The 57671-nt window shown below is 69.4% G+C and carries 48 protein-coding genes and 2 pseudogenes (1 of these 50 running past the window's edge); 24 read left to right on the top strand and 26 right to left on the bottom strand.

Annotation, left to right across the window (positions count from 1 at the left end; genetic code table 11):
• Positions 1–481, top strand: partial view of a helix-turn-helix domain-containing protein gene (locus tag ACFW0G_RS26365; protein ID WP_378328064.1) — the 3' end only. The gene continues 632 nt to the left of window position 1, outside the view; only the last 481 of its 1113 coding nucleotides appear in the window; its start codon lies beyond the left edge, outside the window; its stop codon occupies positions 479–481.
• 143 nt (positions 482–624) lie between these two features.
• A pseudogene (locus ACFW0G_RS26360) lies at positions 625–1184 on the top strand (HD family hydrolase).
• 387 nt (positions 1185–1571) lie between these two features.
• Here the strand turns inward: ACFW0G_RS26360 and ACFW0G_RS26355 are convergent.
• A complete protein-coding gene (locus ACFW0G_RS26355) occupies positions 1572–3074 on the bottom strand; it encodes an FGGY-family carbohydrate kinase (RefSeq protein WP_378328063.1) in 1503 nt (500 codons plus the stop codon).
• A 93-nt stretch (positions 3075–3167) separates the two neighbouring features.
• Between ACFW0G_RS26355 and ACFW0G_RS26350 the strand changes: the two genes are divergently transcribed.
• From ACFW0G_RS26350 to ACFW0G_RS26315, 8 genes are all read left to right on the top strand, one after another.
• Positions 3168–4160, top strand: a complete 993-nt coding sequence (locus ACFW0G_RS26350) for a LacI family DNA-binding transcriptional regulator (RefSeq protein WP_378328062.1) — start codon at positions 3168–3170, stop codon at positions 4158–4160.
• 168 nt (positions 4161–4328) lie between these two features.
• On the top strand, positions 4329–5852 hold the full coding sequence (locus ACFW0G_RS26345; RefSeq protein ID WP_378328110.1) for a sugar ABC transporter ATP-binding protein: 1524 nt from the start codon (positions 4329–4331) through the stop codon (positions 5850–5852).
• Positions 5849–6886 carry an ABC transporter permease gene (locus ACFW0G_RS26340; RefSeq protein WP_378328061.1) on the top strand — a complete coding sequence of 346 codons (1038 nt, stop codon included), beginning with the start codon at positions 5849–5851 and terminating at the stop codon, positions 6884–6886. Before ACFW0G_RS26345 ends, ACFW0G_RS26340 begins: the two co-directional genes overlap by 4 nt.
• Before the next feature lie 23 nt (positions 6887–6909).
• Complete coding sequence (locus tag ACFW0G_RS26335) at positions 6910–7920, top strand: substrate-binding domain-containing protein (protein WP_378328060.1); 1011 nt, start codon at positions 6910–6912, stop codon at positions 7918–7920.
• A gap of 161 nt (positions 7921–8081) precedes the next feature.
• A complete protein-coding gene (locus ACFW0G_RS26330) occupies positions 8082–10532 on the top strand; it encodes a glycoside hydrolase family 172 protein (protein ID WP_378328059.1) in 2451 nt (816 codons plus the stop codon).
• Positions 10533–10675: 143 nt separating this feature from the next.
• Positions 10676–12088 carry an L-fucose/L-arabinose isomerase family protein gene (locus ACFW0G_RS26325; RefSeq protein WP_378328058.1) on the top strand — a complete coding sequence of 471 codons (1413 nt, stop codon included), beginning with the start codon at positions 10676–10678 and terminating at the stop codon, positions 12086–12088.
• Between the two features lie 5 nt (positions 12089–12093).
• The gene (locus ACFW0G_RS26320; protein WP_378328057.1) at positions 12094–13038 is read left to right on the top strand and encodes a family 43 glycosylhydrolase; all 945 of its coding nucleotides are present in this window, start codon (positions 12094–12096) and stop codon (positions 13036–13038) included.
• A gap of 99 nt (positions 13039–13137) precedes the next feature.
• Positions 13138–13890 carry a sulfite exporter TauE/SafE family protein gene (locus ACFW0G_RS26315; protein ID WP_378328056.1) on the top strand — a complete coding sequence of 251 codons (753 nt, stop codon included), beginning with the start codon at positions 13138–13140 and terminating at the stop codon, positions 13888–13890.
• Here the strand turns inward: ACFW0G_RS26315 and ACFW0G_RS26310 are convergent.
• The 13 genes from ACFW0G_RS26310 to ACFW0G_RS26250 form a co-directional block, all read right to left on the bottom strand.
• The gene (locus ACFW0G_RS26310) at positions 13865–14017 is read right to left on the bottom strand and encodes a hypothetical protein (protein ID WP_378328055.1); all 153 of its coding nucleotides are present in this window, start codon (positions 14015–14017) and stop codon (positions 13865–13867) included. The genes ACFW0G_RS26315 and ACFW0G_RS26310 overlap by 26 nt on opposite strands.
• 84 nt (positions 14018–14101) lie before the next feature.
• On the bottom strand, positions 14102–14887 hold the full coding sequence (locus ACFW0G_RS26305) for a DeoR/GlpR family DNA-binding transcription regulator (protein ID WP_378328054.1): 786 nt from the start codon (positions 14885–14887) through the stop codon (positions 14102–14104).
• Positions 14888–15018: 131 nt separating this feature from the next.
• Positions 15019–18033 carry an endo-alpha-N-acetylgalactosaminidase family protein gene (locus ACFW0G_RS26300; protein ID WP_378328053.1) on the bottom strand — a complete coding sequence of 1005 codons (3015 nt, stop codon included), beginning with the start codon at positions 18031–18033 and terminating at the stop codon, positions 15019–15021.
• A 219-nt stretch (positions 18034–18252) separates the two neighbouring features.
• The gene (locus tag ACFW0G_RS26295) at positions 18253–19023 is read right to left on the bottom strand and encodes a DeoR/GlpR family DNA-binding transcription regulator (RefSeq protein ID WP_378328052.1); all 771 of its coding nucleotides are present in this window, start codon (positions 19021–19023) and stop codon (positions 18253–18255) included.
• Between the two features lie 16 nt (positions 19024–19039).
• Positions 19040–20941: a DUF5107 domain-containing protein gene (locus ACFW0G_RS26290; RefSeq protein WP_378328051.1), complete on the bottom strand. Its 1902-nt coding sequence runs from the start codon at positions 20939–20941 to the stop codon at positions 19040–19042.
• Between the two features lie 76 nt (positions 20942–21017).
• The gene (locus tag ACFW0G_RS26285) at positions 21018–22097 is read right to left on the bottom strand and encodes an ABC transporter ATP-binding protein (protein ID WP_378328050.1); all 1080 of its coding nucleotides are present in this window, start codon (positions 22095–22097) and stop codon (positions 21018–21020) included.
• Positions 22098–22106: 9 nt separating this feature from the next.
• Entirely contained in the window at positions 22107–23036 is a 930-nt protein-coding gene (locus ACFW0G_RS26280; protein ID WP_378328049.1) for a carbohydrate ABC transporter permease, read from the bottom strand.
• A gap of 8 nt (positions 23037–23044) precedes the next feature.
• Entirely contained in the window at positions 23045–23917 is an 873-nt protein-coding gene (locus ACFW0G_RS26275; RefSeq protein ID WP_378328109.1) for a carbohydrate ABC transporter permease, read from the bottom strand.
• Positions 23836–25347: an ABC transporter substrate-binding protein gene (locus ACFW0G_RS26270; protein ID WP_378328108.1), complete on the bottom strand. Its 1512-nt coding sequence runs from the start codon at positions 25345–25347 to the stop codon at positions 23836–23838. Before ACFW0G_RS26270 ends, ACFW0G_RS26275 begins: the two co-directional genes overlap by 82 nt.
• A gap of 177 nt (positions 25348–25524) precedes the next feature.
• On the bottom strand, positions 25525–26379 hold the full coding sequence (locus ACFW0G_RS26265) for a ketose-bisphosphate aldolase (RefSeq protein WP_378328048.1): 855 nt from the start codon (positions 26377–26379) through the stop codon (positions 25525–25527).
• 8 nt (positions 26380–26387) lie between these two features.
• On the bottom strand, positions 26388–27284 hold the full coding sequence (locus tag ACFW0G_RS26260) for a 1-phosphofructokinase family hexose kinase (protein ID WP_378328047.1): 897 nt from the start codon (positions 27282–27284) through the stop codon (positions 26388–26390).
• The gene (locus ACFW0G_RS26255) at positions 27281–28198 is read right to left on the bottom strand and encodes an ROK family protein (protein ID WP_378328046.1); all 918 of its coding nucleotides are present in this window, start codon (positions 28196–28198) and stop codon (positions 27281–27283) included. The genes ACFW0G_RS26260 and ACFW0G_RS26255 overlap by 4 nt, the downstream gene beginning before the upstream one ends.
• Before the next feature lie 3 nt (positions 28199–28201).
• Positions 28202–29083 (bottom strand): SIS domain-containing protein, encoded by an 882-nt coding sequence (locus ACFW0G_RS26250; RefSeq protein ID WP_378328045.1) that lies wholly within the window; start codon positions 29081–29083, stop codon positions 28202–28204.
• An 861-nt stretch (positions 29084–29944) separates the two neighbouring features.
• On the opposite strand from ACFW0G_RS26250, the gene ACFW0G_RS26245 reads away from it, so the two are divergent.
• Complete coding sequence (locus tag ACFW0G_RS26245) at positions 29945–31150, top strand: lytic transglycosylase domain-containing protein (RefSeq protein ID WP_378328107.1); 1206 nt, start codon at positions 29945–29947, stop codon at positions 31148–31150.
• Between the two features lie 13 nt (positions 31151–31163).
• Here the strand turns inward: ACFW0G_RS26245 and ACFW0G_RS26240 are convergent, their stop codons facing one another.
• A complete protein-coding gene (locus tag ACFW0G_RS26240; RefSeq protein WP_378328044.1) occupies positions 31164–31934 on the bottom strand; it encodes a TetR/AcrR family transcriptional regulator in 771 nt (256 codons plus the stop codon).
• 132 nt (positions 31935–32066) lie between these two features.
• Here ACFW0G_RS26240 and ACFW0G_RS26235 point away from each other — a divergent pair, with 132 nt between their 5' ends.
• Positions 32067–32477, top strand: coding sequence for a DUF1992 domain-containing protein (locus ACFW0G_RS26235; protein ID WP_378328043.1), 411 nt, complete (start codon positions 32067–32069; stop codon positions 32475–32477).
• On the opposite strand, the pseudogene ACFW0G_RS26230 reads toward ACFW0G_RS26235, so the two are convergent.
• Positions 32474–33258: pseudogene (locus ACFW0G_RS26230) on the bottom strand (carbon-nitrogen hydrolase family protein). The gene ACFW0G_RS26235 and the pseudogene ACFW0G_RS26230 overlap by 4 nt on opposite strands.
• A gap of 29 nt (positions 33259–33287) precedes the next feature.
• Between ACFW0G_RS26230 and ACFW0G_RS26225 the strand changes: the two are divergent.
• Positions 33288–33920: a GntR family transcriptional regulator gene (locus ACFW0G_RS26225; RefSeq protein WP_378328042.1), complete on the top strand. Its 633-nt coding sequence runs from the start codon at positions 33288–33290 to the stop codon at positions 33918–33920.
• 5 nt (positions 33921–33925) lie between these two features.
• On the opposite strand, the gene ACFW0G_RS26220 is transcribed toward ACFW0G_RS26225, so the two are convergent.
• The gene (locus ACFW0G_RS26220) at positions 33926–35266 is read right to left on the bottom strand and encodes an MFS transporter (protein ID WP_378328041.1); all 1341 of its coding nucleotides are present in this window, start codon (positions 35264–35266) and stop codon (positions 33926–33928) included.
• Positions 35267–35356: 90 nt separating this feature from the next.
• Between ACFW0G_RS26220 and ACFW0G_RS26215 the strand changes: the two genes are divergently transcribed.
• The 3 genes from ACFW0G_RS26215 (at position 35357) to ACFW0G_RS26205 (ending at position 38211) form a co-directional block, all read left to right on the top strand.
• Positions 35357–36094: a DUF2848 domain-containing protein gene (locus ACFW0G_RS26215; protein WP_378328040.1), complete on the top strand. Its 738-nt coding sequence runs from the start codon at positions 35357–35359 to the stop codon at positions 36092–36094.
• 69 nt (positions 36095–36163) lie between these two features.
• The gene (locus ACFW0G_RS26210; RefSeq protein ID WP_378328039.1) at positions 36164–37294 is read left to right on the top strand and encodes a metallophosphoesterase; all 1131 of its coding nucleotides are present in this window, start codon (positions 36164–36166) and stop codon (positions 37292–37294) included.
• Positions 37295–37416: 122 nt separating this feature from the next.
• On the top strand, positions 37417–38211 hold the full coding sequence (locus tag ACFW0G_RS26205; protein ID WP_378328038.1) for an alpha/beta fold hydrolase: 795 nt from the start codon (positions 37417–37419) through the stop codon (positions 38209–38211).
• 12 nt (positions 38212–38223) lie between these two features.
• Here the strand turns inward: ACFW0G_RS26205 and ACFW0G_RS26200 are convergent, their stop codons facing one another.
• The gene (locus ACFW0G_RS26200; protein ID WP_378328037.1) at positions 38224–39123 is read right to left on the bottom strand and encodes an SAM-dependent methyltransferase; all 900 of its coding nucleotides are present in this window, start codon (positions 39121–39123) and stop codon (positions 38224–38226) included.
• Positions 39124–39256: 133 nt separating this feature from the next.
• On the opposite strand from ACFW0G_RS26200, the gene ACFW0G_RS26195 reads away from it, so the two are divergent.
• Positions 39257–39919, top strand: a complete 663-nt coding sequence (locus ACFW0G_RS26195; RefSeq protein ID WP_378328036.1) for an HAD family hydrolase — start codon at positions 39257–39259, stop codon at positions 39917–39919.
• Here ACFW0G_RS26195 and ACFW0G_RS26190 read toward each other — a convergent pair.
• Entirely contained in the window at positions 39903–40361 is a 459-nt protein-coding gene (locus tag ACFW0G_RS26190) for an NUDIX domain-containing protein (RefSeq protein ID WP_378328035.1), read from the bottom strand. The genes ACFW0G_RS26195 and ACFW0G_RS26190 overlap by 17 nt on opposite strands.
• A gap of 148 nt (positions 40362–40509) precedes the next feature.
• Between ACFW0G_RS26190 and ACFW0G_RS26185 the strand changes: the two genes are divergently transcribed.
• Positions 40510–40977, top strand: a complete 468-nt coding sequence (locus tag ACFW0G_RS26185; protein WP_378328034.1) for a DoxX family protein — start codon at positions 40510–40512, stop codon at positions 40975–40977.
• Positions 40978–41060: 83 nt separating this feature from the next.
• Here ACFW0G_RS26185 and ACFW0G_RS26180 read toward each other — a convergent pair whose 3' ends face one another.
• From ACFW0G_RS26180 to ACFW0G_RS26155, 6 genes are all read right to left on the bottom strand, one after another.
• Positions 41061–41663, bottom strand: coding sequence for an ATP/GTP-binding protein (locus ACFW0G_RS26180; protein WP_378328033.1), 603 nt, complete (start codon positions 41661–41663; stop codon positions 41061–41063).
• Positions 41644–42015 (bottom strand): DUF742 domain-containing protein, encoded by a 372-nt coding sequence (locus ACFW0G_RS26175; RefSeq protein WP_378328106.1) that lies wholly within the window; start codon positions 42013–42015, stop codon positions 41644–41646. Before ACFW0G_RS26175 ends, ACFW0G_RS26180 begins: the two co-directional genes overlap by 20 nt.
• A 79-nt stretch (positions 42016–42094) precedes the next feature.
• Complete coding sequence (locus ACFW0G_RS26170; protein WP_378328032.1) at positions 42095–42511, bottom strand: roadblock/LC7 domain-containing protein; 417 nt, start codon at positions 42509–42511, stop codon at positions 42095–42097.
• Positions 42511–44973, bottom strand: a complete 2463-nt coding sequence (locus tag ACFW0G_RS26165) for a nitrate- and nitrite sensing domain-containing protein (protein ID WP_378328031.1) — start codon at positions 44971–44973, stop codon at positions 42511–42513. The genes ACFW0G_RS26170 and ACFW0G_RS26165 overlap by 1 nt, the downstream gene beginning before the upstream one ends.
• Positions 44974–45346: 373 nt before the next feature.
• Positions 45347–45622, bottom strand: a complete 276-nt coding sequence (locus ACFW0G_RS26160) for a hypothetical protein (protein ID WP_378328030.1) — start codon at positions 45620–45622, stop codon at positions 45347–45349.
• Positions 45623–45854: 232 nt separating this feature from the next.
• Entirely contained in the window at positions 45855–46514 is a 660-nt protein-coding gene (locus ACFW0G_RS26155) for a transcriptional regulator (RefSeq protein WP_378328029.1), read from the bottom strand.
• A gap of 139 nt (positions 46515–46653) precedes the next feature.
• Between ACFW0G_RS26155 and ACFW0G_RS26150 the strand changes: the two genes are divergently transcribed.
• Positions 46654–48495 (top strand): AMP-dependent synthetase/ligase, encoded by a 1842-nt coding sequence (locus ACFW0G_RS26150; RefSeq protein WP_378328028.1) that lies wholly within the window; start codon positions 46654–46656, stop codon positions 48493–48495.
• 44 nt (positions 48496–48539) lie between these two features.
• On the opposite strand, the gene ACFW0G_RS26145 is transcribed toward ACFW0G_RS26150, so the two are convergent.
• Positions 48540–49433, bottom strand: coding sequence for an SDR family NAD(P)-dependent oxidoreductase (locus ACFW0G_RS26145; RefSeq protein WP_378328027.1), 894 nt, complete (start codon positions 49431–49433; stop codon positions 48540–48542).
• Positions 49434–49806: 373 nt separating this feature from the next.
• Here ACFW0G_RS26145 and ACFW0G_RS26140 point away from each other — a divergent pair, with 373 nt between their 5' ends.
• The 5 genes from ACFW0G_RS26140 to ACFW0G_RS26120 all read left to right on the top strand — a co-directional run bounded on the left by ACFW0G_RS26140 (position 49807) and on the right by ACFW0G_RS26120 (position 57553).
• Positions 49807–51024: an MFS transporter gene (locus ACFW0G_RS26140; protein ID WP_378328026.1), complete on the top strand. Its 1218-nt coding sequence runs from the start codon at positions 49807–49809 to the stop codon at positions 51022–51024.
• A gap of 494 nt (positions 51025–51518) precedes the next feature.
• Positions 51519–52835 carry a diguanylate cyclase gene (locus tag ACFW0G_RS26135; RefSeq protein ID WP_378328025.1) on the top strand — a complete coding sequence of 439 codons (1317 nt, stop codon included), beginning with the start codon at positions 51519–51521 and terminating at the stop codon, positions 52833–52835.
• A 105-nt stretch (positions 52836–52940) separates the two neighbouring features.
• On the top strand, positions 52941–55115 hold the full coding sequence (locus ACFW0G_RS26130; RefSeq protein WP_378328024.1) for a phospholipase: 2175 nt from the start codon (positions 52941–52943) through the stop codon (positions 55113–55115).
• A gap of 373 nt (positions 55116–55488) precedes the next feature.
• Positions 55489–56898 carry an LCP family protein gene (locus ACFW0G_RS26125; protein WP_378328105.1) on the top strand — a complete coding sequence of 470 codons (1410 nt, stop codon included), beginning with the start codon at positions 55489–55491 and terminating at the stop codon, positions 56896–56898.
• A gap of 184 nt (positions 56899–57082) precedes the next feature.
• Positions 57083–57553, top strand: coding sequence for a helix-turn-helix transcriptional regulator (locus ACFW0G_RS26120; RefSeq protein ID WP_378328023.1), 471 nt, complete (start codon positions 57083–57085; stop codon positions 57551–57553).
• Positions 57554–57671 lie beyond the last annotated feature (118 nt).

Genomic DNA, 57671 nt, shown 5'->3' with positions numbered 1-57671 from the left:
CGCGGCGCTCCTGGCGAAGAGCGCCGTAGCTGGTGCCCGCGACGCCTCGCCGGTTGTGCGGGCGCTGCTTCTGGAGCGCGTTGCGTGGGCCAGCGCACGCTCTCGCGACCGGGACGCAGCTCGGCGAGCACTCGACGCGGTCGATAATGCCTTTGCGGCTCGCGTGCCGGGCATCCCAGAGCCGGAGTGGGTCTACTGGATGTCCCGGGACGAGATCGACGTCATGGCGGCACGATGCCTGATCGAACTCGGCGACCCGGCGAGCGTGTCGCCGCTGCTGAGTGCCGCCATCAACGACTATGACGCGGGCCATGCACGCGAGAAGGCCCTGTATCAAACATGGCTCGCGGAGTCGTACGCCCGAGCGGGCGAATTGGATGCGGCGCGCAATGTCATCGAACGAGCCCGAACAACAACAGCCGGGGTGAACTCCGCACGGCTAGCGGGTCGGGTCGAGGAGATCGAACAACTTGTGCGTTAGTCGCTCTTCCTCCGAGCGGTAGCCGCTACACGACCGGGCGAGCAGGGGCCAGCCGACCGGCTGTTCGCGATTCGCCAAAGGCGGACGCCCCCAGCCCGGGGTTACGGTGCCTCAATGCGCATCGCCGACCGATAAGGAGAAACGTGACCGACCACGCCGAAGGCATCGCCACATTCAGCTACGAGCTGGCTTGCTCAAGCGCATTTGGCGCGCCGGGTGGTGGCAAGTCGGCGTGCGTGATCCCGAATCGGTCGCCGAGCACAGCCTGCGAGCCGCGCAGCTTGCGGCGCTCCTGGCCGCCGAAGAAGGCTGCAACCCCGAACGAGCCGCGTACCTGGCGATCTGGCATGACGCTCAAGAGACGCGAACCGGCGACCTGCCGCACACCGCCAAGCCATACCTGACCAAACCCGACCCCCGCGCAGTCACCCATGACCAGACCGCGCCGCTCCCACAACCAGCACGCGACTCCGTGCGCGCCGCCGTAGAAGAGTACGAGAACGCCGCCACGCCGGAAGCACTGTGCGCCAAGGACGCGGACAAACTGGAGATGCTGCTTCAAGCGGTGGAGTACCGCGAGATCGGCGCGCAGCGCGTAGACGGCTGGATCGGAAGCGCCTGCAAGGGACTCAGCACCGCGACCGCACGGCGCGTCGCAGAGATCGCCACAACGCTGTCTCCGCTGGCGTGGCGCGAACGCTAGACCGACCCGGCCAGACTCCCCATCGACACCAACCTTGTCCTTTGTGGACTTTTGCGCTGTGAAGGGGTCCTTTAGTGCGTTGGATGCTATGAAGGTCCCCTTCAGGGCCTTCGTGGTGTCTCGCCTCACGTACGAGCGAAGTCGCCCTCGCGAGCATATGCGACCGGTGGATCCAGGTTGATCGTCCGAACGGAGCATTCACGACATGCGACGCTGCCGCGCGACGGCTCACCACCACGACGAACCCCGTGAGCAACACACACCACGCGAGTCACGCACTCCCGGACCCCGCCGAACGCCCTGAAGGGAGCCTTCACAGCGTTCAACGCCCTCAAGGACCCCTTCAGAGCACCATAATCCACAAAGGACAAACGGGCGGCCCCGAGGCTACGGCGTCTCAGCAGCACGCTGTTGAGCGGCGAGGAAATGCGTGGTCTCCGCCGTCGCGTTGTAGAGCGCGCGGTAATGCCGATAGAACTCGTCGTACCGCGCGGTCAGCGCCGGATCGGGTTCGACGGTCGAGGCGATCGGGTTCCAGCGCGCGGCGTCGACCTCGACGCCGGCGCCTTCCGCCGCGAGCAATGCATCGCCGAGGCAAGCGCCGATCGTCTCGGCGGGCACCTGCTGCGCCAACCCGGTCACGTCCGAGACGATGCGGGTCCAGAGCCCGCCGGTGGTCCCGCCGCCGACCGCGACCAGCCGCCCGGCCGCGCCCCCGGCCTGTTCCATCGCCTCGAAGTTGTGCCGGACGCCGTACGCGATGCCCTCCAGCGCCGCCCGGTACAGCTCGGCCGTGCCGTGCCCGGTGGTCAGCCCGGCGAAGATGCCCCGCGCGTCGGGGTCGAACAGCGGCGTGCGCTCCCCCGCGAAGTACGGCAGCAGCAGCAAACCCCGGCTGCCCGCCGGGACTTCGGCCGCCTGCGCGACGAGTTCCGCGTAGTCGCGGCCGAAAAGCTTGCGCAGCCAGTCGGTGATCGAGCCGGACGTCGCCATCCCGGCGGCGAGCGTGAAACTGCCCGGCGTGACGCCGCGGGTGCCCCACAGTCCGGGATGCGGACGCGGTTCGGTCAGCACCTGAATGAGGAACATCGTGGTGCCGTACATGACCATGACGTCACCAGGTTCGCGAACACCGACGCTCGTCGCCTCCGCCCAGGCATCGACGGTGCCCGCGACGACCGGGAGCCCACGAGGCAGGCCGGTCCGCTCGGCGGCCTCGGCACTGACCTCGCCCGCGATTTCCCCTGGCCACAACAGATCCGGCAGCGGCAGGTCGGGCGCGACCCGTTCGGCCCAGTCCCGTGCCCAGTCCCCGGCGGCGAGGTCGTACATCGGCGTGCACTGGCTGGCCGAATGGTGATCCAGCACGTACCGCCCGGTGAGCCGGTGCACCACGAACGAACTCGCCATCAGCAGCATCTTCGCGCGGCGATGGACGTCGGGTTCGTGCCGGGCGAGCCAGCGCAGTTTCGGCCCGACCGCCTGGCTCGTCAGCGGCGAGCCACCGCGCGCGACGATGTCCGCCGCGCCCAGTTCGTCGTCCAGTTCGGCGATCTCGGTGACCGCGCGGGTGTCGACGCCGTAGAGGATCGCCGGACGCAGCGGCGTACCCCGTTCGTCGGCGGGCAGCAGGCACGGCCCGATCCCGCTGACCCCGAGTCCGGCCAGCTCGCGCCCCTCGGCCGCGCGCAGCAATTCCCCGGTGATCGCGGTGAAATCGCGCCACCAGACGTCTTCCGCGTCGTGCTCGACCCATCCGGGATGCGGCGTCGACACGGTGTGCTCGCGGACCGCCCTGGCGAGCACCGTGCCCGCCGGGTCGACCAGCACGCCCTTCGAACTCGACGTCCCGATGTCCACTCCGAGCAACAGACCCGTGCGCGGTGACATCAGACCTCCAGCCACGGCCGACGTTCGGGAAATCGATTACCACGCTATGGTGAAAGCCTCAGATGTGTCAATGCACGGCAGAGGACGACGCAGGTGGCGACGATATCCGACGTGGCAGCGCTGGCCGGGGTGTCCACCGCGACAGTGTCCAGGGTGCTGAACGGAAAGTCCACAGTGGACCCGGCGCTGGCCGAGCGGGTGGCCCGTGCCGCCGAAGAGCTCAGCTATACGCCGAATGGCCTCGCGCGCAACCTGCGCCGCCGCGAAACCGCCGTGCTGGCATTGATCATCTCCGACGTCGAGAACCCGTTCTTCACCGCGATCGCGCGCGGCGTCGAGGACACCGCGCAGGCCGCCGGGTACTCGGTCATGCTGTGCAACTCCGACGAGAACCCGGCGAAGGAACGCCGGTACGTCGAGGTCGCGGCCATGGAACGGCTGGCGGGCGTGATCATGTCGCCCACCACGCCGGACAGCGACGTCCAGCCGCTGCTCGACCATCGCACGCCGATCGTCACCGTCGACCGGCGGCTGCGCTCCGCCGACTGCGACGCCGTGCTCGTCGACTCCCGGGCAGCCGCCAAGGAGGCGACACTGCATCTCGCCGAACGGGGCTACGAGCGGATCGGCTGCATCGCGGGCCCCGCCGGGGTCACGACCGCGGACGATCGGCTCGCCGGATTCCGCGACGGTATCCGGGCCGCCCAGGCCAAGTCCTCGCCCCGCTGGGTACGACGATGCGAATTCCGTGGCATCGCCGGACGTCAAGCGGCCGAACACCTGCTGTCACTCCCCGAACCGCCGGACGCGTTGCTCGTGTCGAGCAGCACGATGGCCGTCGGCGTCCTGCAAGCACTGGCGGACAGGGGTCTGCACGCGGGCAGGGACGTCGGGATCGTCGCCTTCGACGACGCGCCGTGGACGACGTTGATCGATCCGGCGCTGACCGTGGTCGCCCAGCCGGCGAGCGCGATCGGCCAGCTCGCCGCGCGGCTCCTCCTGGCGCGGATCACCGAGGGCACCAAGACGACCAGCACCACGACCATGCGGGCACAGCTGCTCATCCGCGACAGCTCCCACCGCTGAGGAACGCTGGGCCGTTTCGCCCAACCTGGGCAAACGTGCCCGAAGTGACGCTTGACACAGTCAGGACTCCACACCTAGCGTTTTGAGTAATCGATTACCCGTCACCTCCCGCCGACGTGAGGTGTTTGGGAGGTGTCCGTGAGCGTCCCCACCGCACCGCTGGTCGCGATGACCGGCATCAGCAAGGCGTACGGCGGCACCCGCGCCTGCGACGACGTCGACCTGACGGTGCGCGCCGGTGAAGTCCACGCCCTGCTCGGGGAGAACGGGGCGGGCAAGTCGACCCTGATGCGCATCCTGTCCGGCGACGTCACCGATCACCACGGCACTATCGCGATCGAGGGCGCACCGGTGAGTTTCGGCTCGCCGCACGACGCGCAGCGCGCCGGGATCGCGATGATCCCGCAGGAACTCGACCTGGTGCCGGGGCTGTCGATCGCGGCGAACATCTTCCTCGGCCGCGAACTCCGCACCCGCGCGGGCGTGATCGACATCCGCCGGATGAACCGCGAGACCGGAAACCTCTTGTCGCGCACGGGAATCACGCTCGATCCGAAGCGGCTCGTCGGCGAACTGCGCACCGGTGAACAGCAGCTCGTCGCGATCGCCAAGGCACTCGCGCTGGACGCGAAGGTGCTGATCATGGACGAACCGACGTCCGCGCTCTCGCCGGCCGAGGTGGACCGGATGTTCGCGGTGATCACCGAACTCCGTGCGGCGGGCGCCGGCGTCGTCTACATCTCGCACCGCATGGACGAGATCAGCCGGATCGCCGATCGGGCCACGGTCCTGCGCAACGGCCGCGTCGCCGCCGCCTTCGACACCGCCGACCTGACCGTCGCCCAGGTGACCGAGGCACTGGTCGGCCGTCCGGTGCAGACCCTGTTCCGCACCGACCACGGCCGCACCGGACGGGAACTGTTGCGGCTCAACGATTTCGCGCTCCAGCCACGCCGCGTCCGGCCCGGCAGGCGCGAACCGAACGGCATCACGCTGAGCGTGCACGCCGGCGAGATCGTCGGGCTCGGCGGGCTGCTGGGTTCGGGACGCACCGAACTGCTGGAGACGCTCTTCGGCGCGGGCACCCCGGGCCGCTGGCACGGCGAAGTGCGGGTCCGCGACAGCGTGGTGCGACCACGTGGCCCACGGCAGGCGATGCGGCTGGGCATGGCGATGGTGCCCGAGGACCGCCGGATCTCCGGCCTGGCCCTGCCGCACTCGATCCGCGCCAACGCCGTCTTGTCCATAGTGGACAGAATCGCGGTCGGCGGCTACGTGCCCCGGCGCCGGGAGTCCGGGGAGGTCCGCCGCGTCGTCGACGAGCTGAAGATCAAGATCGGCGCGCTCGGCGATCCGGTGAACACGCTGTCCGGGGGCAACCAGCAGAAGGTCGTCCTGGGGAGAGCACTGCTCACCGAACCGAGCCTCCTGCTGCTGGACGAGCCGACCCGCGGTGTCGACGTCGGAGCCAAAGCCGAGATCTACCAGCTGCTTTCGGAGGCGGCGGCGCGCGGGATCGGGGTCCTGCTCGCGTCCTCGGAGCCCGCCGAGCTGGTCGGGCTGTGCGACCGCGTGATCGTGCTGCACGACGGCCGCAGTGTCCGCGAGCTGGACACGCACGACGCGGGCGAGGCGGAACTGCTCGCCGCGGCGATGGGCGAGGAAATGACTGCCGTGGGGGGAGATTCATGAGCGAGCAGCAGACCGAGATCCGGCCGGAACCGGCGAAGTTCCTGCCGAGCCGCGGCGCCTCCGTCGCGGACACCCTCTTCCGTTTCCAGAGCCTGTTCGGCCTGGTGCTGGTGCTGGTGGCCGCGATCGTGTTCTCCCCGCACCGCGACGGCGAACTGTTGTTCCTGACCAGCGACAACCTGTTCAACGTCGTCCGCGCGACCGCCGAGATCGGGATCATCGCGGTCGGGATGACGTTCGTGATCCTGATCGGCGGCATCGACCTGTCGGTGGGCGCGGTGCTCGGGCTCGCCGCGGTCGGCTCGGCCGTGCTCATGGTGCACGACGGCTTCGGTGTCCTCCCGACCGTACTGCTCGTCCTGCTCGCCGGGCTGGTTTTCGGTCTGCTGCAAGGGATCGCGTCGGCGGTGTTCGGCATCCAGGCGTTCATCGTGACGCTGGCGGGGCTGCAGATCGCGCGCGGGCTCGCCCGGATCTGGTCCGGCGGCCAGGGTGTCGCGATCGCGTACGGCGACGGCCCCGGCGAAGCGCCCGTGACGTTCTCGCTGCTCGGTGAGCGTACGTTCAACGGTCTCGTGCCGATCCCCGCGATCATCTTCGTGATCGTCGCCGCGCTCGCGATCATCTTCCTGCGCACCAGCGCGTTCGCCCGGCACCTGTACGCGATCGGCGGCAACGAGAAGGCCGCTCGGCTCTCCGGTGTCGCGGTCACCCGGGTGAAGGTGCTGGTGTTCGGCCTGTGCGGGCTGCTGTCCGCGCTGGCCGGGATCATCCACGCCGGACAGCTCAACCAGGGCAGCCCCAACGACGGCAGCGGTTACGAACTCGACGCGATCGCGGCGGTCGTCGTCGGCGGGACGGCGCTGCAGGGCGGCCGCGGTTCGGTCGTCGGCACCGTCGCCGGCGCGCTGCTGCTCGGCGTGCTCAACAACATCCTGGCGCTCAACAGCGTCGATCCGAACGTGCAGCTGCTCATCAAGGGCCTCGTCATCGTGGCCGCCGCGGGCCTGCAACGACTCCGGCCCACACCGTGAGCCCGGAAACTGGGAGGTATCCGATGTCCGTCCGCGCACGCACCCATCTCACCGTCACCGCGCTGGCCGTGCTGGCTCTCACGGCGAGCGCCTGCGGCACCACCAGCGAGAACTCCGGACAGGGCAAGCAGACCGGACCCAGCCAGGCCGCCTGCAAGGGCGCGGGCGGCAGCTTCGTCATCGGGATGAGCCAGGCCAACCTGTCGGAGCCCTACCGCCAGCAGATGAACGACGACATCACGCGCGCGGCGAAGAGCGTCCCGCAGTTCACCGTCAAGTTCGCCGATGCCCAGCAGGACAACAGCAAACAGGTCGCCGACGTCGAGAACTTCATGACGCAGAAGATCGATCTGCTGATCATCAGCCCGAACGAGGCGACCCCGCTCACCGCGGTGGTGAAGAAGGCCTACGACAAGGGAATCCCGGTGCTGGTGCTCGACCGGAAGGTCGACGGTGACGGCTACACGCAGTGGATCGGCGCGGACAACGTCGAGATCGGCAAGCGGGCCGGACAGTTCATGGCCGAGAAGATCCTGCCGCAGGGCGGGAAGATCGCCGAGATCCGCGGGCTCGCCGGGTCGACCCCGGCGAAGGAACGTCAGGACGGTTTCGCGCAGGGGATCCAGGGCAAGAACATCGACATCGTGTCCACAGTGGACGGCGACTGGCTGCGCGAGAAGGGCCAGCAGCAGGCGGACGCGGTGTTCAAGGCCCACCCCGAGATCCAGGCGGTGTACTCGCAGAACGACCCGATGGCCGAAGGCGCCTACCTCGCCGCGAAGGCCGCCGGGATCGATCAGAAGCTGAAGTTCATCGGGATCGACGGGCTGCCCATCCCGTCCGGCGGAATCAAGGCCGTCGAGGCGGGACGGCTCGCCGCGACGTTCGTCTACCCCACCGGCGGCCGTGAAGCCGTCGCGTCGGCGAAGCAGCTCTTGATCGACTGCAAGCAGCTCCCGAAGACGCAGATGCTGCAAACCCTGCAGGTCACCAAGGAAAACGCGGCCGAGGCCTACGCGAAGGGCAACAGCTAGGACTTTCCCCGGTCCCCACCGGTAGAGCACCACCGCCCCTCTCTATTCCCGCCCATCCCAACCCGCCCCTCCCCTAACCCCTCCCCATCCCCACCGATCGGAGTGTCGCCATGCGCGCCCGAAGAGCCCGTCACGCCCACAGATCACTACTGATAGCAGCTATGACAGCACTGAGCGTAGTAGGATTCACCGCCACACCGGCCGGCGCGCAGCCCGACCGGCCGCCTTCGCCTGCTTCGGTGGGCCCGATCGGCTGGGACGTCTATCGCTCGCTGGACGCGATGGCGGCGCTGCGGCCGGGTGCGCAGAGCAAGCAGTTCTCCAGCTTCGACCGCACCGGCGGCAACGAGGACGGCTTCGGCGGCGTGTACAGCTGCCTGCGGATCACCGCCGAGGGCTGTGTGATCGCGGAGAAGACCGGCGCCGGTGAGATCGAGAGCATGTGGTTCACCCGCGACTACGGGAACATGGTCAACAACGGCAAGCTCAAGGTCGAACTCGACGGCCGAGCGGTGCTGGACTCCTCGCTCCAGGACATTGTGGACGGACGGCTCGGCGCGCCGTTCGTCTGGCCGCTGGTGGGCAACGGCGACGACACCTCGGGCGGTTCGGTGATCAAGGTCCCGATGCCGTACCAGCACTCGATGCGGGTCACCGTCCAGCACAACCCGCTCTTCTACCACGTCACCTACCGCGAGTTCCCCGACGCGGCGGGAGTGCGTACCTTCGACCCGCGTGATCGGGCACTCGACGTCGTGGATCGCTTGCGGGGCTTCGGGATCCGCGATCCGAAACCAGCCGCGAGCCGGGCGAGGACGAGTTCGGGCACCGCGGACATCCCCGACGGCGGCACGGCGAAGTTCGCCTCACTCGGCGGTCCGGGGACGATCAGCCAGCTCCGGGTGACGCTGCCCCAGCTGATCTCCGAGCCCCGGGTCCGGGACGACGGCCGGGCGTTCGGCGCCGGCGGGCACAGCTCGTTCCGCGTCGCGATCGACCCGGCCAACACCGGCGTCCGGCTGACCCGGCGCCCGGATCCCGCGATCGGCCATCAGGTCGCCGACGTGTCCGTCGACGGCAAACCCGCCGGGCGGTGGACGACCGGTGCCCCGACCCCGCGCGGCGTGTGGGCGGATCAGGTGCTCGACCTCCCGCCGAGCCTGACCGCGGGCAAATCGGCGCTGACCATCACCAACACCTTCGTCTCGTCGGACCTCGACATCAACGAGTTCCGCTACGACGTGCATTCCCGAGTGGACGGAAGGTGGCGGCGCACCGACGTCCTCGACCTCGGCCCGCAGCACCCCGGCGAGGAGAAGGCGCACGGCTACCAGCTGACCATGCAGAGCTGGAACGGCTTCCAGATCTACCGGTACCAGCGTGATCCCGCGAAGCTGGCGGCTTCGCAGGCAGTGCTGTCCGGCGCCCGGCTGCGGATCACCTTCGACGGGAAGACCACAGTGGACTCCCCGCTCGGCGAGTTCTTCGGCTCCGGGCTCGGCAAGTTCGACGGCCGCACGATGCTGTCCTCGATCGACGCCACCGACGGCGGCGCGCTCACCGCGTGGTGGCCGATGCCCTACCGCCAGGGCGCGATCGTCGAGCTGGTGAACCAGAGCGGCCAGCCGATCACGCAGGCCACCGTCGAGGTCACCGCAGCGCCTACACCCGCCGTCGACGCCGGTCTGCGGCCCGGCGGCGGTCTCGGCTACTTCACCGCGACCAGCCACAAAGGACTGACGCAGAACGGCGCGGACTGGACGATCCTGCAGGCCGCCGGACGCGGCGTGTTCTACGGCGTCACGCAGAGCATGACCGGGCTTATCACCTCCGGCAACCGGCGGGATTATCTGGAAGGCGACGAGCGCGTCTACGTCGACGGCGTCGGCAGCCCGCAATGGCACGGCACCGGGACGGAGGACTTCTTCGAATCCGGCTGGTATTTCCGCGACGGCACGAACTTCGCGATGCCGTTGACCGGGAACCCGGCGTACAAACTGGACGGTGACGGCTGCCGCTACGACTGCACCGGTGCCGTCCGCCTGATGGCAGGCGACGCCGTGCCGTTCTCCTCGGCGCTGACCTTCGGCATCGAACACGGTCCTGCGAACAACGAGCCGGCCGAGTACAGCACCACCGCGTACTGGTACGGGCAGCCCGACGCGGGGATGCGCCAGACCGACCTGGTGGACGCGGGGAACGACACCAGCCGGGACGACCACGACTACACCGCCGAGGGCGAGACCCGGGGCACACTGACGTCGACCTTCGAAGGCACCCAGGTCCCAGGTCCGGTGGCCAGGGCGAGCACGGCTTCGACCGGCGCGGTGTCCTTCACCATGGCGCTGGATCCGCGCAACGCGGGCGCGCGGTTGTTGCGGATCGGCGACCAGAACGCGGCCTACCAGCAGGCCGCGGTGTATGTCGACGGCAGACAGGTCGGCACCTGGACGCAGCCTCTGGGGAACACCACGCACCGCTGGCTCGAAGACACCTTCGCGCTCCCGGCGAGCGTCACCGGCGGCCGGTCCTCGATCGACGTGCGGATCGTGCCCGCGAAGGGCGCCCCGGCCTGGTCGGCCGCGCAATACCGGCTGGAGGTGCTGACCTGACCCACCGGCACCGCGGACCACTCTGCCTACTAAGCCGACCAAAAGGAGGCGGAGACGATTCGCAGCCGGTTTGCTTGTATAGACCCGTTTCCGCCGTGGCTGTGGTCGGATTAGTAGCGAACGGCACAGTGTTTGGAGGACACATGGCACGCATCGGCGTGATCAACATTTCGGACGGGCGTGACTACGTCCACGGCGGCATCGCCGACTTCATCCAGTCCAATGAGGACAAGCTCGTGGCGTCCCTCACCGCCGCGGGGCACGAGGTGGTGAGGGCCCCCTCAGCCGTTTCGGCCAACACCCTCGCCACCTCGCACGCCCGCGAGATCGACGCGGCGAACGTCGATCTCACCGTGTTGCACTACTGCGTCTGGGCGTTCCCGCATTTCACGATGCTGGCCGCCGGCGCGCTGCGCGGTCCGCTGGTGCTGGTCGCGAACACCGATCCGGTGCAACCGGGCATGGTCGGCATGCTCGCGGCGGGCGGCGCGCTCGACCAGATCGGCCGCGCCCACGTCCGGCTGTGGGGCGATCCCGAAGATTCCGCACTGGTCGAGGAAATCGGTGTGCGCGCGAGCGCCGCGTCGGCCGTGTCGCGGCTGCGCGGCTCGACGTTCGGGCGGATCGGCGGACGGCCGATGGGCATGAACACCGCGGTCGCGAACACCGATCAGTGGCAGCGGAAGTTCGGCGTCGACGTCGAAGAGATCGACCAGTGGGAGATCGTCCGGCGAGCCGAGGCCGCGGACGCGGCCGAGAAGGCCAAGGCCCGCGACTGGCTGGAACGGCACGCCACCGTGCGCTACGACGGCAAGAAGCTCACCCCCGAACTGCTGGAACGGCAGATCGGCTCGTACCTCGCGATGCGCGAGCTCATCGACGAATGGCATCTCGATTTCAGCGGTATCAAGGGACAGCCGGAGCTCACCGGCCACTTCGCGACGATGGACGTCGCGGAGGCGTTCCTGAACGACCCGTACGACTGGAACGGTCCAAAAGAGACACACGTGTGCGCGACCGAGGCCGATATGGACGGCGCGCTGACCATGCAGCTGATGAAGCACCTCTCCGGGACGCCGGTGCTCTTCGCCGATGTCCGGCACTACCACGCCGATCGCGACATCTGGGATCTGTGCAACTCCGGGCAGCACGCCACCTGGTTCGCCGCGCGCAGCGACGATCCGGCGGAGAACCTCGCGAAGGTGACGCTCCACCCGGAGGTGTTCTTCTTCCCTGCCGGGGGCGCGTCGGTCGAGCACGTGGCCGCGCCGGGCCGGATGACGCTGGGGCGGCTCACCCGCAAGGACGGCGAGTACCGGCTCCAGCTCATGCTCGGCGAGTTCGAGAACTACGACGAACCCACCACGGCCGCGCTCACCGCGCAGTCCACTCCGGAATGGCCGCACGCGTTCGCCCGTCTCGACGCGCCCGCCGAGACGTTCCTGTCCCGGTTCGGCGCCAACCACATCCACGCGATTCCCGGCGACCGCAGGGCCGAGCTGCGGGCGGTGTGCGAGTTGCTGGACATCACGCTCGACGAATTCACCAGGGAGTGACGACCATGCAGGTGAACAGACGGACGGCGGTGTTGGGCTGCCTCGCGCTGGGTACCACCTTCGGTATGGCGGCGAACGGTGCCACCCCGGCCGGAGCCGCCCCGGCGAAGGACGACTTCACGATCGGGAACTTCGAGAAGATCTACGACCCGAGCGTGGGCGAGAAGGAGCCCTGGTATCTCAACGATCACACGTTCGTCCAGGACACCCGGGGCACCTGGCACGTCTTCGGCATCACGCACGCGGAACCCGCCGATCCCGACCACGAGATCGTCTTCGCCCACGCGACCGCGCCGGAACTGTACGGGCCATGGACGAAACAACCGTTCGCGCTCACGGTCGACCCGGCTTACGGCGAGACGCATCTGTGGGCGCCGCACGTCATCCGCGTCGGCGGCACGTACCACATGTTCTACTGTGGCGGCGGCAAGGAGAACACCAAGTCCGCGATCAACGTGGCGACGTCGCGGGATCTGTTCCACTGGACACGGTATCCGGGCGGCTCGCTGTTCACCGACGGCTACGACGCGCGGGACCCATACGTCATCTGGATCAACGGGCGCTGGGTGTTGTTCTACACCGGCAACACCGAGCCCACCGGCGGTCACCACCTCGTGCTCTACCGCACGAGTTACGACCTCCGGCACTGGAGCGAACGGAAAACGGCGTACGTCTCACCCGAGACGGGAACTTGGGGCGGGCCCACCGAATCGCCGTTCGTGGTGCGGCACGGGCGCTACTGGTACCTGTTCACCGGGCCGCGCCTGGCCTATGCGGGCACGGACGTCTACCGCAGCACCGATCCGCTGCACTTCGAGAACGAGAACCTGGTGGCGCATTTCGCCTCGCACGCGGCGGAAGTGATCCGGGACGACGACGATTGGTACGTCTCGCACGCGGGCTGGGGCCAGGGCGGGCTCTACCTGGCCCCGCTCACCTGGTCACACTGAACCTGTCGCTCGCCTGTCGCGGGAACGCCGCGGCAGGCGAGCCATTACCGGCCGAAAAACCATACGTGTCAAGCGAATTCGCGATGTTAACGTCGCACGATGACGGCGTCCTTCTTCACCCTGCTCATTGTCGCGGGGATAGCCGCCGGACTGTCGGGGGCCATAGCGGGCCTGGCCTCGCTGTTCTCCTATCCGGCGCTCCTCGCGGTCGGCCTGCCCGCGACCGCTGCCAACGTCACCAACACGGTCGCGCTCGCGATCGGCAGCGTCGGCGCGGTCCCCAGTTCACGGCGTGAGCTGTCCGGACAGCTCGGTGCCGCGCGAAGACTGGGTGTCGCGTGTGTACTCGGCAGCGCGGCGGGCGCGGCCCTCGTGCTCGTCAGCCCGCCCGGGGTGTTCGAACGTGTCGTCCCGTTCCTCGTCGGCGCCGCGTCCCTGCTCGTCCTGGTACGGCGTCCGCCCCACGAGGACGCCGAAGCCAGGACCGGCGGAGCCCGGCCGTGGCTGGTCACCGCTGGCGCGTTCGCCGTGTCCGTCTACAGTGGATACTTCGCGGCGGCGTCCGGGGTGGTGATGCTGGCCCTGCTGCTGGCCACCATGCCGGAAAGCCTGCTGCGGGTGAACGCCCTCAAGAACCTCCTGCTCGTCGTGACCGACGTGGTGGCGGCGGCCGGGTTCGCCGCCTTCGGCCCGGTGTCCTGGAGCACCGCGCTCCCGCTGACGATCGGCCTGCTCGCGGGTTCCTGGCTGGGCCCCGTGGTGGCGCGGTGGCTGCCCGCGAAGATCCTGCGGATCGGCATCGCGCTGGCCGGGATCGGCCTGGCGATCAAGCTCGGAGCCGACGCGTTCTGAACCACGGCCACGACGCCCGCTTCGGGACGCGGTGCCGTTCCTTGCGTTCGGCGAACGGGGTCAGCCTGCCCTCGGTGCGGTAGTCCATTTCCACCTGCACCATGTCGAAGATCCAGTCGTGTTTCATACCCTCAGGCTGCCCCTGAGGGACGGGCCACGGCATCGGGTGATCACGCCGTTCCCGGGTGGGAAGGCCCCTTACCCCGCCACTTCAGACGGTAAGGACCTCGACGCCGGCGGCCTCGAAAGCCCTTACCGCGGCCGGGTCGGCGTCGGTGTCCGTGACCAGCGTGTGCACGTCGTGGGTCGCGCAGATCCGGGCGAAGGCGCGGCGGCCAAGCTTCGACCCGTCCGCCACCGCGACGACCCGCTCGGCGCGCTCGACCATGAGCCGGTTGATGCTCGCCTCACCCTCGTGATGCGCGAAAGCGCCGGCTTCGGCGTCGAGCGCGTCCACACCGAGGAAAAGCAGGTCCATCGTCAGCTCGGACAGCACCCGGGTGGCGAGCGGTCCGCTCAGCTCGAAGGACTGCGGCCGCGCGACGCCGCCGGTGACGACGATCTTGACGTTGGGCCGCACGGCGAGTTCGTGCGCGATGTTGAGCGCGTTGGTCACCACGGTCAGCCCCGGCGCGTCACCGCGGCTGGCCAGATCGGCCCGCATCGCCAGCGCCCTGGCCACTCCCGCTGTCGTGGTGCCGCCGTTGAGCCCGACCGCCATGCCCCGTTCGGCGAGCGCGGCCGCGGAAGCGCTGATCCGCTGCTTCTCCGGGACGTGCCGGGCGGTCTTGTACCGCAGCGGCAGGTCGTAGGCGAGGTCGTTGGCGACCGCGCCGCCGCGGGTGCGGGTGAGCAGCTGCTGTTCGGCGAGGTGGTCGAGGTCCCGCCGGATCGTGGCCGCCGACACGTTCAGTTCGGCGGCCACGTCCTCGACGTCGATCTTCTCCCGCTGCCCGAGCATGTCCAGCAGCGTGCTCAACCGTTCGTGCCGGGCCATCGGCGGTGCTCCCTACCTCTGCGGTGCCGCTCGCGGGGTGATCTCCGCGCACTGTGCTGCGCTGTTACACCCTGTTTCGAGCAGTATGCTGCATTCATCGCAGCGCACCACACAGGACCCGCCGGATGGGATCAGCCGATCTCGTCCACCACCAGGTTGTCCAGGATCAGATCGTGGTCCTGGTTCTGCGTTCCCGGGGTCAGTTTCGCGACGCCGATCCAGGCGTCGGCACCACCGTCGACGGTCGCGGTGAACGTCGTCGGCGTGTGGGCCTCGGCGAACGTCGTGCTCGTACCCGCGCCGGTCACGAACGCGTAGTCGCCGGTCTTCGACGCCTCGTAGGTGAACGACACGCGGTAGCGGTGGCCCGGCTCGAAACGCAGTGTCTGCGGCAGTGTCCGGTACACCAGGCCTTGGTTCTCTTCGTGCGATTTCAACGACTCGCCGTCGCCGATGACGTCGTCGACGAGCTTCCCGTTCCAGCCTGCCTGGGTGTACGGCGCGTTCTTCTGTGCGATGTGCGTCCGCGGATCGTCCGGCGCGCCGTCGTTCCCGGCGTAGACGAACGGTCCCCAGCCGGTGTCGACGTGTTCGAAGTCCTCGGCGAAATAGTGCCCGCCCTGCGGCGTCCGTCCGGTTTGGACGACGCGGACGTCGTCGAAGGACACCGCCGGATTCCCGGCCGCCGCCTCCAGTGCCAGCGTCGCGGTCGACTGTCCACTCGGGACGTCGAAGACGACCTTCATCCGTTGCGTGGCCGTCCCGGCGTACTCGCTGGCGCGGACGTAGTTCTTGACCGTCGAGGCGTCCGTCCACTGGGCAACGCGTTTTCCGCCCGCGGGGCTCACGGTGAGGCTCGCCTTGCGTTGCCCCGGCGCCACCTGGACGTTCACCGACGCGGTATAGGTCTTACCGCCAGTGAGCCCGGCGACCTGCTGGGACACGGTGGTTCCCTGGCCACCGTCGATGCGCAACTGTCGCTGTCCGGCCGCGTTCGCGGGTACGGACGCCTTGTTCTTGTCACCGGTGACCTTCCAGGCGTCGAGGTTGCCCGAGTAGAAGGACGGATCCTTCAGGCCGGTGTTGTCACCCCAATTCGCGTCGGCGTTCGGCCCGGGATCGGCCGGGTACACGACGTACGGCGTCTTCGCGACCGCGTCGATGCTGATCTGGCGCGTGGCGTCGACGTTCAGGTCCTTGACGAACCGGCGTCCGGTGTCGGTGAGCTGGTACAGCTTGACCGAACGCTTGGCACCCCAGGACTTCGGCAGTGTCCACTTCGTACTCCCGCCCGCCGGATTCCAGTGGTACAGCTTGGTTTCCTCCTGCTGGCTCCACGGAAGCAGGTACGCGCCGCCGTTCAGCACGAGATGGCCGTCCTTGCTGATCTGCCGGGTGCCGGTCGAGTCGGAGACGCTGACGCCGTCGGACAACGCGATCGTGTGCGGTGCCCATTTCTGGATCGTGAAGCCCTGGAGATACTTGGTGGGCAGGTCGGTGCCGAAGGTCTTGGCGATGAACGCGGGATAACCGGCGCCGCCGACCCAGCCCTCGTACGCGCTCAGTTCACCGCCGCCGAGCAGCGGATCGCCCGCGATCCAGTCGTCCTTCTGGTGGTTGCGGATGAAGCGGACGATCTGGCTGTTGATGCCCTTGTAGTTGCTGCCGCCGTAGTGCACGTCGTTGGCCCAGTGGCTCCAGACGCTCTGGCGCTCGAACTTGTCCGGGAACTCGGTCGCGACGTCGTAGCCGAGGCCGTTCATCTCGCGGGCGAACTTCTCCGAGGTGTAGCCGTCGCCGTACCACGTGTCCACGTAAAGGAAGTCGAGACCGGGGACCTCCTTCTTGAACGCTTCCAGCCGCGAGAGCCGCTTGCCGCTTTGGCCGTCGTAGCGGTAGTTGATGTGGTAGCTCTGGTCGAGCCAGTCCCAGCCGAGGTCTTTCTTGACGTCGTTGGCGATCGCCGGGTCGAACGCGGGCGACACCGGGTACTCCTCGGTGTCCTGGATGTGCACGCCGATGTCGGCGTTGTACCGGCGCGAGTTCTCGACCAGCGCGTTCAGGTCCTTCACGCCGCCCTGGCGCTTGCCGACACCCGCGTAGTCCGGGTGCGCGGAGTCGTGTCCCTCGGAACCGTAGCCCTTGAGCAGTACGAACTGACCGAGGCCGTCGGTGTTGAGCGCGACCCGCTTGGTCTCGTCGAGGCTTTGCGTGAACGGGTGCTCGGCGTTCGAGGCGAAGTTGAACGGGATGCGCATAATCGGCCGCTGGGCCACCTGCTGCCAGCCCCGCGGGTTGGTCATGATGTCGCGGAAGGCGATCGCGCCGTCCTGCCAGTCGACGGCCTTGTCGCCGTTGCGGTCACCGGTGACGACGATCTTGGTGTACGGCAAGGGTTCCGTATCCGTGCGGCTCGCCCCGTTCGCCCGGTACGTCCAGTCGCCACTCCACAACCCGGCGCGCTTGTACGCGCCCTTGTCCGCGATCTGCTTGCGAATCCGGCCGTTGTCCTTGGCGGTCGGCCCGGACGGCGTGTCGTAGGCGGAGTTCGTCTCGATCGACGCCGCGAGCTGCCCGGTGTTGACGATTCCGTACATCGCGCCCGACGGCGCCGCCTCGGCCGGGGCGTCCTTGGTGACCTGCGTGAACGTGTCGCCGGTGCCGGTGGTGGCGTTGTACATCTTGGCCGCGGCGAGCGCGGCACCCGGCTGGTCACTGCGCACCGAGACGAGATTCTGGTCCGGAATGGACAGTGACTTGACGGGGTTCTTCTCGGTGTCCTGGATCCTCGTGATCTTGAAGTCGATCTCACTGCCCTCGAGACCGATCGTCGCGTCCAGCACGACGCCGCCGTACTCCGGGAAGCCGAGCCGATAGCCGACGTGGTCACCGGCCCTCCGGCTGGTCACCTGCGGCGTATACGCGGTCCCGTTGAGGACGACCTTGCCGATCTTGTCCTCGTTCCCGTACAGCTTCGCCCCGCTCCGCGCGTCGGTGTACTCCACGACACGCGGAAACTTCGGGTCGACAGTGACCTTCAGATTCGCCGACCGCAGCGTGACCAGCTGATCGTCCGCGGCGGCCGGAGCCGCCACCCCTCCGGCGGCGACCGCACACAAGGCGGCAAGACAGGCAAGACGGCGCATACGACGGCTCCCACGTCCCCGGCCGGACCCTCTCCGGCCCAGCGTTGCCCCATCCTGCGTTCACAAGTGCACGAAAGTCAAGCAAAACCTCCAACATCAAACATCTTCACGCACTCTTCCACGCACACGAACCAGCGCCTTCACGTGATTGAGCGGAGATCTCGCGTGATTGGACGCGTACTCACGTGATTGGACGCGGTCCGTCTCTGATCACGCGAGTTACGCGGTGTGGACAGTCGTAGCGGCGGAGAAGGCGGTGGCGAGAGCGGCGGGAAGGGCCGAGTCGGTGACGACGGTGTCGATGGCGGTGATGGGGCAGATCTCGGCGAAGGCGCGGCGGCCGAGTTTCGAGGAATCGGCGGCGGCGACGACGCGGGAGGAGCGGTCGACCATGAGGCGATTGATGCTCGCCTCGCCCTCGTGGTTGGCGAAGGCGCCGGCCCGCGGGTCGAGCGCGTCGACGCCGAGGATCAGCAGGTCGATGGCGATCTCGCCGAGGACGCGGGTGGCGAGCGGGCCGGTGAGCTCGAACGACTGCGACCGCGCGACACCACCGGTCACGACGAGCTTGATGTGGTGCCGCACGGCGAGTTCGTGGGCGATGTTGAGCGCGTTCGTGACCAGGGTGATGCCGCCGGGAAGATCGCCGCGGGCGGCGAGCGCGCGGGCGATCTCCGTCGTCGTGGTGCCGCCGTTGAGGCCGACGACCCAGCCCGGCTCGACGAGTGCCGCGACGGCCCGGGCGATCCGCGACTTCTCCGGGGCCTGACGCGCCATCTTGTACCGCAGCGGCAGGTCATAGGCGACGTCCCCGGCCACGGCACCACCGCGTGTCCGGGTCAGCAGCTGCTGGTCGGCGAGCTGGTCGAGATCGCGCCGGACGGTGGCTGTCGACACGGCGAGTTCCGCGGCCAGCTCGGCGACCTCGACCTGGCCGCGTTCGGCCACGATCCGCAGCAGCCCGCTGTGCCGTTCGTACTTCCGCGTCACCGTGCCCCGGCTCCCCTCACCCCGGCGCCGACATCCGGAAGTCGTACCGCTCCGGCAACGGCCGATCCCCCGCCACGGCGGCCCACGTGTCGGACAGCGACGTCTCGCCCTCCCTGATCCCGGCGATCTCGAAGCCCTCCTCGAAAATCGCCAGCGCTCCGCCGGGATCTCCTTGTGCGAGCAGGGTCATGGCCTCGAGCAGACGGACCCGTCCGGCCGCACGTGCCTCGGGAGACAGCGAGTCCAGCAGCCCGGCGGCCCGATCGTGCAGGCCCGCCGCGAGCTGCGCGCCGATCGCTTCGACGGCCAGCGGCAGCAGCTCCGGCGCGAGCGCCAAAGCACGCACGTACAACCGCGCGGACTCGACGTCCCGGCCCTCGACTCTCGCCGCGACCGCCAGATTCCGCAGGGCCCAAGGGTTTTCCGCCGCCGAGACCGACGAGCTCCAAGCCTGTTTCGCGGCTTCGTGGTCCCCGGCTGCCCATCGGGCGACACCGCGGTGGTACCAGACCGCCCAGTTTTCCGCCGCCCGTTCGAGCCGGTGGGCCCAGCCCTGGTTGACCAGTGTGGCGGCCGGGACGTCCAGCGGATCGCCGTCCGGTACGGCACCCTCCAGCAACGCCAGCCAAGGTTCCTGCTCGGGACCGAGTGACGACGCCGGGAAAGGCGTAGCCGGCAGTTCGGCCGCCATCCGGCGCAGTTCGAGCGCGCCCCAGCCACTGCCTTCGTGCACTACCACCGACGGCGCCGTGTCAGCGACCTTGCGCCACGCGTCGTGGTATTCGTCCAAAGCGGACTCGGAGATCAGCATACGTTCCACCGCGTCTGTCGCCGACATCCATTCGCGACTGTGCACAACGGACGGATCGGCGGCGACAGGACCGTACGCCTCCAGCCAATCCCAGCTCTCGCCGGCAGGTAAGCGCAGATGTTCCAGCTGGGTACGCGCGAGCCCGGCCTGGATCTCCAGATAGCCGGGAGCGCCGGGGGCCAGCCACTCCTGCCATCGGCGCCCGCCCGCGGATTCGCCCCACACGAACAGCTTCCGCCCGCGCAGCCGCTCCGTGGACACCTGTGCCATGCCCGCGCCGTCGCCGTCCACCGCCGCGATCCACCGGCGGGACTCCGCTGGGATCTCGAAGAAGTAGTCCGCCGCGTTCCGGTGCCGCGCGGGATACGTCAGGTCGTCACCGGGGACCTCGACGAGGTCGAGCCGTCCGCCGTAACCGTAGTGCCAGGCCTGTTTCGCGGGCACCAGTACGCGGCCGCGTTCGGTGCGGGTGACCGCGATGTTCGACCACCAGTACACCGGGACGTCATGCGCGTGCGGATTGCGGATCCGCACTCCGACGAGCAGGAAGTCGGACTCGTCCGGCAACCAGAAGTCCAGCTGGTACGGCAGGTCCCTCGTCCGCTCCCACTCCCACAGCCGCAGTATCGGACTGCCGTCGGGACCGGCTGCTTCGGCCGCGAACATCGGCGCGCAGGTCAGCGTGGTGTGCCCGGTGCTGCCGAGGTTCCATTCGACGCCGCCCGCGAACCAGGCATCCCGCAACGCAAGGTTGGCAGGCTGGAAAACGGGATTCCGGTAAAGCAGTTCACGCCGGGAAGGCTTGTGGTACAGCGAATACAGCCGCCCGCCGAGTGAAGGAAGCACCGTCGCGCGCAGGCACGTGTTCTCCAGCACCAGCGCGGGCACCGAGCGGCTCGGCCGCTCCCGCGTGTACCCGTCCTGCAGCCGGCACGGCAGCACGGTGTCCAGCCGCCCGTAGCCCAGCCCTTCGGCGAGATCCGCGGGCAGTTCGTCCAGGTTCACGACCTGCTGGACCTGCTCGGGTTTCACCAAGGGCGGCAACGGATTTTCTTCCCCGAGCAGCGCGGCGGGGATAACCAGCTCGGTGTGATAAAGGCTGGTCATGCGATCGCCTCGCTCCGCGAGACAGTGTTGAATTCCTTTTGGCGCATGATATCCATGATTCGCTCGCAAGCATCGCTCATGCGTCGGGAAGCCGATCGCCCGAAGCCGCGTCGAACAGGTGCACCGCGCCGGGTTTCGGTGCCAGGCCGAGCTTGTCGCCTCGCTGCCACGGTGCCATCCCGGGAGTACGGACCGTGAAGACCTGCTCCGTTCCCGTGGTGCGGCAGTACAGGTACTGATCGCTGCCGAGCTCCTCGACGACCTCGACGACCGCGTCGATTCCCGTGCCCGCCTCGCCGAGATCCCAGCCCTCCGGCCGGACACCGACTACGATCCCCGGGCCCGTCAAGGCTGAACGCTGTGCCGGGGTCAGGGGAATCTTGGCACCGCCGAGGACAACACCGTCGCTGTCCACAGTGGATTCGAGCAGGTTCATCGCCGGTGAGCCGATGAACCCCGCGACGAACACGTTGACCGGCTTCGCGAACAACCCGATCGGCGTGTCACACTGCTGGAGCAGGCCGTCCTTGAGCACAGCGACCCGGTCCCCCATCGTCATGGCCTCGACCTGGTCGTGGGTGACGTAGATGGTGGTGATCCCCAGCCGCCGTTGCAGCGAGGCGATCTGGGTCCGGGTCTGCACCCGCAGCTTCGCGTCCAGATTGGACAGTGGTTCGTCCATCAGGAACACACTGGGCTCGCGCACGATCGCGCGGCCCATGGCGACGCGCTGCCGCTGTCCGCCGGAAAGTTTGGCCGGTTTGCGATCGAGGTACGGCGTGAGGTCGAGCAGCTCCGCAGCCTCGCGCACCCGCTTTTCCCGCTCCACCTTGGCCATCTTGGCGATCTTCAGGTGGAAGCCGATGTTCTCGCCGACCGTCATATGCGGATAGAGCGCGTAGTTCTGGAACACCATCGCGATGTCCCTGTCCTTGGGCGGCAGCTCGGTGACGTCGCGGTCGCCGATGTGGATGGTGCCGTGGTCGACGCCCTCCAGCCCGGCCAGCATCCGCAGTGTCGTCGACTTGCCACAGCCGGAGGGGCCGACCAGCACCAGGAACTCGCCGTCGGTCACTTCGAGATCGAGCCCGTCCACGGCGGGCCGGTCCACCCCCGCGTAGTACCGCGTGGTGTCGGAGAAGGTCACGGAACTCATGAATATCCCTTACTTTCCGGCGCCGAGCGTGAGGCCGGTGATGATCCGGCGGGCGAGCAGCAGGTACAGCACGAGCATCGGAAGCACCACGATCGCGACGCCGGCGATCAGGCCGCCGTACTCGGACTGGTAGCTCGCCGCACCGTAGAAGGTGAACAGGGCGCGCGACAGCGTGAAATGCGCCTGGTCCTTGAGGAACACGATCGCGAGCAGGGTTTCGTTCCACAGCCCGATCGCGTTCAGGATCAGCGCGGTGATCAGCCCGCCGCGGGCCAAGGGCAACATCACCGAGAAGAACGTCCTGGTCGGCGAGGCGCCGTCGATCGCGGCCGCCTCCTCCAGTTCATCGGGCAGCGACCGGAAGAACCCGGTCAACAGGAACACCGTGAACGGAATCGACAAGGCGACGTACAGCACGAAGAGGCCGTACTGGTTGTCGAAGTGGATTTTGGACAGGACCACGAAAAGCGGGATGATCACGGTCTGGAACGGCACGCCCATCCCGATCGCGACGAAGTTCGTCATCCCGCCCGAGCCCCGTACCCCGAGCCTGGTGAGCGCGTACGCCGCCGGCGCGGACACCGCCACCGTGGCCACGGTGGCGAGCCCGACGAGCACGACCGTCGTCAGCACCGCGTCACCGAACCCGGCGTTGCTCCAGGCGTAGGCGAAGTTCCGGAACGGTTTCCCGACGTGGAACCACTGATACGGCAAGGAGAACGGCTTGGTGAAGATCTCGACCGGCGTCTTGAACGAGGCCGAGATCAGCCAGTACAGCACCAGCAGGTTCCCCGCGGTGAACAGCCACACGATCGCCGAGCCGAGAATCCTCAATGGACCCCAGCGCCGCGCTCCCGGTGCGGGCCGGGGTTTCCTGGGCGGTTTGCGGACCGGCTTCGCCGTCGACGTCGCCGGTGACGCAGTGTCGGTTACGGACACGACAGCTCCTAGAACTGGATCGCGTCACGACGCATGAGGCGACGCAACAGCACGACGAGCACGGATACCAGGGCGATCATCGCGACCGCGCAGGCGCACGCGGCACCGAAGTCCGGCGTCGCGTTGGAACCGAAGGTCCGGTCGAACACGTAGATTCCCAGCGTCCACGCCTGGTTCGGCGGGGCGTAGGTGCCGGGGCCGGCCAGCACGAACACCAGCTCGAAGATCTTGAGCGCGTTGATCGTCCACAGCACCCCGGCGACCCCGACGACGTCCCAGGTCATCGGCAGCGTGATGTTCCGGAACTTCTGCCACGGCGAAGCGCCCGCGATGTCCGCGTCCTCGTAGAGATAGGGCGGGATGCGGTCGACCGCGGCCATCAGGATCGTGATGTAGAACCCCGAACTCGCCCAGATCAGCGACGCCGTCACCACACCGGTCACATTGGACGGTGCGAGGAACTTGGCCGCGTCCGCGCCGAGGTGCTCCAGCACGAAGTTCGCCAGTCCCTGTTTGCCCGGCTGGTACTTGAACACGAACCCGAGGAACATGCCGAGCGCGACCGGGGCGACGATGTTCGGGAAGAACAGGATCGCCCGGATGATCTTCCCGCCCCGCATGTCCCGCAGCACCATGGTGAACAGGAACGCCACCGCGAACGTGCCGATGCCACCGAGGAAAACGTAGACGAGCGTGTTGCGGAAGGCGTACTGGAACGAGTCGTTGTCCCACATCTGCACGTAGTTCGTGACGCCGTTGGGCTTCGGCGTGTCCCCGGCGCCGGCCCAGCTGGTGAAGCTCAGCACGACCGTCGCGATGGTCGGCAGCACCAGGAAAGCCAGGTACAGCACCAGAGCCGGACCGAAGAACGGCCAGAACAGCCTGCGCTTGCGGGAAAGATGGGCACCCCGGGTGGCGCGCGGTGCGCGCGCCCCCCCCGGCGCGGCAGGGGGGAAAAGCCCATGGTGTTGCAATAAGCGGCGCCCTTGGTGGCGAGCTGGTCGATGAACTGCGCGGGCGTGATCTGGCCCTTGAGCAGCGCCAGGTCCGCCGGGTCGAAGACCTCGGTCTGCCACTTGCCGCCCGCGAGGCTGTCGATGCCGTCGTACTGCAGGACGTGCTCCTTCTTCTCGTCGTCCAGCGCGGCCTTGGCCTGCTTGAGATCGTCGGGCACAGCGAGATCGGTACGGGGCACCAGGTTGTCCGCGACGGCGGGGATGCCGGACAGGATGTCCTTGTTGAGGAAGTAGGCGATGAACGCCTTGGCGGCCTCGGCGTGCTTGGCCTTCTTGGTCACCGCGAACCCGATCGGGATCTGCTCGACCGTGTCGTGCGTGGCACCCGGCGGCATCGGGAACTGGAACGAGCCGTACTCCAGCTTCGTGCCCGCGCCCTGCTTGTCGAGGTACTCGCGGGTCTCGCTCGGCGCCCAGGTGCCCATGTAGAGGAACCGCGCGTCGCCGTCGGCCCAGCGCTGCTGCACCTGCGGGAACTTCGCCGCGTCCCAGCCGTCGATGAGGTGCTTCGGCAGCTTCGCGGTTTCCGTGGCGGCCTTGAGGAATCCGAGGTCGGTCTTCCACGCCTGGCCGGTCGGGTCGGCGGCCGCCTTGGCCACCCCGCCGGCGCCGACGTAGCGCTCGGCGAACTGGGTGAAGAAGTACATGTTGTAGAACGGGATGTCGCCGTCCTGCGCGATCGCGGCCTTGCCGTCCGCCTTCGCCTTGTCGAACAGCCCGTACAGCTCGTCCACGGTCTTCGGTGCGACGAGGTCCTTGGCCTGAGCCTTGTTGTACCACCAGGCGTTCGAGAGCATCTCGTACGGCACGAGGAAGGTGTTGCCCGCCTTGTCCTTGTTCTGCGGGAAGTCGTAGGAGGTGCGGGTCAGGACGTCCTTGACCTTCTTGTCACCCTCACCGACCTTCAGATCGAAGACGTCGTCGACGCTCTGCGTGCCGCCCGCCGAGACGATCGCGGCGCTGACCTTGCTGACGTCCTGGTCGAACAGATCCGGCACGTTGTCGGTGTTGAGCGCCGGGGCGATGTTCTGGGTGTAGGCCTTGCGCCCCAGCCACTGCACGTTGACCTTGACGCCGGTCTTCTCGGTGAAGCACTTGAACGCCTTCTGCAGCACCTTGCCCTGCGGCTCGTCGGCGGTCCACATCGCCCAGTAGGTGAACTCCTTGTCCGTCTGCGGTTTCGTGCCCGCCTCCGGACAGGGCGCGTTGAGGTACTGGTCGACGCCCGGCAGCGCGTTCGCCCCGCCCCCGTCGCCCGATCCCGCGTCACCGCCACCGCACCCGGCCAGCGCCATGGTGAGCACGGCGCCTGTCGTCAACGTGAGTACTTTCCCGGACCTGCCCCGTGCCATCCGCATGGCCACCACCCGATCAGAGAGTCAGCTATCGCGCACTTCTTGCGCGTTAGCGCGCAGTTTTGTTCGGTTTCACGCAGCTGTCAACAACTTGCCCCAGGAAAGACTGCACAATCGTCATTTCGCGACCTCCTCGTGACCCGGCGCGAGCACGGCCAGCAACCGCTCGACCTCACGCGCCACCGCGTCCCGCCCCGCGCCCAGATACTTACGGGGATCGACCCGCTCCGGATGGTCACGCCAGTACGCCACCGCCGCGGCGGTGAACACCTTGTTGAGCTGTGTCGCGATATTGATCTTCGTCATCCCGGCACGCACCGCCGCGGCGAGGCCGTCGTCGGGGACCCCGGACGAACCGTGCAACACCAACGGCACCGGCACCCGCTCGCGCAGCCGGGCGATCAGTTCGAGGTCGAGCGAGGCGTCCCTGGTCAGCATCGCGTGCGAGCTGCCGACGGCGACCGCCAACGCGTCCACCCCGGTGACCGCGACGAACTCGGCGGCCTCGTCCGGATCCGTCCGCGCGCCGGGCGCGTGCACACCGTCCTTACCGCCGACCTCGCCCAGCTCGGCCTCGACCCAGACACCGTGGTCATGGCAGTAGGCCGCGATGTCCCGCGTCGCCGCGAGGTTGTCCTGGTAGTCCATTGTGGACGCGTCGAACATCACCGAGCCGAAGCCCAGTTCGACGGCCTCGCGGACCAGTTCCGGCGACTCGGCGTGGTCGAGGTGGACGGCGACGCCGATGTCGGCGGCCCGTGCGGCGGCGAGCGCGGCACTGCCGATCGGCGCGAGCGCACCGTGGTAGCGGACCGCGTTCTGGCTCAACTGCACGATCACCGGCGTTCCGGCGCGGCTCGCGCCCTCGATGATCGCGGTGACGTGTTCGAGCTGGATCGCGTTGAAGGCACCGCAGCCGCGGCCGTCCTTCACGGCGGGGCCGACGATCTCCCCGGCGGACACCAAAGGCATGGGGCTCCTCAGTTCGGAAGGGCACGCACCACCACGGCGCCGAGTTCACGCCGGTAGTGCGCGAGGTCGATGTCCCCGGCCAGCGGGCCGAGAACGGCGGCGCCGGACAACGCGACCGAGCGGCGCAGCACGTCGGGCCACGGCTCGCCACGGGCGATCCCCAGCGCGATGCCCGCGACGGCCGCGTCTCCGGCGCCGGTGGCGTTGCCGGTCAGCGTTTTCGACGGCGTGGCCTGCCAGATGCCGTGCTCGGTGACGGCGAGCAGACCGTCCGCGCCCAGCGAGACGACCACGGTCTCGGCGCCTCTGTTCCGGAGTTCCGTGGCCGCCGCCACCGGATCGCCACGGCCGGTGACCTCGCGCAGCTCGGCCAGATTGGGCTTGACCACGCGCGGTCTGCCGCTCAGCCCGTCGAGCAGCGCGGCACCGGAAGTGTCGAGAACGGCCGGGACGCCCGTGCTGAGCAGCTCGGCATATCCTCCTGCGCCGGGCGGAAGACTGCCGGAGCAGACGAGCACGTCCGGGGCATGACGCCGCACGGTGTCCACAAGGGACGCCCACTCGGCGGCGATCAGCTCCGTCCCGGGCTCGTTGAACAACGTGACGGTGTCGTCCACTGTGGACAATATGGTCGTCGTCCGCCGGGTCTCCCCGGCGATCGGGACGAGGCCGGCCGGAAGCCCTGCCTGGGTGAGTTCGGCGGTGAATGCGCTTCCCGTCGCGCCACCCGCCGTTGCCACCACGCGGACGTCCTCGCCGAGCGTGTGCAGCACCCGCGCGACGTTGACTCCCTTTCCGCCGGCCCTGGCCCGCACTTCCCTGACACGATGCACGGAGTCCGGACGTAGACCGTCCACTGTGTACGTCACGTCGAGGGCGCTGTTCGGTGTCACGGTGAGGATCACGGTGCTGCTCCCACGAGGTCGGCCGCGAGCAGGCCCGCGCCGAGGCAGCCCGCCTCGTCGCCGAGCTCCGCGCGGCGGAGTTCCGGCATTCGCTGGAAGGTGAGCCGTGCGGCGGTGCGGCGGCGGACGCGCTCCAGCAGCCCGTCGCCCGCGCCGAACAGCCCGCCGCCGAAGACGACGACCTCGGGCGCGAGCAGGGTGACCAACTGCCGCAGGCCGTCGCCAAGCGCCGCGACCGCGTCGTCCAGTACCGCCACCGCGTCCGGATCTCCGTTTCCGGCGGCGGCAACCACCTCCCGCGCGCCGTCGACAGGGCGGCCGGAGCGTTCGGTGTAGCGCCGCGCCAGCGCGGCCGCGGACGCGACCGCTTCGAGACAGCCGGTGGCACCGCACCCGCACAACAGGTCGTGCCCGACGTCGAGATGCCCCAGCTCCCCGGCGCGACCGCCCGCGCGATGCGGACGGCCGCCGAGGATCAGCGCGGCGGCGATCCCGGTGCCGACGGGGACGAACGCCGCGTCGGTGAACCCCCGCGCGGCGCCGATCCGGTACTCCGCGAGCCCGCCGGCGGTGACGTCGTGGCCGAACGCGAGCGGGACGTCGGCGCGGTCGGCGAGCAACTCGCGCAGGGGCGCGTCCCGCCAGCCGAGGTTGGCCGAAAACCGCGCGACCCCGGCACGTTCGTCGACGATGCCCGGGACCACGACCCCGGCCGCGGCGAGCGGCCCCACCGACTCCGCCAGCTCGCCGATCAGCTTCCCCGCCTGATCGGCGACCGCCGTCGCCGGGTCACCGCCGCGTGCCGTCGGCCGCCGCAGGCCGGTGACCTGCCGCAGACCGCCCGGCACCGGCTCGTACACCGCGGCCTTCACGCTGGTACCGCCGACGTCGAGCGCCGCGACCAATCGGGGCATGGCTCAGGTGAGCACGACGGAACGGGTGAGGCTGCGAGGATTGTCCGGATCGAGGCCCTTGCGCCGGGCGATCTCCCCCGCGACGAGCTGCGCGCGGACGAGGTCGGCGAGCGGGTCGAGACCGCTCTCCTCGAACCGGCCGCCCGCACGGGCGACGTCGGCGGCGAGCCCATCGGGCGCCTGACCGAACATCCAGGTCACGCGTCCTGGCTCGCTGATGCTGATGGGCCCGTGGCGGTATTCCCACGCGGGGTAGGACTCGGTCCAGAACAGGCAGGCCTCGCGGAACTTCAGCGCCGCCTCGTTGGCGATCCCGACCGACCAGCCGGTGCCGAGAAAGCTGAACTGACCGGCCGACGCCAGCCCGTCGTCGACCGGCTGCGCGAGCACCTGCTCGGCCTGGGCGATCACCGGGGCGAGGTCCTCGCCGAGGTGGGTGCGCAGCACCGCCAGCGCGGTGGTCGCGAACCGGGTCTGGACCACCGAGCGCTCATCGGCCGCCGACAGGTCGACCACGTCGTCCACCGACGCCGCGATCTCGGCGGGAACACCGGTGATGGCGGTGGTCGGGAGCGTGCCGCGCAGCTTCGCGAGCAGCCCGAGTACCTCGGTCGTGGTGCCGGACCTCGACAGCGCGATGACGTGGTCGTACTTCCGGCCGACGGGGAACTCCGACGCCGCGAACGCGTCGGTTTCCCCGAGCCCGGCGCTTTCGCGCAGCACCGCGTAGGCCTGGCCGATGAACCAGGACGTCCCGCAGCCGACGATCGCCACCCTGGCCCCCGCGGCGGGCAGCTTTTCGGCGAAGTCCGAGGCCAAGGCCGCGGCCGCACGCCAGCGCGCGGGCTGGCTCGCGATCTCCTCCGCCATGAAGGTTCCGCTCATGAACTCCCCATCCGTGCCGGTCGAGTGCGCAACAAGCACCACCGTAGTTGCAGCTTTATGCATAGTCAATCGCAGTTTTGTGCAGCTTTCGTCAAAGAGCGTGCAGGTTTTCGCGCGTGCTGCGGTTGAGTGGCGGCTGCGGCGTCGCGAACGCTCCGTTCGAGACGCTCAACGTCGCGAACGCGTCGTTCAGGACGCTCGCGCGGCCCGGCACTGCCCTGCCGCGTCGTTCGACGGCAGACGTGCCGAGGGACGCCTTCGGTGCATCTACCGCACCAAGGGCGTCCCTCGGCACCCAGCCACCCCCGAGGCGGCACCCCCGACGTCGCGAACGCTCCGTTCAGGACGCTCAACGTCGCGAACGGAGCGTTCGGGACGCTCACCCCCGCCCGACACCCGGCGGCGATATGCACTGAAGGCGCCCTTCACCGCATCCAGCGCGCTGAAAGCGCCCTTCACCGCACCAGACGCACTGAAGGTGCCCTTCAGCCCCTCGCCCACCCCAGACGCGCCACCCGGCCGACACGTGCCGATCACCTCGGGTTCGTCGCGGGCTGCCGAGCGGGCCACCCAACCGGCGCCGGACACCCGTAAGGTGGCCCGGGACGGCGCGGCACGCACCGGCTTGTCCACTATGGACAGAGGGCGGGAACAGGAGTGAGAGTGCGTGAAGCCCGTGTGAAGATGACAAGTTTACGACGTTGGTTTTATGCCAGACGGACGAACTTCGTCGAAATCCCCGGTTTTCGCTTGGCAAAGCACCAAAGTTTGCTTTGATCGGATAGCTTTCCCATACCCGCCGGTAACTCGGCGAGCGGGTGACCGGGCAGGACAACGGAGTTCGAGGAACGGGGTGTGAGCATGCCGAAGCACCGGCCACGAAAAGCGCGTTCGGTCCGGCAACGGACCGCCGCGGCGCTGGCGGGCGGCGCGCTGGCCGTGCTGCCGACGATCACCGCGAGCGGCCTGATCTCCCCGGTGGCGCACCAGGCGCCGGACGGCCAGAAGCCGGCCGACCAGGCCGCGCCCGCTCGCGTACCGGACGTCGTGATGCCGCCCGTCGCAGTCGATGGCAGCCTGCCCCAGCCCCCGGTGCCCGAGCCGCTCATGGCGCCCGGCGCGCACGCCTCCTCCGGGTCCGCCGGGGTGTCGGGCCCGCTCGGGATCCCCGCCAGCATGCTCAAGGCGTACAAGAACGCGGCCGACATCATGGCCAGGGAGCAGCCGAACTGCCACATCGACTGGCAGCTGCTCGCCAGCATCGGCCGCATCGAGTCCAACCACGCCCGCGGTGGCTACGTCGACGCCAAGGGCAACACGCTCGAACGGATCCTCGGCCCCGCCCTCAACGGCACCGGCGGGTTCGCCGCGATCCCGGCCTCCGACGGCGGCGCGTTCACCGGCGACCCGGTGTGGGACCACGCGGTCGGTGCGATGCAGTTCATCACCGGGACCTGGCGTGCCTACGCCTCCGACGGCAACGGCGACGGCGTTTCCGATCCGAACAACGTCTACGACGAGACGCTCGCCGCCGGCCGCTACCTGTGCTCGGGCAATCTCGACCTGTCCTCGATCGAGGTCCAGCGGATCGCGGTGCGCCGGTACAACAACTCGCAGTCCTATGTGGACACCGTGATGGCGTGGGCCACCGCCTACCGGGGCGGCGTGGCACAACTCCCCGACAGCGAGGTGCCGATCGGCGCCCCGCCGAGCCACCCCGCCGAAGGCGCTCCTGGCGCCGTGGCACCGCCCCCGGCCCCGCCCGGCAGCACGCCGCCGCCCCCGCCCGGCCCAGGCACCCCCGGAAGCACTCCGCCGGGCAGCAGCCTCCCGCCCACCGGGACACCGACCACCTCGCCGACGACGCCACCGACCACGCCGCCGTCGACTCCCCCGTCCACGCCGCCGAGCAGCTCGACACCTCCGTCGAGCAGCACTCCGCCCGCGACACCTCCGTCGAGCAGCACCACGACGACGCCCGCGACCGCTCCCACGAGCACGAGCAGCACCACGGCGTCGAGCAGCACCACGGCGTCGAGCAGCACCACGACGACGTCGGCGAAGTGAGCCGGAAGCCGAGTCAGGCGACGAGTTCTTCGATGCCGTCGAGCAGGCGGTTCAGGCCGAAGTCGTAGGCCTGGGCCGCCTGTTCGGCCGCGGTCAGCACGAAGCCGCCGCTCTCCCACACCCGCGCCATCGTGGGGTGCCGATCGACCGGGAAGTACCGGTGCCAGAACACCGAACGCTGGTCCCACCAGGCGTCGTCGGACTGGCCGGTGACACGCTCCAGATGCGCGCTTTCCGCCTCCAGTGCGGCGTTCGCGTCGATGTAGGTGCCCAGCGCGCCCGCCGCCGCCGTGACCTGGGCGGCCCCGAGGCCGAGGGAGTCCAAAGTGGACAGCAGGTACTCCTGCCCTGCCAGATGCCCCGGCCCGAGCGCGGGCCGCACCCGGGAAGCCTCGCGCAGCCAAGGATGACGGCGGTAGGTCTCGCGCGTGCGGTCGGAGTAGAGCAGGACCTGGGCTCGCCAGTCGGCGGGCCGCTCGTCGCCTGGGCCGGGCAGGAGGCGTTCGGCCAGTACCTGGTCGACCATGAGGTCCAGCAGCTCTGCCTTGCCGGGAACGTAGGTGTAGAGCGTCATCGTCCCGGCCCCGAGTTCCTTGGCCACGCGGTGCATCGAGGCCGCGACGAGACCTTCGGCGTCCGCGACGCCGATCGCGACTTCGACGATCCGGCCGACGGCCAGCCGCGGACGACGCCCGCGCGCGGGTTCGGAATGCTGCTCGCGCACATGCCACAGCAGTGCCAGCGCGCGGTCGATGTCCTCGGCGCCGTTGTGCTCGACCGTCATCTGTGTTCAAGCTCCTCGCGCCGGCCGCCGCTGTCCCCGGGGGATCGTACGCGACCGACGGCTTTCCGTACGTTATACGGCTCACACGGCCGGAAATCGGTACCCTGAGTCCCAGAACGGGAGGAGACGGGGATGACGAAGCGGAAGCCGCCGGGGGCGTCGTTCGGAAGCTGGGTCGACAAGCAGATCTCCATCGCCGAGCAACGCGGCGACTTCGAAAACCTGCCCGGTGCGGGCAAACCGCTGCCGAAGGGGACCGGCAGGGACGCCGCGACGGAGTGGATGCTGCGCCAGGTCAGGGACCGCAACCTCGACACGTCCGACATGCTGCCGCCCTCCCTCGCGCTGCCGAAGGAAATCCAGGATCTCCCGGCGAAACTCGCCAAGGAGCGCACCGAGAAACGCGTCCGCGAGATCGTCGAAGACCTCAACGCCCGTATCCTCAAGGCCTACCGGGAGCCCCAGCTCGGACCGCCCCTCGCCGTCGCGATGGTCGACGTCGAGGAGGCGGTCGCGAACTGGCGGGAAAGCAAGGCGAGCTAGCCAAGGACCGGGACCCGCTGCCGGACCGCGCGCACGGTTTCGACGTCGATCTCGGCGGCGAGCAGGCCGGGGCCACCGCCCAGCCGGGTGTGCACCGCGCCCAGCGGATCGGCGAGCACGGACCGGCCGACGCCGAGCGGATCGGTGCCGGACGGCGGTGTCCAGGCCTGATCGCACGCGAGCAGCCAGGCCTGCGCGTCATGGGCCCTGGCCCGGGTGAGCAGATCCCACTGCTCTTCCTTGCCGGGCCCGGCGCCCCACGACGCCGGGACGACGACGAGTTCGGCACCGGCGCGGCCGAGCGCGGTGAAGTGGTCGGCGAAGCGCAGGTCGTAACAGGTCGCGAAGCCGATCCGGACGCCGCGCAGCTCCACCTGGACCAGCTCGGTGCCCGGGGCGACGGTGTCCGACTCGCGCGAGCCGAAGCGTCGTACAGGTGGATCTTCCGGTACGCCGCTTCGAGGCCGCTGCCGGTGATCAGCAACGTGTTGTGCACACGGCCGTCCGGGGCGGGCTCGAACATCCCGGCCACGACAACGACTTCGTGCGCCGCGGCGATTTTGCGGACGCTGTTCGCCCACGGGCCGTCGAGTGGTTCCGCCGCTTCACGCGGATCCGCCGCGAAACTCGCCATCGCCGCTTCCGGCAGGACGACCAGTTCCGCGCCGCGCCGCACCGCCCGCCCGACGGCGTCCTCGATTGCCGCGAGGTTCGCCAGCGGGTCGGTGCCGCCCGCGATCTGAGCGGCGGCGATCCGCAGTGTGGTGGGGTTTCCGGTCATCGAGGCCTCCCAGCCTGTATACATGTGGTATGCGTTCTGATGGGGGTTCGGGCAGGGATCGGGCGTACCAGTACCTGCGGTCGACCGTCCTGACCGACCCGGCGGTGTCCGGCACGTTCATCAACGAGCAGGCGGTGGCCACGAGCGTCGGCGTTTCGCGCACTCCGGTGCGGGAAGCACTGCTGATGCTCGCCGCCGAGGACCTCGTCCAGCTGGTGCCGCACCGCGGCGCGTTCGTCACGCCGTTGCCGGGCAGGCAGATCGCCGAGCTGATGCAGGCCCGCGCCGTGATCGAATGCTGGGCGGCCACGACGTCGCTGGCCGCGGGCCGCGCGCCCGCCGCGGAGATGGCGAAGCTGATCGAGCGGCAGCGGGAGGTCGCCGACGACGCGCGCGCCTTCATCGACCTGGACAGCGAGTTCCACGCGCTGCTCGTCGACGCCGCGGACAACAGCGTGCTCGCCCGGCTGTACGAGACCTTGCGTGCCCGGCACGTGCTGCTCGGCGTCGTCGCGCTCGAACGCAGCGACGACCGGCGCCGGGAAGTCCTCGCCGAGCACCAGGAGATCGTCGACGCGCTGGCCGCGGGGGACGCCGGTGGCGCCGAGGCGGCGATCAAACGCCACCTCGATGCCACCGGCAACATGCTGATGCAGGGCTGACCGGGTCACTTCCCCGCCGCGGTCGCCTGCTGGTCCGGCACCTCGTCGACGTCGTCGACCACCGCGCGGCCGAGGCCGAGCCCGACGAGCGTCACCACGCACGCGACGGCGATGTACGCCGCGATCACGTACCCCGAGCCGGTCTCGGCGAGCAGCCAGGTGAACGCCAGCGGGGCGATCGCGCCGCCGATGACACCGGCCAGGGTGTAGCCGAGCGAACTGCCGGTGTAGCGCAGGCGCGCGTGGAACTGCTCGGAGACGAACGCCGCCTGCGGCCCGTACATGAGCGAGTGGAAGAACAACCCGCCGATCACGCCGATCAGCAACGAAACCATTCCGCCCTGCGCCATCGCGAAGAACAGGACGCTCCACACGGCGCCGCCGATGGTGCCGATCGCGTAGACGCGCTTGCGGCCGTAGGCGTCGGAAAGCCAGCCCGCCAAGGGAATCAGCCCGACCTGAAGCGCGGAGCCGACGAGGACCGCGGTGACGGCTTCGCCGCGGCTCATGTGCAGGGTCTTGGTCGCGTACGTCAGCACGAAGACGGCGAACATCGCGTACAGCACGTCCGGGCCGACTCGCGACAGCACGGCGGCGGTCAGCGCGCGGGGCTGCGTGCGGAAGACCTCCCGGACCGGCGCGGCCGGGCGCTCACCACGTTCGGACAGCTCACGGAACACCGGGGTTTCCTCGAGACTGGCGCGGATCCACAGGCCGAACGCGACCAGCACGGCCGACAGCAGGAACGCGATCCGCCAGCCCCAGCCGAGGAACTGGGCCGGGGTCAGGACACCGGCGAGAATCGCGAGGACTCCGTTGGCCAGCAAGGTACCCAGCGGCGGGCCGACCTGAGCGGCCGAAGCCCAGAAGCCGCGCTTCGACGTCTCGCTGAACTCACTGCTGAGCAGCACGGCGCCGCCCCATTCGCCGCCGACGCCGACGCCCTGGGCGAAGCGCAGCAGCACGAGCAATGCGGGCGCGAGCGCTCCCGCCGAGGCGTGCGTCGGCAGCAGGCCGATGCCGAACGTCGCGATGCCGATCAGCAGGAGCGTCGCGACCAGCACCTTCTTGCGGCCGATCACGTCGCCGAGCCTGCCGAAGACGATGCCGCCGAGCGGCCGGGAAATGTAGCCCACCGCGTAGGTCCCGAAGGCCTGCAACGTGCCGGTCAGCGGCTCGCTGGTGGGGAAGAACAGGTCACCGAAGACCAGCGCGGCGGCCGAGCTGTAGACGGCGAAGTCGTACCACTCGAGCGACGTACCGGAGAGGCTTGCCGCGAAGGCCTTGTACAGGCTGCGGCGCTCCGCGCGCGGCTGCGCTGCTTCGGGGTGTGGGGAATGAGACATGGAACTGGAACCTCCTAGGCGGCTGCCCCATACTTGCTGTATACAACGTGTCTACGCAAGTCCCCGCTCCGAATTCCTGGAGGCAGTAACGTGACCGAAACCCAGATCAGCACGCCGAAGGCCGACCGGCGGAACCTGGTCCGGTTCACCGTCCCCGGTGGCGCGGTGCGCGAGATCGAGGTGCGGTACGCGCTGAACGGCGGATACGCCGGCCGCGATACCGCACAGGTCCAGCACCACGTCGACGAGCTCGCCGCGCTGGGCGTCCCGGCGCCGACGCGGGTGCCGACCCTGTACCCGCTGTCGTCGAACCTCGTCAGCCAGGCCGAGACCGTGCAGGTGCCGCACGCGCGGACGTCGGGCGAGGCGGAATGGGCGCTGGTCGTCGGGGAGGACGCCGACGATCTGCTGCTGACCGTGGCCTGCGACCACACCGACCGGGCGCTTGAAGTCCACGGTGTGGCGTGGAGCAAGCAGTCCGCTCCGGACCTGCTGGGCGACTTCGCGTGGCCACTGGCGGACATCGCCGACGAGCTGGACGCGTTCACGCTCAAGGCCTGGGTCCGCCACGGCAGCGCCGACCAGAACGAGGAACGGCTCGTCCAAGACGGCACGCTCGCCCAGCTGCTGCCGCCGTCGTACTGGGTGGAGCAGCTGCGCGAGCACGGGCTGCTGCGGCCGGGCACCGTGGTGCTGAGCGGCACGATCCCGATGATCGATGGCGTCGACCAGTTCGCCGACGGCTGGCGGGTCGAGCTGACCGACCCGCGCGGCACGACCAGCCGCGTCGGTTACACGGTGGAGCGGCTGCCCGAGGCCTGGGACTGACCCGGACGAACCATCTCCGCTTTTCGACTACGCTGGGTACATCCGGTTCAGTGGAAAGCAGGCAGTGCGATGGGTCGTTATCTCCGGGTGGTCGTGCCGATTCTGGCACCGCTGCTGCTGTTCGGCGTGCCCTGGCTGTCGCTCGTGCTCGCCCCGGACTGGTCCGCGGCGGGGTTCACTATCGGCACCGTCGTTTTCGCGGCGGCCCTGCTCGCGCTCCCGGCACTGATGATCCTCGGTCACGGCCCGCGCCAGCTCGACGCGGCCGCCCGCGCCGGTGACATCCTGCTCGGCGTCGTCTGGGTGCTGTTCACCTGGAGCGTGCTGGGCCAGCTGGTGCGGCTCGTGCTCGCACTGTCCGGTGTGGACGATCCGGCGCGGACGGTCGCCGTGGTGACCGCGGCCGTCGCCGTCGTGCTGCTCGTCGCGGGCAACCGCGCGGCCATGCGGGTCCCGCCGGTCAAGGAGGTCGACGTCGTCATCCCGCGGATCGGGCCCGGCATCGACGGGCTGCGGATCGCGGTCGTCACCGACACGCATTTCGGGCCGCTGGACCGGACGAAGTGGTCGGAGCGCGTCGTCGCGATGGTCAACGGACTGAGCGCCGACGTCGTGTGTCACGCCGGAGACCTCGCGGACGGCTCGGTGGCGCGGCGACGCAAGCAGGTCGACCCGCTCGGCGGCGTTCAGGCCGGGCTCGGCCGGTTCTACATCACCGGCAACCACGAGTACTTCGGCGAGGCGCAGGCCTGGCTCGATCACATGGCCGGGCTTGGCTGGGACACCCTGCACAACCGGAGCACGCTGGTCGAACGCGGCGGCGACCGGATCCTGTTCGCCGGGATCGACGATCCGACCGGCGCCGGATCCGGGCTGCCCGGCCACGGCCCGGACCTGCCCGCCGCGCTCGACGGCGTGCCGTCCGATGTCCCGGTCGTGCTGCTCGCCCACCAGCCGAAGCAGGTCGCCCAAGCCGCCGAGGCCGGAATCGACCTGCAGATCTCCGGGCACACACACGGCGGCCAGATCTGGCCGTTCCACCTGCTCGTGCGGCTCGACCAGCCGACGCTGGGCGGGCTGAGCCGCCACGGCGAACGCACCCAGCTCTACAACAGCCGGGGCACCGGCTTCTGGGGCCCGCCGTTCCGGGTCTTCGCGCCCAGCGAGATCACCCTCCTCACCCTGCGCCGTAGCGCCTGACCTGCGGTTTTCTGCGCCGCAGTGTCGAAATGTGCTACCGACAAATTTTTTTGTCTTGACAGCTCGATAGTTCGGTGCGAACGTAGTCGTCGACAGCGACCCCACAGAACGGAACAGACGTCATGAACACCGTGGTTTCCGCCGACGGCACGACCATCGCCTACAGCCGCGTCGGGCAGGGCCCCGCGCTCGTCCTGGTCGACGGCGCGATGTGCTACCGCGGCCAAGGCCCCAACGAAGCGCTCGCCGCAGCGCTGGCCGACCGCTTCACCGTGTACACCTACGATCGGCGCGGACGCGGCGAAAGCACCGACACCGCGCCGTATTCGGTCGACCGCGAAATCGAAGACCTGGCGGCGGTGATCAAGGAAGCGGGCGGCGCGGTCTCGCTGTACGGCATCTCCTCCGGCGCCGCGCTCGCCCTCGAAGCCGCGCACCGCGGCCTGGCCGTGCGGAAACTCGCGGTCTACGAGCCGCCGTTCGTTATCGACAGCACCCGGCCCCCTGTGCCCGCCGACTACCCGGACCGCGCCGCGGCGGCGGTCGAGAACGGCCGCCCCGGCGACGCGATCAAGATGTTCATGACCGAGGCCGTCGGCCTGCCCGGCCTGATGGTCACGATGATGCGCCTGATGCCCGCGTGGCCGAAGCTCAAGCGCGTCGCGCACACCCTTCGCTACGACGCCGAGATCATGGACGGCAACCAGGCCGGGCGCCCGCTGCCCGAAGGCCGATGGTCCGGGATTTCGGTGCCGGTACTGGTGTCCGACGGCGGAAAGAGCCCACAGTGGATGCGCAACGGCGTCGCCGCGCTGGCCACGCAGCTCGGGACCACCGTCCGCACGCTGGACGGCCAGACGCACCTGGTGAAGACCAAGGTCCTCGCCCCGGTCCTCGCCGACTTCTTCACCCAGTGACCGGTCGCCGAGTCAGCTGGGTAAGTGTGCCTTGACGAGTTGGGCCTGGCCGAGGAACGACTCGGTGCCGGGATACATCTCCCTGCCGTACCGCGCGAACGCCTCGCTCGCCTGCTCGACGTCGACCTCCCAGCCCTGCGCGCCGAGCCACTCGTTAGGGTTCCGGCGCGGGGCGCGGTTCCACAGGGTTTCGATGTCGATCCCCATGTCCAGGCTGGCCTGGCGGAACGGCGCGTCCAGCGAGTCCGGGAAAGCGGATTCGGGCAGTCGTTCGGTGGCGACGTGGCTGCCCGGCGCGGACAGCTTCACGATCTCCCCGAAGAGTTTTTCCTCGGCCTCGGGCGGCAGGTACGGCAGTAATCCTTCGGCGAGCCACGCCGTCGGGCGGCCCGGCTGGAAACCCGCGCCCAGCAACGCGCGGGGCCAGTCCTCGCGGAGGTCGACCGCGACGGCCCGACGGCGGCAGGCGGGCACGGCACCCTGTGCGTCGAGGACTTGCTGCTTGAACTCCAGCACCCGCGGCTGATCGATCTCGAAGACGTCGCGGCCGGTCCAGTCGAGCCGGTAGGCCCGGGTGTCGAGGCCGGCGGCCAGGATCACCACCTGCGGAGTGTCCGCGGCCGCGAAGTAGTCGTCGAAGAACCGGGTGCGTACGCCCATATAGCCCGCCATGGACGCCCAGTCGCTCACGAGAGCGTCGTCGCCGGGTTCGAGTGGAAGCGGCACCGGCGGCTTCGCGGCACGCACGAACGACGCCGCGTACGGATCGTCGATATGGCCACTCGCCGTCTCCACCGCGCGGGCGGACGCCACCGCGAGCGCGGTCAGGCCGACGCTGGTCACGATGTCCCACTGCCGGTCGTCCGTCATGTCGACCCCCGATCCACCGCCGATGATCTTTCTTTCGATCATGGCACCGCGCGATCGTCCCGGCACTATCCGTGCACGAAATGCCCGGCTTCCCTGGCTGTGGCGTGCCTCTCACCCATCCGGCCCAGCGCCCGCTGACTTGCTGTGGCGGAGGTCGGTCGGGCAGGGTGCGGGAGTGTCCTTCCGCGCCTTGATCTTCGACTTCGACGGCACCCTCGTCGACACCGAATCCGCCGTACTGGAGGCCTGGCAGGGCACCTTTCGCGAGCTCGGCACCGAACTTCCGCTCGAGAAGTGGTACGAGGTCATCGGCACGCACACCACGACGCCCGCGATGTTCGCCCTGCTCACCGAGCTCGTCGGCGAACACGATCAGGACCTCATCCGGCAGGCCAACCGCACCCGGATCCTCGCGCGCCTCGAAACCGAAGGCGTACGCGAAGGCGTGCTCGACTACCTCGACGTGGCCACCGCTCAAGGACTGCGGCTGGGGATCGCGTCTAGTTCTTCGATGGGCTGGGTGCGGACGCATCTCGACCGCCTCGGGATGGCCGAGCGGTTCACGTCCGTCGTCACCGGCGACCGGCACGCGGCGAAACCCCGGCCGGACCTCTACCTCGCGGCCCTCGCCGAACTGGAGGCCGACGCCGCCGACGCGATCGCGTTCGAGGACACACCCCACGGCGTCTCCGCTGCGAAGGCCGCCGGGATGACCTGTGTGGCGGTGCCGAACCCGATCACCGCCGGACTCGACTTCTCGCACGCCGACCTTGTCCTGCCCGGCTTCGACGCCAAGCCGCTCGACGAGGTGCTGGAGCTGTTCACAGCAAAGCGGTGAGCCGGTCGAGGAACGGCCGCTGACCCACGACGAGCTTTTCCCTTGCCACGTCGAGGGTGAACCACTCGGCCCGGTCGACCTCGGGGAACTCCTGGAGCCGTCCCGACCGCGGCGGCCATTCCAGCTCGAACGTCCCCGGCACGACGTCGGCCGGATCGAGATCGCCCTCCACCGCCCACGCCGTCACGACCTTGCCGGACTGTTTGACCTCGCCCAGTTCCCGGTACTCGCCCTCGGGCGCGGGCAAGCCCAGTTCCTCGGTGAACTCGCGACGCGCCGCCGCCTCGGGCTGCTCGTCCGGATCCAGCTCGCCCTTGGGCAGCGACCACGCGGCCGCGTCCTTCTTCGCCCAGAACGGCCCGCCCATATGTCCGAGGAGGACTTCCGTCTCCCCGTCGCGGCGACGGAAGAGCAGGAGCCCGGCACTGCGTTTGGCTGCCATCGGCCCAGTCTTCCGGCCCGCTCGCCGCGCCCGCGAGACGGGTTCGAAAAAAAGTTCCCGGCGGATGTCGATCCGGTCGATCGCCGCTCGACGCATAGGTGAGAGCAAGCCCGAGCCCGGGCGACGACCGAACCGAAAGAGGCCCGAGATGACCACGATCGCCCCCTCCGCCAAGACCGCCCGGACCGCCACCGCCGAGACCACCGAGCGCCGCCGCACCCAGCTCAGCGCCCCCGCGTCCGCCGTCCTCTCCGCCTTCCGGATCGTGGTGGGCTTCCTGTTCCTCTGCCACGGCCTGGTCGGGTTCGGGCTGCTCGGTGGTGTCGACGGCAACGGCACCGCGGTGCCGCTCGGCCAGTGGCCCGGCTGGTGGGCGACGGTCATCGAGACGGTCGGCGCGCTGTTCATCCTGGCGGGCCTGTTCACCCGGCAGGCCGCGGTGCTGCTGTCCGGGACGATGGCCTACGCGTACTTCACCGTGCACGCCGCCGAGGGCCTGCTGCCGCTGCACAACATGGGCGAGCCCGCCGCGATGTACTCGTGGATCTTCCTGCTGATCGCGGCCGTCGGCCCCGGCGCCTTCGCGCTCGACACCCTGCGCCGTCGCCGCCGCTGAATCCCCCGCCCGATGCCGTTAAGGCCACCTTGCAGGCGTCTGACGCCCGTAAGGTGGCCTTAACGGCATTTCGGCGGCGTGGTTCAGAGACCGGCTTGGGCGGCGGCCAGGTCGGACCGCGCCATGACGTGTTCCATCAGGATGGTCAGCACCTGCTTCGTGGACTCGCGCTCGCGAGCGTCGCAGAGCAGCAGCGGGACGTCCGGGCCGAGGTCGAGCGCGGCACGGACCTCCTCGGTGCCATAGCGGTAGGCGCCGTCGAAGCAGTTCACGCCGACGATGAACGGCAGTCCGCGCCGCTCGAAGAAGTCCACGGCGGCGAAGCAGGTTTCGAGCCGACGCGTATCCGCGAGCACGACGGCGCCGAGCGCGCCCTCCGCCAGCTCGTCCCACATGAACCAGAACCGGTCCTGGCCGGGCGTCCCGAACAGGTACAGGATCAGGTCCGGGTTGATGGTGATACGGCCGAAGTCGAGCGCGACCGTGGTCGTGGTCTTCTGCTCGACCCCGGAGAGGTCGTCCACCCCTTCCGACGCCGCGGTGATGACCTCCTCGGTGCGCAGCGGCGGCACTTCGCTCACCGAACCGACCATGGTGGTCTTGCCGACCCCGAACCCGCCCGCGATCAGCACCTTGACCGCCGTCGCGGTCAGGGATCGCCGGGGATCAGAGTTTCCGGATGCCATCGAGAACCGCCTGCAGTACGTGTTTGTTGGGGGTGTCGGTCGCCGGAGCCGCCGCGCGGAACAGCACCAGGTTCTGTTCGATCAGATCGCTGAGCATCACCTTGACCACCGGCAGCGGCAGGTCCACCCGCGCGGCGACCTCGGCCACCGACACGGGACGCTGGCACAGGGTCAGGATCCGTGCGTACTCCGGTTCCAGCATGGCGACTTCGGCCGCCGTCCGCAGGGCGACCACGAGCGTGATCAGGTCCAGCCCGAGGGTGTCCGACCGGGTGCGGCCGCCCGTGACCGCGTACGACCGGACCAGCGGACCGGCCTCGTCGTCGAACCAGGCTTCCCTCCGCGTCATCATCATGCGATCGCCTCGCTCCGCGAGACAGCGCCCAATCCCTTTTGGCGCATGATATCCATGATTCGCTCGCAAGCTTCGCTCATGGCGACGCGGTCTGCCCCGCCGTGGTCCGCGGCGCCGACGTGAGCACCGCGCCGACCCGCTTGACCATCAGGTTCATCTCGTAGGCGACCAGGCCCATGTCCGCGTCCTCGCTCGCCAGCAGCGCGAGGCAGGCGCCCCGGCCCGCCGCGGTGACGAAGAGGAAAGCGTGGTCCATCTCGACCATGGTCTGGCGGACGTTGCCGCCACCGAAGTGCCGCCCGGTGCCCCTGGCGAGGCTCTGGAACGCCGAAGCCACCGCGGAAAGGTGTTCGGCGTCGGCCTCGCTCAGGTTGCCGGACCGCCCGATGAGCAGCCCGTCCGAGGAGAGCACCACCGCCCGGTCCGCGCCCGCGACCCGCTTGACGAGGTCGTCCAGCAACCAGTCGAGCTCACTGACTCCTGAGTTGACCATTACTCGCGATCTCCGTACCTGTCGTCGATACCGGGTTCCTCCTGCTCACGCGCGCGCCGCGTGCCCTGCTGGAACGCCGCCAGCCGATCGCGGGCGAGCTCCGGCGTGTCCTGCCGGGTCTCCTCCCGTTCCTGCCGCGCAGCCCTATCTTCCCGCAACTGCGGGACGAGGTTCTGCTGCCTCCGCCGCTGGGGCAGCGGGGGACGGCCGGGCGCCGCGGGCCGCTGTGGCTGCTGCGGCCGCCCGTCCTGGGCCGGCCGCGGCTCCTGCGCCGGCCACGCGGGCGGATGCTGCGTGCGCGCGGGCTCCGGGCGGACCGGGCGCTGCGTGCGTGAAGGTAGCGGCGGCGGCGCGGTCTCGCCACCGGACGGCGTCCGCGGCGCGGGCGGCCGCTCGGACGCGGGCAGCTCCGGAACCGGCACGGGCATCGGGGGTTCGGTGCGGTGCTTCCCTCGCCGTGGCCTGCCGATGACGGTGACACCCTCGGCCGGCTCCGGAGTGTCCTCTTCGGACACCGGCCCCCGCTCGGGGAGTTCCTCCTCCGGCTCGGGAAGCTGCGCGAGCAGTTCCGAGCGGACGAGCACGATCGCGCGCGTCCCGCCGTAGGCCGACTCGCGCAGGTGGACGTTGATGCCGTGCCGCGCGGCCAGCCGGGCGACCACGAACAGGCCGAGCCGCGGTTCGTCGGACAACGCCATGATCCCGAAGTCCGGCGGATCGGCCAGCATCGCGTTGAACTGCTCGGCCTGCTCCGGTTCGAGCCCGAGGCCCTGGTCCTCGACCTCGATCACGACGCCCTTGCCGACGACGTTCCCGCGCACCTCGACCCGCGACTGCGGCGGAGAGAACGACGTCGCGTTGTCGATCAGCTCGGCGAGCAGGTGCACGAGGTCGCCGACGACCGGCCCGCGCACGGCGATCTGCGGCAGCGCACCGGTTTTGACGCGGGCGAAGTCCTCGGTCTCGGCCGAAGCACCCCGCACGAGTTCGGCGAGGCCGACCGGATTGCGCCACTGACGGCCGGGCTGGCCGCCGCCCAGGATGATCAGGTTCTCGGCGTTGCGGCGGGCGCGGGTCGAGAGGTGGTCGAGCTGGAACAGGGTGTCCAGCTGCTCGGGGTCCTCCTGCTTGCGCTCGGCCTGGTCGAGCACCTTGAGCTGGCGGTGCACGATGACCTGGCTGCGGTGCGCGATGTTGAGGAACACCGTCTTGGTGCCCTCCCTGGTCTTCGCCTCGTCCACCGCCGCCGCGATCGCGGTCTGCTGCGCCTTGTTGAACGCGTCGGCGACCTGGCCGATCTCGTCGGTGCCGTGGTCGAGGAAGTGCCCGCCGTCCTCGAGGTCGACCGGCTCGCCGTTGCGGACCCGCTCGACGAGTTCGGGCAGCCGGACCTCGGCCGCGTCCAGGGTGTCCTCGCGCAGCCGCGCGAGCCGTCCGATGAGCCGCCGGGACAGCCGCAGCGCGACGATCACCACGGCGAGCGCCACCAGAAGGGCCGCGGCCGCGCCGATGATCGAGTTGGTCAGGGTGTCGTCGGCGTCGTCGATCGCCAGGTTGGTGGCGTGCGAGCTCTGCTGGACGAACAGTTTCATCAGGGTGGCGCCGACCTGGTCGGCCGCGGCCCGCCACTGCTCCTGCGGGACCGGGAGCTTGGTCAGGTCGCCCCGCAGGAAGGCGTTTTCCACGGTGGTCAGCGTCTGCCACTGCGGCGAGGCCACCAGTTTGTCGTACTGGGCCCTGACCTCGGGGATCATCCGCGAGGTCGACGCCTCCAGCTGGGCGTGGTAGGCGCCGATCTGGCCGAGATAGGTGCGGAAGTCCTCTTGGCTCAGCCCGCCCGAGGCGAGCGCCGCCGCGGCGAGGGCGTCACTGCGCCGCATCTCGTCGGCCGCGCTGAACATCGGGATCGCGGTGAGCCGCTCGAAGGCGTTCTCCGCGCCACGCGCGGCGCGGGCCAGCGCGCCGACGCCGTCGATGAACTGGTCCATCACCTGGTTGTAGAAACCGAAGGCCTGGCCGAGCTGGAGCTGGCCGCTGTCGGCCTGCTGGCGGATCTGCGGCGTCTTCGCGTACAGCGTCATGAACGTCGCGATGTTCTGCTTGACGCTGTCGGGGACGTGGCTGTCGGCGGTGAACTGCTTCAGGTTGTCCGCCATGGGCGCCGCCGTGGCGTCGGACTTGGCGCGAGCGGCGGTGAGCGCCGGCCGCTGGCTGGTCTGCCCGGCGAGCATGCCCAGCGTCAGCCGCCGCTCCTCCTGGAGCGCGGCGAAGAACGGGATCGCCGGCGTTTCGGAACTCCTGATCTTCAACGCGTATTCCCGCGACGTGGCCGCGTCGAAAACCAGATAGCCCGCCAGCGCCACACCGACGAGCAGCAGCGCCACACTCGGGATCAACGCGATCGTCAGTACGCGCGACCGGATCGAAGAGCCCCGGCCCCGTCGAACGGAATTCTGCTTCACCGTGGTCCGCTTTCGTTCCGGCAGTTCATGGGCACAGCCTTCCGGCAGTTCGTGGGCACACGTCACCTCAGGACGCTTCTCACCCGGATTCCGACCAGCCGGATCAACTCACCGTGGTCCGCTTCACCGGCGAAGACGTTAGGCAGCCCTTGGCGCGCACGTCAAGTCCGGTCACCTGCGATGATCGCGCTTCCGTGAGCAGGTCACATACCGTTGTGACAGCTTGGAAACTCCGCCACGGTATCCGGACCCGCTGAGCACGCGCTTACCTGCGGTTTCGCACGTCACGCCAGGCCGGAAAGCGATTGTCACCGCACCGGTATGCGGTGTCGAACACGCTGCGCGAACCGCGAAAAACTCTTGGTGACTTCGGTCACGGACGGCGACGGTCCCGGCTTCCGAGCTCCTCGCCGAGAATGTCGGCGACCCGGCGAGAGGCGTCACCGAGCCATCTGCGACACGCCCACCACAAGGTCACCACCGCGGCGGCGAGAATGACGAGCAGCACGCTTTCGACGGGATATTTCCGGACGACTCCGCCATATTCGGCGACCAGATACCCGAATATCACACCGGCACACAGAACAACGGCATGGGAAACACGGAAAGCCCGGCTCCTGCGAAACTGCCTGACCGCGGAAAGAGGCATCCTTCCCTCCTCGCCATCATCGCCCGGTGTCGTCTCCCGGGATCTCCCCCACGAGACGGGCACGCCACCTTTTCCTTACGCCACAAGGGCAAAATTCTCCCCCGGCGCCGCGAGGCACCCGGCTACCGGAAACGGTCCGGAATCATAACAGGCATTCCCCCGCGAACAAACGCGCTCCTCCCCCATGGGGGCGATTACTCGTCAAGAAACGTTACTGGCGCCGGTTTTCCGGTCACACCGCGGAGAACTCGTCGGCGAGGCTGTTCCAGAACATCAGCTCGTAGCTCTGGAAGAGCCGCGCGTACGTCCTGGCCTCACCGCTCACCCTGCCGCTGTCCAGCCCTGCCTGGACGGCGGCCACCGCCTGCGCCTCGATCTCCGGTACCGGTGTCGCGAAGAAGTCGAAGAATCCGCACGCTTCGTCATCGAAGTCGTAGTGCTCGCGCATCGCGGTGGCGATGGCCGCGCAGTAGCGGCCCCACGCGGCGAAGTTCGCGGTGATCGCGACGACGACATCGGCGGGTTCACCGTTCAGCGCCAGCCACGCGAAGTACGCCGGATACGCCTGGCACCCCGCACGTGGCTTCTCGACGTCGGCGTCGTCCGGCCCGGCCGCGTCGGTGAGCGCGTCGAGCTTCGTGAGCGCGAGGCCCTCCCCCTGAGCGAGCCCGGCGAAGAACTCGAGCGCGTTCGTTTCTTCCGCGCGAGCGGCCAGGGTGTGGAAGCTGCGCCAGTCGCTGCGCACGATCCGCCGCTCCTCGGCGGCGATCGCGGCGAACACCGCTCGCGGCGCCTCGCCCCGCGCGATCAGCGGCACCAGCCGGTTGTCGTCGTCGCGCGGTGCCAGCTCCGCTTGGACGGCGTCGAGCAGTTCGCGTGCCGACCCGGTCATCTCGCTCCTCGGCTGGGTTACGTGGTCCTTCCATTCAAGCGTGCGGCGCAAGGCCACCGGGCGTGGCCGCGATTCTCTATCCAGCGCGCGCCGCAGCTCTTACAGTGTGGCCAACGGGGCTACCTCGAGGAGGCCAGTGTTGACCACTCAGCAATCCGTCGCCGCACAGACCGAAGGGCTCACGATTCCCGGGCTGTTGCACCGCAACGCCACCGAATTCGGAGATCTCCCCGCGGTCACCTCGCTTGACGCCGAAGGGCGTCCGACGCTGACCTGGCTGGAGTTCCGCACGGCGATCGCCGAGGTGTCCCGCGGTCTCGCCGGGCTCGGCCTCGGGCCGCGCGACCGGATGCTGATCATGGCCGTGAGCAGCCCCGAACACCTGACCATCGACCTCGCCGCCGCGCACCTGCGGGCGATTCCGTGCACCGCCTACCACACGCTGAGCCCGGAGCAGATCCGCTTCGTGGCGCGGCACAGCGCGGCCGGTGTCGTCGTACTCGGCGGTGCCGAGGAGCTGAGCCGCTGGCAGCCGGTGCTGGACGACCTGCCCGCGCTCCGGCACGTGGTCGTCTTCGACGCCGGCGCGATCCCTGCCGGTGACGACCGGTTCATCTCGCTGGCCGACCTCCGCGCCAGGGGCAAGGAGGCGCTCGCGGCCGACCCGGACGCCTTCGAAGCCTCGTGGACGGCGATCCGGCCGGACGATCCGCTGTCGATGATCTACACCTCCGGCACCACCGGCGACCCCAAGGGCGTCGTGCTCTCGCATCGCAACGCCATCCACGAAGCCTTCGCGGTGAAGCACGCGCACAGCAGCCCGATGCACGCGACGAACATCGCCTATCTGCCGCTCGCACACATCGCCGAGCGCGAAATCTCGGTGTACATGCCGATCGTCTATGCCGGGCATGTGCACACCCTCGCGGACCCGACCGCCGTCGTCGGCGCGCTCGGCCAGGTCCGCCCGCAGAGCTTCTTCGGCGTGCCGCGGGTGTGGGAGAAGATGGTCGCGGGGCTGAAGAACATGCTCGGCGGTGTCCCCGAAGAACGGCGCACCGCGCTGCTGGCCGCGAACGACCTGCTGCAACAGGGCTACAAACTGCGCAGCGCGGGCGAAGAGGTCCCGGCGGAACTCGCCGAAAAGATCGCGAAGACCGACGAGACCGTGCTCGCCCCGATCCGGGCGCTGCTCGGGCTGGACAAGCTGATGGTCCCCTCCAGCGGCGCGGCCGCGCTTCCGCTGGAGGTCGTGTACTTCCTCGCCGGGCTCGGCGTCGAGATCATGGAGGTCTGGGGGCTGTCGGAGACCACCGGCGCGGTGACCGCGAACCACGCCGGCGCGTTCCGCGCGGGCAGTGTCGGCAAACCGCTCGCCGACGTCGAGGTCAAGGTCGCCGAGGACGGCGAACTGCTGGTCCGTGGCCCGATCGTGTTCCTCGGCTACCTCCAGGAGGACGGCACGATCAGGTCCGCGACCGACGCCGAGGGCTGGCTGCCGACCGGGGACATCGGGACGATCGACGACGACGGTTTCGTCTCGATCACCGACCGCAAGAAGGAACTGATCATCACCTCCAGCGGCAAGAACATCGCGCCGACCCGGATCGAGGGGCTGCTCAAGGAGCATCCGCTGATCGGCCAGGCGGTCGCGATCGGCGACGACCGGCCGTACGTCACCGCGCTGATCGTGCTCGACGACGAGATCGCGCCGGCTTGGGCCGCGGCGAACGGCATCGAAGCGGACGGCGTCGAGGCACTCGCCGAGCACGAAGGCGTACTGGCGGAGATCGGGCGCGCCGTCGAATCGGCCAACGACCGGCTGGCCCGCATCGAGCAGATCAAGCGGTACCGGGTGTTCGCGCGTACGTGGACGCCGGAGAGCGGCGAGGTGACCCCGACGCTCAAACTCAAGCGCCGCATCATCAACGACCGCTACCGCACCGACATCGAATCCCTGTACGACGCGGTCCGGAGCTGAAGGGGACTTTCCTCGCATGGCATGCGAGGAAAGTCCCCTTCAGCTCATGCCGTCCGCGAGGGCACCGTCCACTTGCGCAGGCGTGGCGGCACGCGCTTTTCGAGGCCGTAGTTCTCCAGGTGCGCGCTGAACACCTCGTCGAAGGCGCGCTGCACGGTCTCGGTGTCCCACACCGGCCGTTCCAGGATCGGCTGCTTGAGGAACGGCTGGCCCATGACGTGCAGCTGCGGCCCGTTGCAGCGGATCATCTGGCCGGTGATCCCGTGCGCGCCGTCGCCGAGCAGGAAGAGCACCACCGGCGCGATCTTGCCGGGGGTCCGGTCCGGCGGACAGGCCCGCAGCGAGCGCTCGGACTTCCACACCATCCGGGTGTGCGCGAGCGGGCAGACGGCGTTGACCCGGATTCCGGCATCCTCGAGATCCAGCGCCCAGGAGTAGGTCAGCGACGCCACCGCGCCCTTGCTCGCCGCGTACACCGCGAGCTTGCGCTGCCCGAGCGAAGCGCCCGAGGAGATGTTGACGATCGACCCGCCGGTACCCGCCGCGACCATCGCCTTGATCGCCGCCAGCCCGGTGTACATCACCCCGAGCACGTTGACCTCGACGAGTTCCTTCGCCTGCTCGACGTCGTCCTCCCATGGCAGGGCCTCGTAGTTCAGCCCCGCGTTGTTGACCAGCCCGTCGATCGCGCCGAACTCCGCCACGCACAGGTCGACGATCGCCTGTGCCTGCGCCGGATCGGCGACACTGTGCCCGCTGGCGACGGCTCTGCCGCCGTGCACCCTGATGTTCTTCGCGGTCCGCTCGGCCAGTTCGACGTCGATGTCGTTGACCACCACCGCCCCGCCCGCGCGTGCGACGTGCACGGCGAACGCTTCGCCCAGTCCTCTGCCCGCCCCTGTCACCACGACGGCCTTGTCCTGCATCAGCCCGTTCATTGACTTTCTCCCCGCTGCCGCACCGGCGAGGCTCCCGTCAACACCGCCGGCTTCACTACCCAGTGTTGGCCCATTCGGCCGTACGAGCAGTGCGACCGCGATGAGCGGCGGTCACTCTGCGCCGAACGTGTCGCGTTCGACCAGCCCGGAGATACCCACGCACAGATCAGGAACACCCGATCGACACCCATTAGCCCGTTCGGCGCACAAACCTCCGGGGTACCGTGTCCGCTGTCGGCTCCCCGTGTCCGGTCGCATACTGACTGTCGACCCGCGCGCGGAGATTTATGACTCCCTTACCGGCGCTGTCACGGTGAGGGCCACAATGCGGTTCTGCTGCACGTTCACCCGATCGGGGGGAAGTGGTTACCCGGTGACGACCGACGCGACGCCACGGCTGCGAGCCGTACTGGCCAATCGCGAGTTCCGCGCGCTCTGGTTCGCCGAGACCCAGTCGCTCGTCGGCGACCAGCTCACCGTGGTGGCCCTGTCGATCCTCGTCTACGACCGCACCGGTTCCGCGCTGTGGACGGCGGCGGTCTACGGCCTGACCTTCCTTCCCGCGCTCGCCGGCGGCCTCGGCCTGTCCCAGCTGGCCGACCTCTTCCCTCGCCGGACCGTGCTCGTCGCGACGTCCCTGCTGCAGGCGGTGTGCATCGGGCTGATGGCGATCCCCGGTACCCCGATCGTGGTGCTGTGCCTGCTCATCGTGCTGGCGAAACTGGCGGCGGCGCCGGGCATCTCCGCGCAGAACTCGCTCGGCCGCGAGATCTTCACCGACGACCATCGCTATCTGCAGAGCCAGGACCTGCGCGGGATCTCGGCCAACACCGCGACTCTGCTCGGGCTCGCGGGCGGCGGGCTGCTGGTGGCCGCGCTGGGCACCTCGTGGGCACTGACCATCGACGCGCTCACCTATCTGATCGGCGCGATCGTCGTGGGGGCGGGCGTGCGCGGCCGCCCGGCGGCGGGTGAGCGCGGCGCCGGGTGGTTCGGCGCGATCAAGTACGTGTTCGGCCAGCCACGGCTTCGCGTGCTGATCTGGCTTTCGTGGCTCGTCGGGTTCGCGGTCATCCCCGAGGGGGTCGCCGTACCACTGGTCCAGGAACTCGGGGCGAGCAACCAGGCCGTCGGCTGGCTGCTCGCGGCCGACCCGCTCGGGTTCGTGGTCGGCACGTTCCTGCTTTCCCGCTACGTCTCCCCGGACGGCAGGCGGCGCGCGCTCGGGCTGCTCGCAATCGTGCCGCTCCTGCTGCTGACGACGTTCGCGTTCCGGCCGAACCTGATCATCAGCATGCTGATTCTCGGGCTCGCGGGCGCGGCGGGCGCCTACTTCATCACGGTGGGCGCCACCTACATCACCTGGGTGCCCAACGAAATCCGCGGGGCGGCGGGCGGCCTGTACCGCACCGGACTGCGGGTGGTGCAGGGCATCGGCGTGGCCATCGGCGGTGGCGTGGCCCAGCTGCTGGGCTCGGCGGGGACGGCGATAGCGGTAGCCGGGGCCGCGGGCGTCGTCGTCGCCGTGCCCATCGCCGTTTCCTGGGCACGAGTACGGAACGCCACCTCCCCCGGGACCGTCACTCCGTGAGCGAAGCTTGCGAGCGAACCATGGACATCATGCGCCCAGAAGGATTGGACACTGTCTCGCGAAGCGAGTCGATCGCATGAGCGACGGCAACCGCATCAGCGCGACAACGGGTCACCGAATGAACCCGGTCGCTCACGCACGGACGACGATCACCAGTCACGAGCGGACACGAGACACACCTCCCTGTAACAACGCAGCACCTCGGAACATGAGAACGGGTCACCAGTCGCGGGCCGACATAGGATTGCCTCCCATCGGTACTCGTCGCTTCAGTGGGCCGGGCCGGCAAAGCGCTCGACCCTGTGTGCAGCATGACACTTCCGATGGGCTGAGATGATACCGGCCGAACAAAGCGAACAGCCGCCCCAGCGGATATCAGCCGTATTACCGAAGTGGCCCGGGATGGGGCGGAGAGGAGACGTGGTGACCGACCGTCTCCGAGAGAGTTCGTTCCGGAACCGGGCCGCCCCCGCGCCGGGGAGGCGGGCCGCCAGGTGACCGACGCCGAACCAGCGCCGGACGGCTCCGAGAGCGGCAAGGCGGGCAGGCATCCCTACGACCCGCGCGCGTGGGCGCTCTGGAAGCACCCGCGGCGAGTGATCGTTTACCTGCTGGTCATGGACGCGCTGGCGCTGCTCGTCTTCGCGTTCACCTTCGCCGCCTCGGCCGCGCCGGGCAAGCTCGACTGGCTGCGCTTCGGGATCCTCGCGGCGGGCGCGACGGTGCACATCCAGTTCACCCAGCGCCAGGAGGAAAGCCGCCGCGCGGGCACCAGCACCGTGCTGATCGACCTCACCGCGGTGTGGGTTTTCCCTGCCGTTCTCACTTTGCCGCCCATTCTGACGGTGGCCCTGATCGCCATTATCAGGGCGCAGCGCTGGTTCACCGCGCGACGGCCCGCGAACACATTTCTTTTCGCGTCTATTTCACATTCCGTCGCGGCCGTTCTCGGCCATCTCGCATTCACCGCGATGGGCGACTGGCAATGGACATCGCTCAGCCCGCTGGAATCGCTGCGCGAATTCGGAGTCGTCGTATTGGCCGCCGCGGTCTACGAGGGCGTCCAGGTCGTCTACATCGGTGGCGTCATCGCGCTGAGCGCCGGCAAGCAGGCCAAGCTGCGCAACATCCTTGGCAGCAAACAGGACAACATCCTCGAAGCGGTCACCACCGGGCTCGGTGCGATCACCGCCGTCCTGCTGATCGTCCTGCCACCGGCGGTCGCGATCATGGCCGTGGTGACCGTCATCTTCAACCGGCTCGCCGAACTCGACCAGCTGCTCGACGACGTGCGCACGGACTCCAAAACCGGGGTGCTCAACATGCGCGGCTGGTCGGAGGCGGCCGATCGGGCGCTGACCAGGACCGCCCGATCGGACGAGAAGCTGGCACTGCTGATGATCGACCTCGACCACTTCAAGTGGATTAACGACACCTACGGGCATCCCGCGGGCGACGACGTCCTCCGCGATATCGCGCAGGCACTCGACGAGGTGACCCGGCCTTCGGATGTGGTCGGCCGCTTCGGCGGCGAGGAATTCCTGGTCCTGCTCCCGGATATCGACGAAACATCGGCACGGGAAGCCGCCGAACGAGTACGCTCGGCAGTGGCCAAACTGCATATCGTGACCACCGACAAACGCGGCGGGCAGACCACGATCTCGGACCGGACCACCTCGATCGGCGTCGCGGTCTATCCCGAGCACGGCACGACCATGGAACAGCTGCTGCAGGCGGCCGACGCGGCGGTTTACGTGGCGAAGGAGAACGGCCGCAACCAGGTCCGGCTGGCACCGGACGACACCCCGTGAAGCACTGATTCCCGTCACCCGCACGGGCAGTATCGGGTTTCCCGACACACCGAACGGGGGCTGGCCCCATGCCCGGCGCCGTACCGGGCTGGCACCCTGGACGCCATGTCAGCTCCCGCCGAGAGCGTGCCCGCCCCCGTGGCGGCGCCCCGCCGACGCCCGTGGTCGACGTCCGGCTGGCTGCTGCTGGTCCTGCTCGTGGTGTTCGCGTTCGGCCTGATCGCGTCGCGCCCGCCGTCCCCGCCCGACCAGGGCCCGCCCACCGGCGACGTCCTCGCCGCACAGCAGGCGATCGACGCGCTGGTCCATCCCGGCCCTGCCGCCACCGCGCTCGCGCTGCTGCCCCGGGACTTCACCGCGGTCAGCGGCGTCACCCCCGGCAGCATGACCGCGCGCGACGGCACGGTCCGCGCGGTGCACACCGACGGCGGCTGTTCGACCCCGTGGGGCGACGACAACACGAAATGGGACTACGCGGTCCCGTGCAAGGCCCACGATCTCGGCTACGACCTGCTGCGCTACGCCGACCACAAAGGACATCCGCTCGGCCAGGACATCCGGGCGGCGCTGGACGCGCGGCTCTCGCAGGACATGCACGCCACCTGCGGCCTCAACCCGATGGGCTCGCCCGGCACCTGCCACGTGGTCGCCGCGTTGTACTCGGCCGGGCTCGTGGTCAACTCGTGGCACCAGCGCTGGGGACCGCCGGTGGGCGATCCGATCGGCCCGATGGTCGCCGGGGTGCTGGTGATCGCCTGCCTGCTCGTGTTCCGGCTGCGCGGCTGGCTCCACGCCCGGCGGACCGCGCCCGCGGTCCGGCCCGCCACGCTCCCCGCCCCGGACGCCGGCCGCTGGGCGACGCTCGGCGCGGCCTCGGTCGTCCTGCTCATGTTCGGCGAATCGATGACCGCGCTGGCGCAGTGGGCGGGCGTGCCCGACGGCTCGGTGTGGCCGCTGACCTGGCTGGCCCAGCTCGCTCCGCTCATCTTCTTCGCCGGTGGCCGGATGAACGCGGCGGGCTGGCGCGCCGAACTCGACGCGGGCGGCCGCTACCGGCATTACCTCGCCGAACGTGCCAGCCCGCTGTTGCGCCCGGCCCTGATCTTCGCCGTCGTCGCGCTGCTCGTCCCGCTCGCACTCGAGGTGTTCGGCATTCCCGCCGGGACGACCGCGACGGTGATGCGGATCGCGCTGCACCCGCTGTGGCTGCTCGGCGTGTACCTGCTGACGATCGTCCTCACGCCGTTGCTGCTGGCCCTGCATCGCCGGGCGCCGGTGAGCACGATCGCCGGGCTGCTCGCCCTGGTCGTCGCGGGCGAACTGGCCGCCGGGCTGTCGGGCTCACCACTGCCGAGGTACGCGGCGACACTGGGGCTCGCGCTGCTCGCCCAGCAAGTGGCCTTCGCGCACGCCGACGGCGTCCGGCCGGGACGTCCGGCGCTGATCGCCGCGGCCGTCACCGGAGTGGTCGGCCTGGCCGCGGCGAGCGTGGTGCTCGGCGCACCGCCGCTGCTGCTCGGCGGTCCCGGCGCGCCCGCCGCGTTCTCCGCGCCGCCGTGGGGTGTGTTGTTGCTCGGCGTCAGCCAGCTCGGCCTGCTCGGGCTGCTGTCCGCGCCGCTCGCGCGGCTCGGCGAACGGACGTTCGTGCGGCGGCCCGCCCGCTGGGTGCTGCGGGCGCCGATGAGCCTGTACCTCGTCTTCCTGGCCGCGATGCTGTTGCTGATCGCGATCGTGTACCTGCCCGGCCGGTTCGCGGACGTGCTGGCCTGGCTGTTCCGGCCCCGGACGCTGCTGGCGGTGGGTCTGCTGGCGGTGCCCGCCGCCCTGGTGTTCTGGTGGTTCGAGCGACACTCGGGCCACGCGCGCCCGGCACGGCCGGACGAGGGACCTGGCCGGCGGACGGCCGTGTTGACCAGGGCCGCGGCGACACTGGGCATCGGCTACGCGACGCTCGGCGTGTTCGGGTTCGCGCTGACCCGGTTCGGCGTGGTCGCCGCGGACGCCGAACTGCTCGGCCTGCGGCTCGACCCGATCCAGAGCGTCGTCCACCTGCTGCTCGGGGTGTTCCTGCTGCACACCGTGCGGCTCGGCACCAGCGCGCGGACCGGGACGTGGCTGGCGTGCGCGCTGGCCGGTGCCCCGACCTTGCTCTCGGCGGCGGACGGTGACCGTCCGGGCACGGTGGGTGTCGTCCTCCACGCGGCGACCGCGGTGTTCGCCCTGTCCGCGGCGGCCGTCACACTCCTGCCCCGGCGAGCGGCCGCGGCCGTGCCGTCCTGATCTGACCGCCCGATTGTGGCATCGACCAGGCGAAACGAAGCTGTTTGACGGAAAATGGGTGGTGCGTCGCTGAGACGTCACGCCGATGTGTCACCCTACGGCAACCGCAACGGCGACCCATACGTCTTATCTGCGGCCCCGAAGACCGGACAACACGAAGGGAGACGTCCGCGTGGACCACCCGCCTCGGAACGGGCAAGGCGATCGCCGCCCCGCCCGCCCCAGGCCGGACACGTCCGGACGTGTCCCGTCGCGGAGCGGTCCGCCGCCCCGTGGCGTGCGCCCAGCGCCCCCTCGCCGCGGTGGCCCGCCGCCCCGCCGGTCGCGGTTCCGTGGCGCGAAGATCGCCGTGGTGGTCGTGTCGCTGCTGGTGATGAGCCTGACCGGCTACGCGTGGGCCGCGATGCAGGGCCTGGTCAAGGGCCTCAACTACGCCGACGTGATCAGCAACGGCGCCGGTGGCGACAAGCCCGCCGACGGCGCGCGGGACATCCTGCTGGTCGGCCTCGACAGCCGCACCGACGCGCAGGGCAACCCGCTGCCGCGCGAGCTGCTCGACGAGCTGCGCGCCGGGGTCTCCGACGGCGAGCTGAACACCGACACGCTGATCCTCGTGCACATCCCGAATGACGGCAGCAAGGCCGTGGCGATGTCGATCCCGCGCGACTCCTACGTCGACATCCCCGGCGGCTACGGCCGCCACAAGATCAACTCCGCGTACGCGCGGGCGATGTCGGACGCCCGCAACGATCTGCAGAAGCAGGGCGTCACCGATCCGAAGGAACTCGACGTCAAGGCCAACCAGGCCGGGGCCAAGACGCTGATCCAGACCATCGAGAAGCTCACCGGGTCGACCATCGACAACTACGCCGCGGTGAACCTGCTCGGCTTCAGCGACATCACCAAGGCCATCGGCGGCGTCGACGTCTGCCTCAGCAACAACGTGAACGACCCGTACTCCGGGGCGAAGTTCACCAAGGGCCAGCACACGATCTCCGGGGTCGAGGCGCTGGAGTTCGTCCGCCAGCGGCACGGCCTCCCGCGCGGCGACCTCGATCGCGTGGTCCGGCAGCAGGTGTTCATGGCCGGGATGGCGCGCAAGGTGCTCTCGGCCGGGACGCTGGCGAACCCGGCCACGCTGAACTCGCTGATCGACGCGATCAAGAAGTCGGTCGTGCTCAACCAGAACTGGGACATCTTCGGCTTCGCCCAGCAGATGAAGGGCCTGACCGGGGGCCAGCTCGAGTTCCGGACCATCCCGGTGGTCAACGTCGAGTACCAGACCCCCGAAGACGGCGTCGCGATCCAGGTCAACCCGAGCCAGGTGCGTGACTTCGTGCAGGGCCTGACCGCGGCACCGGGCAAGCAGGCCCCGGCACCGGACACGAGCGCGAACAAGGCGACCACCGTGGACGTCCGCAACTCCTCCGGGGTCACCGGGCTCGCGGCCAACGTCCAGAAGCAGCTCACCGACAAGGGCTTCACCGCGGGCGACACCGCGAACGCCTCCTCCCGCAAGTCCACGGTGCTGTGGGTCCCGCCGGGGCAGAAAGCCGCCGGGCAGGCCGTCGCGGACGCGCTCGGCGGGAACCCGGCGATCCAGGAGGACAAGACCGTCGACGCCGGGCACGTCATGGTGTTCCTCGGCTCCGACTACCAGGCCCCGGCCTCGGCCGCGGGGAACGAGTCCTCGTCGGGATCGGCCGCCCAGCAGCAGGCCCCGGCCCCGCTGCAGGAGGACCAGAAGCCGATCACGGCCGAGGGCGTTCCCTGCGTCAACTGAGCTGTTCAGCGGCACTCGTGTAGCCCATTCGGCTCAATACCGGAAATTGGTCCGAAAGACATGCCCGAAACCGCGTAAGAGCGGGCCACCTGCGGACTTTCATACCCGTGAGGTGCATCCGCCGCGGATTTGTCACGCCGGTGCGGATGTCGAGTGGTCGGCTAGCAGGGCAGGGGATCGTGACGTGCTGATCGACGCTGAGGACTACCAGCGGATACTCGGCGACGAGCTCCGCAAGCTCCGCCGCAGGCGCGGCTGGACGCGCAAGGAACTGAACCAGCATCTGCAGAGCGAGATCTCGCTACAGACGCTGGCCACCTACGAACTCGGCACCCGGCAGTGCTCCGTGGTGCGCCTGGTCGAACTGTGTGTCGCCATGGACGAGCTCCCGCAGGACCTGCTGGCGAAGGTCCACCGCCGGGTGTTCGTCGAGGAGCCCGGACGGGTGCGGATCGACCTGCGTGAGGTCGTCAGCAACGCCCGGCCCGAGCTGCTGCCCCTGCGGCGGTGGGCCGAGGGCAGGCTGCGCCAGGCCGGGGAGAACGGGACCGCCGAGGTCGCGCTCGACCTGCCGGCGCTGGAGACCATGGCCGAGCTGTGCCAGATGCCGACCGTCGACCTCATCGCCGAACTCCGGAACCTGACCCCCCACTGACCTGCCCCTCCCCCAAGCCGTCAAGGCCACCATACGGGCGCCAGTAGCCCCTAAGGTGGGCTTGACGGCCCTTCGAGCCCACGAAAATCCGAGGAGTTAGTATTCGGACAGGCGGACC

Origin of the sequence: Amycolatopsis sp. NPDC058986 (genome assembly GCF_042741125.1) — a bacterium.
Taxonomy (GTDB): domain Bacteria; phylum Actinomycetota; class Actinomycetes; order Mycobacteriales; family Pseudonocardiaceae; genus Amycolatopsis.
Note: the sequence above shows the minus strand (reverse complement) of the source record. Positions and strands in the feature narration are given on the sequence as shown.

Bases quoted from the DNA above. Each gene is read 5' to 3' on its own strand.
- ACFW0G_RS26240 (WP_378328044.1), bottom strand. From the start codon at position 31,934: ATGACGGTCGAGCACAACGGCGCCGAGGACATCGACCGCGCGCTGGCA.
- ACFW0G_RS26200 (WP_378328037.1), bottom strand. From the start codon at position 39,123: ATGATCGAAAGAAAGATCATCGGCGGTGGATCGGGGGTCGACATGACG.
- ACFW0G_RS26310 (WP_378328055.1), bottom strand. From the start codon at position 14,017: ATGAAACACGACTGGATCTTCGACATGGTGCAGGTGGAAATGGACTAC.
- ACFW0G_RS26210 (WP_378328039.1), top strand. From the start codon at position 36,164: ATGGGTCGTTATCTCCGGGTGGTCGTGCCGATTCTGGCACCGCTGCTG.
- ACFW0G_RS26255 (WP_378328046.1), bottom strand. From the start codon at position 28,198: ATGCCCCGATTGGTCGCGGCGCTCGACGTCGGCGGTACCAGCGTGAAG.
- ACFW0G_RS26345 (WP_378328110.1), top strand. From the start codon at position 4,329: ATGACCGGCATCAGCAAGGCGTACGGCGGCACCCGCGCCTGCGACGAC.
- ACFW0G_RS26160 (WP_378328030.1), bottom strand. From the start codon at position 45,622: ATGCCTCTTTCCGCGGTCAGGCAGTTTCGCAGGAGCCGGGCTTTCCGT.
- ACFW0G_RS26155 (WP_378328029.1), bottom strand. From the start codon at position 46,514: ATGACCGGGTCGGCACGCGAACTGCTCGACGCCGTCCAAGCGGAGCTG.
- ACFW0G_RS26340 (WP_378328061.1), top strand. From the start codon at position 5,849: ATGAGCGAGCAGCAGACCGAGATCCGGCCGGAACCGGCGAAGTTCCTG.
- ACFW0G_RS26205 (WP_378328038.1), top strand. From the start codon at position 37,417: ATGAACACCGTGGTTTCCGCCGACGGCACGACCATCGCCTACAGCCGC.
- ACFW0G_RS26130 (WP_378328024.1), top strand. From the start codon at position 52,941: ATGTCAGCTCCCGCCGAGAGCGTGCCCGCCCCCGTGGCGGCGCCCCGC.
- ACFW0G_RS26170 (WP_378328032.1), bottom strand. From the start codon at position 42,511: ATGGTCAACTCAGGAGTCAGTGAGCTCGACTGGTTGCTGGACGACCTC.
- ACFW0G_RS26250 (WP_378328045.1), bottom strand. From the start codon at position 29,083: ATGAGCGGAACCTTCATGGCGGAGGAGATCGCGAGCCAGCCCGCGCGC.
- ACFW0G_RS26315 (WP_378328056.1), top strand. From the start codon at position 13,138: ATGACGGCGTCCTTCTTCACCCTGCTCATTGTCGCGGGGATAGCCGCC.
- ACFW0G_RS26245 (WP_378328107.1), top strand. From the start codon at position 29,945: ATGCCGAAGCACCGGCCACGAAAAGCGCGTTCGGTCCGGCAACGGACC.
- ACFW0G_RS26235 (WP_378328043.1), top strand. From the start codon at position 32,067: ATGACGAAGCGGAAGCCGCCGGGGGCGTCGTTCGGAAGCTGGGTCGAC.
- ACFW0G_RS26180 (WP_378328033.1), bottom strand. From the start codon at position 41,663: ATGGCATCCGGAAACTCTGATCCCCGGCGATCCCTGACCGCGACGGCG.
- ACFW0G_RS26145 (WP_378328027.1), bottom strand. From the start codon at position 49,433: ATGAACGGGCTGATGCAGGACAAGGCCGTCGTGGTGACAGGGGCGGGC.
- ACFW0G_RS26190 (WP_378328035.1), bottom strand. From the start codon at position 40,361: ATGGCAGCCAAACGCAGTGCCGGGCTCCTGCTCTTCCGTCGCCGCGAC.
- ACFW0G_RS26330 (WP_378328059.1), top strand. From the start codon at position 8,082: ATGACAGCACTGAGCGTAGTAGGATTCACCGCCACACCGGCCGGCGCG.
- ACFW0G_RS26335 (WP_378328060.1), top strand. From the start codon at position 6,910: ATGTCCGTCCGCGCACGCACCCATCTCACCGTCACCGCGCTGGCCGTG.
- ACFW0G_RS26355 (WP_378328063.1), bottom strand. From the start codon at position 3,074: ATGTCACCGCGCACGGGTCTGTTGCTCGGAGTGGACATCGGGACGTCG.
- ACFW0G_RS26305 (WP_378328054.1), bottom strand. From the start codon at position 14,887: ATGGCCCGGCACGAACGGTTGAGCACGCTGCTGGACATGCTCGGGCAG.
- ACFW0G_RS26175 (WP_378328106.1), bottom strand. From the start codon at position 42,015: ATGATGACGCGGAGGGAAGCCTGGTTCGACGACGAGGCCGGTCCGCTG.
- ACFW0G_RS26220 (WP_378328041.1), bottom strand. From the start codon at position 35,266: ATGTCTCATTCCCCACACCCCGAAGCAGCGCAGCCGCGCGCGGAGCGC.
- ACFW0G_RS26285 (WP_378328050.1), bottom strand. From the start codon at position 22,097: ATGAGTTCCGTGACCTTCTCCGACACCACGCGGTACTACGCGGGGGTG.
- ACFW0G_RS26270 (WP_378328108.1), bottom strand. From the start codon at position 25,347: ATGGCGCTGGCCGGGTGCGGTGGCGGTGACGCGGGATCGGGCGACGGG.
- ACFW0G_RS26290 (WP_378328051.1), bottom strand. From the start codon at position 20,941: ATGACCAGCCTTTATCACACCGAGCTGGTTATCCCCGCCGCGCTGCTC.
- ACFW0G_RS26185 (WP_378328034.1), top strand. From the start codon at position 40,510: ATGACCACGATCGCCCCCTCCGCCAAGACCGCCCGGACCGCCACCGCC.
- ACFW0G_RS26125 (WP_378328105.1), top strand. From the start codon at position 55,489: ATGAGCCTGACCGGCTACGCGTGGGCCGCGATGCAGGGCCTGGTCAAG.
- ACFW0G_RS26320 (WP_378328057.1), top strand. From the start codon at position 12,094: ATGCAGGTGAACAGACGGACGGCGGTGTTGGGCTGCCTCGCGCTGGGT.
- ACFW0G_RS26300 (WP_378328053.1), bottom strand. From the start codon at position 18,033: ATGCGCCGTCTTGCCTGTCTTGCCGCCTTGTGTGCGGTCGCCGCCGGA.
- ACFW0G_RS26225 (WP_378328042.1), top strand. From the start codon at position 33,288: ATGCGTTCTGATGGGGGTTCGGGCAGGGATCGGGCGTACCAGTACCTG.
- ACFW0G_RS26325 (WP_378328058.1), top strand. From the start codon at position 10,676: ATGGCACGCATCGGCGTGATCAACATTTCGGACGGGCGTGACTACGTC.
- ACFW0G_RS26265 (WP_378328048.1), bottom strand. From the start codon at position 26,379: ATGCCTTTGGTGTCCGCCGGGGAGATCGTCGGCCCCGCCGTGAAGGAC.